A 56,159-nucleotide genomic window follows, 5' to 3' on the forward strand; every position below is an offset into this window, starting at 1 on the left:
GGCGCCTGAGGAGCATGGAAGGCGAGCGTTCAGTCGCCGATGACCGGCTGATTGAAATCGCGGATCAGCAGCAAGGGAAGCCGCTTGCCGGCGGCGCTGGCGACGTTCATTGCCTGCTTGTCGCGCGCGAAACCGAGCGGCTTCTGGTCGTGGTTGATGTTTGTGGCGAGACCCAGAGCTAGGAAGCCGACCCAAAACGCCAGCGGCACGAGGCGCGAGTTCGAAAACGGCATTTTGGTCTCCCCGATTTTCTTTTGGCGTCTCTAAAAGGGACGGTCGCAGCTTTCCCCAATGGGCGTCCAAGTAAAAGCGCCAGGAGCGAGGAACCTGATGGCGCCAGAGCATTTCTCTGGCTGGGCCCATCAGGCTAAGGGCAGCCAAAGGTGGCGCCAGCGCTTACATTCCCTGTGGACCTATGCGTCTGTGAGAAAAGCGCATTAGCCTTCGCCCAGGGGGGAGTGCAGCGATGACTTTCACCACTACGGATCGCCCGGCGCCCATCGTTAAGAGCGGGCATGTGCAATTGTCGATCATTCTGGCGGATTCAGAGAAGAACACTCTGCAGAACCAGATCTTTGACCAGATCCGCTCGATGATCCTCAACGGTCAGCTCAAGGGCGACGACCCAATGCCGACCACGCGCGAGCTGAGCAGCCAACTCGGCGTATCGCGCAACACGGCCGTTCTGGCTTACGAGCGGCTGATCGCCGAGGGCTACATCCGCACCAAACCGTACGTCGGCACTTTCGTCTCGCCCGATTTGCCGGACACGGCGTTTCTCTCCGCCAATCATCGCGCGCCGCCCGCGCAAGAAGAGGGGGCCGCGGAGGAAGTTCTTCCGCCCTGCGGCGCGCTGCGTACCCATCGCCTCGCTGATCCAGAGCGCCGGCGTCTCGCTGCCGATTTTTGGGTCGGAAGACCGGATGCGAGGTCCTTTCCGCTGAAGGCCTGGTCGCACCACATCAAGAATCGCCTGAAAGCGGTCGGCTCTAATCTTACGAGCTACAATGACCCGGCCGGACTATTGGAGCTACGGCGCGCGATCGCCAAACATCTCGCGCCGGCGCGCGGCGTCGTCGCAGATCCGGATCAGATCGTCATCGTTGGCGGCTGCCAGGACGGCTTCAATCTCGTCGGGCGCTTGCTCGTCACGCCGGGCTCGACCGCTGTCGTCGAGTCGCCCTGTTATCAGGGCGCGGCTTTCGTGCTCGAAAGCCTTGGCGCGACGCTTCATCCCGTGTCTGTCGACCAGGACGGGCTCGACGTCTCGCAGCTTCCAAAAACGAAGGGCGCCGTCGCCTATGTCACGCCGTCGCATCAATATCCGGTCGGGGTGACGATGAGCCTGCAGCGGCGGCTCGAGCTTCTCGCCTGGGCGACGCAATATGACGCCTACATCATGGAAGACGACTATGACAGCGACTTCCGCTTCATCGGCTCGCCGCTCACCGCGTTGAAGGGGCTCGATCGCAACGAGCGCGTCATCTATCTCGGCACCTTCTCGAAATGCATGGGGCCGGGGCTGCGTCTGGGTTACGTCGTGCTGCCGCGCCGTCTTGCCGAAGCGGGACGCCGAATGAAAATGCTGATGAACAATGGCCAAAGCTGGCTCGAACAGGCGGCCATGGCGGATTTCATGTCGAGCGGCGAATTCGGACGCCATTTGCGCCGCATCCGCCAACTCTATCGCGATCGGCGCGACGCGTTGCTTGGCGCGCTCAAGAATCACTTCGGCGCGTGTGAGATATATGGCGATCAGGCCGGCATGCATCTCGTCTGGAAGCTGCCGGATGGTTTTCCGGACGCGGCCGAAGTGGAGAAGCGGGGGCTCGCGGCTGGCGTCGGCGTGTGTTCGCTGGCGACGGGCTCGGCGCTGCGCTTCGACGACTATGACGGCGGCGACCGGCTGCTAATGTTGGGCTTCGTCGCGCTCACCGAAAAAGAGATCGAGAATGGGATCGCGCGGCTGGCGCAGGCGCTGAAGGCATAGGGTTCCCCGTCATGCATGCTACTCTCTCCCATCGGGAGAGGGTGGCTGCGGAGCAGCCGGGCGAGGGGTTTCCGCTTCGCTAGAGTTTGCGTATTGCGATGAGGAATCTCTTCTGGCCGTCATTATGAGGCCATAACCCTCACCCCGGTCCTTTGGACCGACCCTCTCCCAATGGGAGAGGGTTAGCGTGCGAGCCTTCTAAGTTTATGAGCGACGCCAGCAGCTTTTTCCGCCTGCGCGCCATACCTTCCGGCGTCTGGGCGCTCGGGATCGTCTCGCTGCTCATGGATTTCTCTTCCGAGATGATCCATGCGCTGCTGCCGATCTATCTCGTCGGCGCGATGGGCGCCTCGATGGCGGAAGTCGGCGTGATTGAGGGCGTCGCCGAGGCGACAGCCTCGATCGTCAAGATCTTTTCAGGCGCGCTTTCGGACTGGTTTGGGCAGCGCAAGCAGCTCGCGATCATCGGCTATGGGCTCGCCGCGCTCACGAAGCCGATGTTTCCGCTCGCGCCGAATGTCGCCTGGATTATGGCCGCGCGCTTCATCGATCGCGTCGGCAAGGGCATACGCGGCGCGCCGCGCGACGCTCTCGTCGCCGATATCGCGCCAGCTTCAGTTCGCGGCGCGGCCTTCGGGCTCCGCCAGTCGCTCGATACGGTCGGCGCCTTTCTGGGACCGGCTGTCGCGGTGGCCGTGATGTGGCTCTCCGCCAACAGCATTCCACTAGTGTTCTGGATCGCGACAATCCCGGCGGCGCTTGCTGTCGCGGTTCTGGCGCTTGGCGTGCGCGAGCCGCAATCTTCTCGCCCGCCGCGTCCGGCGCGTTTTCCACTGCATAGCGATGAAATCCGCCGGCTCGGCGGACCCTTCTGGATCGTTGTCGCAATCGGCGTCATCTTCAGTCTCGCGCGATTTTCCGAGGCTTTCCTGATTTTGAAGGCGCGCGCCGTCGGACTGCCGGAGGCGATCGCGCCGCTGGTTCTCGTCGCGATGAATGTTGTCTACGCCGGCGCCTCTTATCCCGTCGGCGCCTTCTCCGATCGCGGCGATCGTAAGACGCCGCTGATGGCCGGTCTTGTCGCGCTGATTGCAGCGGACGCCGCGCTCGCCGTCGCCGAGCATATGCCGCTCGTGTGGCTGGGCGTGGCGCTCTGGGGCCTGCACATGGGCCTCACCCAGGGGCTTCTCGCCGCGCTCGTCGCTGACGTCGCGCCGGCGGCGCTGCGCGCTTCGGCCTTCGGGGTTTTCAACCTGACGAGCGGCGTCGCGCTGCTGGTCGCAAGCGCCGGCGCCGGAGCGCTCTGGGACGCTTTCGGGCCTGCTGTCGCCTTTTGGGCGGGCGCTCTCTGCGCCTCGCTGGCGCTCGTCGCGCTCTGGGCGAGCGGCAGGCGGCTGGCGCGGATTTCAGGCGATTAACTGATCGCTAAGCATCTTTCTTAGTCACTGAAAAGGAACCAAAAACTTCCGCAATTGCGCCGTGGTTGGCCATTGATTTGAGAACCGGCGGGGGCGCTGGCGTTTAAAAAAACGCAGCATCGAGGTTCCGATGAAAACACGAGCTTTTGGCTTCGCCGTCGCGGCTCTGCTGCCGGTTTTGTCCGCGTCGGCCGCCGACCTGCCTTCGCGCATGGAGGCGCCGCCGGCCTATATTCCGCCGCCGCCAATGTTCACCTGGACCGGGTTCTATGCCGGTCTCAATCTCGGCGGCGGCTGGCTGGATCGAGATCGCGGGAATTGGCTGTTTACAGGAGGAGCGTCGAATACAGCCGGCGTCATCGGCGGCGCCCAGATCGGTTACAATTATCAATTCACGCCGCTCTTCGTCGCCGGGCTCGAAGCCGATCTCCAGGGATCGAGCGTCGGCGGCGGCGGTTGGGGGCGCAGCGTCGACTGGTTCGGCACAGTGCGCGGACGGGCGGGCGTGTCGCTGCTGAACACGCAGCTGCTTGTCTACGGCACGGGCGGCTTTGCCTACGGCGACCTGCGCATCAACAATTGGTTTGGCGCTCAAACGCGGACGGCCACCGGTTGGACGGCTGGCGGCGGGCTCGAATACGCCTTTTTGCCGAACTGGTCGGCCAAGGTCGAATATCTCTACACCAACCTCGGCGCCAATTACGGTCCGCTCTATGCCGGTCCTTTCATCGTGAGCGACTCGCAGCAGCGCGCGCATCTCAATGCTGTGCGCGCGGGCGTCAACTATCGCTTCAACTGGCTCCTTGCGCCTCCTGGCCCGCCAATGGCGGCCTACTGAGCGTCGTCGAGACGAGCGCGGCAAAAAGCCCCGGCCCCGGGGCTTTTGAGTTTGCGCGCTCTCAGGCGTGAGCGCCTCGCGGTTGCGGCGCTGCAACAATTGAATTATCTGCTTGGAAGCGTTCCGAGAAGCAGATCGGCCGCGCGAGAGGGTTCCATATGGCCGACGCCGACATTGACAGGCTCGCCGCCCGGCGGCCGCTGTCGCCGCATCTGACGATCTTCAAGCCCATCCTGACGATGATGATGTCGATCGCGCATCGCATCACCGGCGCGGGGCTTTACGTCGGCATGGCGTTTCTGACGCTCTTTCTGCTCGGCGCGGCGATCGGCGGTGGCGCATTCTCCGCCGTTTCCTGGATCGCGTCGGGCTTCATCGGCAATCTCATCATACTGTTGATCGTCTGGGCGATCTTCCATCATCTGCTCGGCGGCGTGCGTCACGCGCTTTGGGACCGCGGCCTCTACATGGACCCCCGAGGGCGCGAACTGCTGGCGCAAGGGACTCTCGTCGGCGGAATCCTGCTGACGGTGCTCGTCTTGATCTTCAAAACGCTGGCGAGCTAGGCGGAGCGAACTCATGACGGTTACGACAAAGTTCAAGAGCGGTCGAACCGAGCCCGGCGAGGCCTATGTCTCCGACCACAGCGGTTCGCCGCACGCGCATTTCATGCGGCTCACCTCTTATGCTCTGGTCCCGCTCGGCGCGCTGAGCGCCTGGTGGATTCTCGGTCTAGCGGGGAAAACGCTCGACGGCGTGCGCGCCGAAATCGCCAGACCAATTCCCGCGATCGTGCTTCTGGTTTTTGGCGTCATTGGCATGGTCCACGCCCGCCGGGGCATGGACGACATCATCGAAGACTATGTGCACGACGACGCTTTGAAGGCGCAGGCGCTTGTCGCCAATCTATGGGCGTCGCGCGCGATCGCGGCGCTCTGGGTCGTCGCAATCCTTCTCCTCGCCGCGCCGAAATAGGCCATGCGACCGGCAGTCAAGAACAGTGAGCGTGACAGCGTTTGTTCGATCTCAATGATCTCCTCTTGTAACGCCGCATCGGCGCTGCGCGCTGCGCAAACAAAATTCAAGAAAGCTCAGTGATGGTTGCAAAGGGTCCTGCATCAAATGTGTCGGTTGGCGGCCGGGCTTATCCGATCATCGATCATACCTTTGATGTCGTCGTCGTCGGCGCCGGCGGTTCGGGGCTTCGCGCCGTCGTCGGTTGCGCCGAGGCGGGACTGAACGTCGCCTGCGTCACCAAGGTCTTTCCAACGCGTTCGCACACCGTGGCGGCGCAAGGCGGCATCGCCGCCGCGCTCGGCAACATGGGGCCGGACAATTGGAAATGGCACATGTACGACACCGTCAAGGGATCCGACTGGCTCGGCGACCAGGACGCGATCGAATATATGTGCCGCAACGCGCCGCCTGCCGTCTATGAGTTGGAGCATTGGGGCGTTCCCTTCTCGCGCACGACGGAAGGAACGATCTATCAGCGTCCATTCGGCGGCATGACGACGGATTACGGCAACGGTCCCCCGGCGCAGCGCACATGCGCGGCCGCCGATCGCACCGGCCATGCGATGCTCCATACGATGTATGGGCAGGCGCTGAAGCTCAACACGAAATTCTTCGTCGAATTTTTCGCGATCGATCTCATCATGGATCAGCACGGCGCCTGCCGCGGAGTCGTGTGCCTAAAGATCGATGACGGAACGATTCATCGTTTCCGCGCCGCGCTCACCGTGCTCGCGACCGGCGGCTATGGCCGCATCTATCTCTCGGCGACCTCGGCGCACACCTGCACCGGCGACGGCAACGCCATGGTGCTGCGCGCCGGACTGCCGCTGCAGGACATGGAGTTCGTGCAGTTCCATCCGACAGGAATCTATGGCGCGGGCTGCCTTATCACCGAAGGCGCGCGCGGCGAGGGCGGCTATCTGACGAACAGCGAAGGCGAGCGCTTCATGGAGCGCTACGCGCCCTCAGTGAAAGATCTCGCGCCACGCGACATGGTCTCGCGCGCGATCACGATGGAGGTGCGCGAGGGCAGGGGCGTTGGCAAGCTTAAGGACCACGCTTATCTGCATCTGGAGCATCTCGACCCGGCGATCCTGCATGAGCGCCTGCCGGGCATCTCCGAAAGCTCGATGATTTTCGCCGGCGTCGACGTCACGCGCCAGCCGATCCCGATCATACCGACCGCGCATTACAACATGGGCGGCATACCGACGAATTATCACGGCGAGGCGTTGCATAAGCGCGACGGAAATCCTGACGAGGTGGTGCCGGGTCTGATGGCGCTCGGCGAAGCGGCCTGCGTCTCCGTGCATGGCGCCAATCGCCTCGGCTCCAACTCGCTCATCGATCTCGTCGTCTTCGGCCGCGCCGCGGGACTGCGCGCCGCTGAACTCATAAAGCCAAACGACACGCAGCCGGAACTGCCGGCGGACTCGGCCGATCTGGCGCTGTCGCGGCTCGATTTCTTCCGCAACGCCAATGGCTCGGTTTCCACTGCGACGCTGCGCGACAGGATGCAGCGGACGATGCAGTCGCATTGCGCCGTCTACCGCACCGGCGAGGTCCTCGCCGAAGGCGTCGAAATGATCAACGCGGTCTGGCGCGACAGCGCAGACGTGAGGATCACCGATCGCTCGCTGATCTGGAACTCCGATCTGATCGAGACGCTGGAATATGAGAATCTCATCGTGCAGGCGGTCACGACGATGGAGAGCGCCGCCAATCGCACCGAGTCGCGCGGCGCCCATGCGCGCGAGGATTTCCCCAAGCGCGACGACAAGAACTGGATGAAGCATACGCTCGCGACCATCGATCGCGACAAGAAGACGACCTTCCTCGATTATCGCCCAGTGCACAGCTACACGATGACGAACGAAGTCGCTTACATCGAGCCGAAGGCGCGGGTGTATTGACATGGTCGAATTCGCGTTACCCAAGAACTCCGTTGTCGGCGAAGGCAAGATGTGGCCGAGGCCCGAAGGCGCTGAGCGGCTGCGCGAGCTGCGCATCTATCGGTGGAGTCCCGACGACGGCGCCAATCCCCGCATCGACACCTATTTCATCGACGTCGACGACTGTGGACCGATGGTCCTCGACGCGCTGATCTGGATCAAGAACAAGATCGATCCGACGCTCGCCTTTCGCCGCTCCTGCCGCGAGGGCATCTGCGGCTCATGCTCGATGAACATCGACGGGCTGAACACGCTCGCCTGCACCAAGAGCATGGATGAGATCGACGGCGCGATAAAAATCTATCCGCTGCCGCATATGGCGGTGATCAAGGACCTCGTGCCCGATCTGACGATCTTTTACGAGCAGCATGCGGCGATTGAGCCCTGGCTGAGGGCTGGACGCGACCCGGAGAAGGAGCGGCTGCAATCGCCGGCGCAGCGAGCGAAGCTCGACGGGCTTTATGAGTGCATCCTGTGCGCATGTTGTTCGACGGCCTGTCCGAGCTATTGGTGGAACGCCGACCGTTTCCTTGGTCCGGCGGCGCTGCTGCAGGCGTTCCGTTGGGTGCAGGATTCGCGCGACGAAGCGACGAAAGACCGCGTCTCCTACGTCGACGACATCTTCCGCCTTTACCGCTGTCACACGATCATGAATTGCACCCAGGTCTGCCCCAAGAGCTTGTCTCCCGCGAAGGCGATCGCCGAATTAAAAAACATGGCGATCGCCCAGGACAAGGCGTAGGCCGCCGCGTCACATGTGCGACATCGCGACGCCGTGAGGCGGCTTCTTGTCGATTGCCGCGCCCCGGCGCAATTTCGTCAGCGACGCGATATGCAGCAATATCCATAGCGGAACGAGGAAAGCGGGAACCAGCGCGAGCGGGAACATTGTGATCAGCTCGTTCGGCCGATCGAACGCCGTCGCCTGAATTGCTGATGGCGAACTGGCGAATCCCGTTGCAACGGCGATGATGAGGTCCGCGAGGCCGAGAATATTCCACAACATGACCAGATTTGAATTCACGCGCAGTCCGCGTGCGTAAGCGACCGCAATCACCGCAGCGAGGACGCCCACGAGCAGGTCGCCGGTTCCCGCTGGCCACGCGAACACGCCGGGCATCTTTCCCATTGCGTAAAGGACCAAGAATATCCCGCCGAGAATGCGAAATATTTGGACGCCCACCAGCCATTGCTGCGGGATCGCGTCGATGATCATTCCGATTGTCGGAGAGCGCCAGATCAGCCATGCGCCGATGATGATCGGGGTGAAAAGCGCGTATTGGATCGTGGGCATTTCTCCTGGAGCGGCGCGGTAAGCGCCAAGCCAGGCCGAGACGGCCGCGGCCAGGAACCAGCCGATGAGCACAATCGAAAAGGCGTTTACGACTCTATCGCGGTCGCGCGCCGTCCACGGGGGCATAAGGAGCGCGCTGCGCAATTCCAGAAGGATCAGCGCGATGATCGCGACCGAGGTTGCAAGCGTCAGGACGGTGAGAATGCCTGTGTCGCTCATCTCGATCCTCCATCGACAACATCCAGCGGAGGTTAGGTAGCGGCGACCAGACCTTCGACAAACTGGGCCGTCCAGGCGAGCGCCTTGATCCCGCCGCGCCGCCGGTTTAGGACGCATTCAAACCCTTTCGGAGATCTGCGCCATGCGGACCAGCGCCCGTCTTTTTGTTCTTGCCGCTTTCCTGATCGCTGCGGGCCTGCAGGCCGCTTCGGCGCAGCAGCTCCAGGTCGATCCCGGAGCGCTCGACGCTTCCGGATCCGTCTCGGCGCAGCCGAAGCCTAAGAAGGCCAAGGCGCAGCAATCTCAAGGCGCTGGCCAACAAAAGCAGGGCAGCGGCGATCGTCAGTTTGGCGAGCTCGAAGGCTGGTCGCCCGGCAAGGCGCCGCCTGGAAAAAAGAAGGAAGAAGAAACGCCCAGTTCGCCAAGCGGCGCCATGCCCATCGGCGTGTCGCCTTCCGGGAACATGTCCGTCGGCCTTCCTTTCTAAGTCACAGACGCCGGGTCGACCGGCTGGAGTTTGATCATGGCGTATAAGGTCGCGGTCGTCGGCGCTACGGGCAACGTGGGCCGCGAGATGCTGGATATTCTCGCCGAGCGCCGTTTCCCCGTGTCGGAAGTCGTCGCGCTCGCGTCGTCGCGCTCAGTCGGGACGGAGGTCTCCTTCGGCGACAGGACGCTGAAGTGCAAAGCGCTCGACTCATACGATTTCTCCGACGTCGATATTTGTCTGATGTCTGCCGGCGGTTCTGTCTCGAAGGAATGGGCGCCCAAGATCGGCGCGCAGGGTTGCGTCGTCATCGACAATTCGTCTGCCTGGCGCATGGACCCTGACGTGCCGCTGGTGGTGCCGGAGGTGAACGCCGGCGCCGCAGCGGGATTCACCAAGAAGAACATCATCGCCAATCCGAACTGCTCGACCGCGCAGTTGGTCGTCGCGCTGAAGCCTCTCCATGACGCGGCGACGATCAAGCGCGTCGTCGTTTCGACCTATCAATCGGTCTCAGGCGCCGGCAAGGAAGGCATGGACGAACTCTTCGCGCAGACGCGCTCGGTTTTCGTCTCCAATCCTGTCGAAGCGAAAAAATTCCCAAAGCGCATCGCCTTCAACCTCATTCCGCAGATCGACGTCTTCATGGAGGACGGCTTCACCAAGGAAGAGTGGAAGATGGTCGCGGAGACGAAGAAGATCTTGGATCCCAAGATCAAGCTCGTCGCGACCTGCGTGCGCGTGCCTGTCTTTATCGGCCATTCGGAAGCGGTGAATATCGAATTCGAAAAGCCGATTTCGGCCGACGAGGCGCGCGACATCCTGCGCGCGGCGCCTGGCCTGCTTGTGATCGACAAGCGCGAAGCCGGCGGCTACATCACGCCGCATGAGGCGGCGGGAGAAGACGCAACCTATGTGTCGCGTATCCGCGAAGACCCCACCGTCGACAACGGTCTCGTATTGTGGTGCGTTTCCGACAATCTGCGCAAGGGCGCGGCGCTCAACGCCATTCAAATCGCGGAGACGCTGCTGAACCGCAAGTTGCTCGTTCCAAAGAAGAAGGCGGCATAGAGCTGCGCTACTGCGGTAGGCAGAAACATCCTGTGTCCGCCTCTAGATGTTTCGATCTCGCGCCTGCTATTTCGTGATCTTGAACAGCGCCGCGTCTGGAATCTTCGCCTGATCGATGTTGAAGACAGAGATCAGCGTTTCGTACCCCTGCGGGTCCTTCACCTGCCACTGCTTCAACTTGAAGGTCTTGGGGTCGAAGATGAGGCGCACGTGTGACGTGCCGCCGAAGGTCGCCTTGTCCTCGATAAAGATGGTGACGCCGGAGTCCTCAACCTTCACATCCTCGACGGTGACGTCCTTCTCCAGGTCGATCTTGTCTTTCATCAGGAATTTGAGCGGCGTCTGCGTGATGAAATAGAGGTCCTGGGTGTTAAGCTTGCGGTCGCGCACGGCGACCTGCGCGCCGTCGGCGACGACCTCCATCGTGGCGGGTTCAGCGTATTCGAAGCGAACGCGGCCGGCGCGCTGAACGTGTAGTCGGCCTTCCGAACGCTTCCCGTCACCGCCGATCTGAACGAAATCGGCCGTCATCACCGGCGAAGCGTTGAAAAAGGCGTTCGCCCGCTTGATCGCCTCTGCGCGGGTCAACGGCTGCTCCGGCGTTGACGCGGCCGGAGGCAAGATATTCACAGCGGCGGTAGGGGCTGTAGCCGGCGCGGGCGCCTGCGCCGCTGGTTTTGCGCCCTTCTTTCCCCCTTCGCCGGGCTTGGTCTCGACAGGCTGAGCCTGGGTCGTCTGCCCTTCGCCAGCCTTGACCTCGGCTGGCTTTGCATCCACCGGCTTGGCGACGACAGGCTTCGCCTCGGCTGGCGCGTTTTCAGCGGCCTGCGCGGGAGCGACTCCCTGCGCCGGTCGCGCGTTGCGGTCGAGTTTTGCAGCGGAAACCGGGAAGGAGAATGAAAGCGCGGCGATCAGTGCGGCGACGGAGGCGTATTTCACGGCGAGTTCCGATTCTTGGGAAGCTTGTCGCCGTCTTCCTAGCATAAGTTGGCGGAAATGGGGGCGAAGCTTACTCCGCCGCCTCAATGTCATAGGCGCCGCGATCAACGCCGCCGCCAACCAGAATTTCGCGCTTGCCGGCATGGTTAGGCGCGGAGACGACGCCTTCCTGCTCCATGCGCTCGACGAGGGAGGCGGCCTTGTTGTAGCCAACCGACAGTCGCCGTTGGATGTAGCTCGTCGAGCACTTTTTGTCGCGCAGCACGATATTGACGGCGCGGTCGTAGAGGTCGCCGCCTTCCTCCGCGTCCATCGAGCCGGGCAGGGGCGCTTCGCCATCCTCGCCGACATCGTCCTCTGAGGTGATGGCGTCAAGATATTGCGGCGCGCCCTGCGTTTTCACATGGGCGACGATGTCCTCGACTTCGCGATCTGACACAAAAGGCCCATGCACGCGCGAAATGCGGCCGCCGCCCGCCATGTAGAGCATGTCGCCCTGGCCGAGCAGCTGCTCGGCGCCCTGTTCGCCGAGGATCGTGCGGCTGTCGATTTTCGACGTCACCTGGAAGGAGATGCGGGTGGGGAAATTCGCCTTGATCGTGCCGGTGATGACATCGACCGAGGGACGCTGCGTCGCCATGATGAGATGGATGCCAGCGGCGCGCGCCATCTGCGCGAGGCGCTGGATCGCGCCCTCGATGTCCTTGCCAGCGACGAGCATGAGATCGGCCATCTCGTCGACGATGACGACGATGTAAGGCAGCGTCGAGAGCGACATCTCTTCATGTTCGAAAACCGCTTCGCCGGTTTCGCGGTCGAAGCCTGTCTGCACGGTGCGGGTGATCATCTCGCCTTTCTTTTGCGCCTCGGCGACGCGGGCGTTGTAGCCGTCGATATTGCGCACGCCGAGCTTCGACATTTTCTTGTAGCGGTCCTCCATCTCGCGCACCGCCCATTTGAGCGCCACCACCGCTTTCTTGGGGTCGGTGACGACGGGGGTGAGGAGATGCGGAATATTGTCGTAGACGGAGAGCTCCAGCATTTTCGGATCGACCATGATCAGCCGGCACTCTTCGGGTTTTAGGCGATAGAGCAGCGACAGGATCATGGTGTTGATCGCGACCGATTTGCCGGAGCCGGTGGTGCCGGCGACTAAGAGATGCGGCATGCGTGCGAGATCGACGATCACCGGCTCGCCGCCGATGGTCTTGCCGAGCGCGATCGCGAGCTTGTGATTGGAGCGGGCGAAATCCTCGCAGGCGATGAGTTCGCGCAGATAGACCATCTCGCGGCGCTGGTTCGGCAGTTCGATGCCGATGGCGTTGCGGCCCGGCACGACGGCGACGCGCGCGGAGACCGCCGACATCGAGCGGGCGATGTCGTCGGCAAGGCCGATGACGCGCGAACTCTTAATGCCGGGCGCCGGCTCAAGCTCATAGAGCGTCACGACGGGGCCGGGGCGAACGTTGATGATGTCGCCCTTGACGGAGAAATCCTCAAGCACGCCTTCGAGCAGACGCGCGTTCTGCTCGAGGGCCTCCTGCGAGAGCTTCACGCCGCCCGCTTGCTTCTTCGGCTCGGCGAGCAGGGAAAGAGACGGCGCCTCATAGCGCGTATTGAAACTGGGCTGCGGCGCGCGGGCCGGCGCCCGCGTTCGGCGGGGCGCTGGCGGAGCGACAGCTGAGTCAAAAGGCTCATCGAGATTGCGCGCCCGCGGCGGCGCATATGCCGGATAAAGATCCAGTTCCTCGAAGGTCGGCTCGACGCGCGGGTAGCTCGGCGGCGGCGGCCGGTCCGCCGTTCGCGTAGGGCGTCTGAGCTTTCCTGCGGCCCGCTTCGCCCAGGCTTTGAACGCAAGTCCGAAATGAATGAGCGCGCCGAGTGAAATCAGCGCGACGCCTGGCTCGCCGCCGGCGTCGTCCTCATCGTCCGCTATCGGACGTCTGCCGGCGTCGTCTTCGGAGGACCGGAGGCGCATGTCGGCTTCGGACTCAAAGCCAAGCCCCGCGGCGCCGGTCACGGCGAGAATCGCGACGAAAGCCGCCCCGACGCCAAAGACCGCTATCATGACGCCCGAGCCGGCAAAGATCGTACGGGGGACGACGAGGATCGCGTCGCCGACAACCCCGCCGAGACCCGAGGGAAGCGGCCAGCGATCGGTGGCGGGCAGAAGAGACGCGGTCGCGGAAGTCGCCAAAACGCCCAGGATCCAAAGACCAAAACGCAGGGTTGCGCGGCCCACGCGTCGGCGTTTCATGAGGCGCAATCCCTGCATGGCGATCGGCACGATGGCGGCGATGGCGCCGAAGCCGACAAGCTGCATCAGCAGATCGGAAACGATCGCGCCTGGTCCGCCGAGCAGATTGCGGACATGGCCGGAGGTCGCGTGGTTGAGCGAGGGATCGCGGGCCGACCAGCTGACGAGCGACAATGTCAGCGCCGCGGCGGTCACGACCAAAAAGACGCCCAGCAGCTCGGCGAGCCGGCGCGCCGTGAATTCGCGAAGCTGCTCGGTGAAATGGCCCGTTGCATGGCTACGCATAGGAGGAGAAGCCCCGCTTGGTCGCGACGCCGCCGACGGCGCGCGGATGGCGCAGCGTAAAAAACCTCGGTTAAGGCGCGCTTAACCCTGGTTTTCCACGTTCTTGCCGTCCGTCGCGATAGTCTGATTGAGCTCGGCGCCGTAAATGAAAATTGCGGCCGAGAGCTGCAAAAAGACGATGGCGATCATGATGGAGGCGAGGCCCGCATAAGTCGAAATATAGCTGGCGGCGAATCGCGCGAGATAATTACCGAAGCCGGCGCCGAAGGCGAGCGAGGCGAGCAGCGTCAGCGCCAAGCCAGGCGCGATGAAGGCGGCGTCACGCCGCGTCGCTGGAAGATACCTGTGGGCTGCAAAAAGCGCGATGGCGAGAATAGCTGTGGTGACGCCGTAGCGCACCGGCCCATAGAGTGGCTGCAATTCCTCGACGATCAAAGGAACGTAACGCTGAGCAATCGCTCGCGCCAAGGGCGCAAGCACAAGAAGAATGGCGATGGCGAGAAGCGAAGCCGCGCCAAGAAAAACATATAAGATCGACTCAAGACGAAGCAGCCACCAAGATCGCTTCTCGGACGAATCATAGGCTCTGTTCAGGGCGACGCGCAGCGCTTCAACGCCAGTTGCGGAAAAATAAATTGCGAACACGGCGCCGAGGGTCAGGAGGCCGCCGCGCGGCTGCGTCAGCACATTGTGGATTTCTCTTGAAATCGGCGCCGCGACGCTGGCCGGCCATGTCTCGAAGAGAAGCTTCGTCGCCGCGTCCGCTTCCTCCTGCAAGCCGAAAAAGCCAGCAAGCGCCGTCAGGAAAATAAGGAAGGGAAACAATGAGGTGAGGATCGACAGCGCAATATAGCTGGCGATCGCCCAACCATCGTCTTGGTTGAACTTGGCGTAGGCCTGATAAAGGATTCGCAGAAACTTTGGCATGGCAACCAGGATAGAGTGCGCGCTCTCAATAGCGATGGGCAAGGGAAAGAATCCGCCAATGAACACCTTCCTTTTACGAGCGCCGGTCGCGATAGGCGTGACCATTGTCGCTGCGGCGCATTGGTTGGGCTTAGCGGTCGCGAAAGATTGCAGCGGTCTCAATACGCAGACGGCAATGAATTTGTGCGCGGGCGAAAATTTCAAGCATGCCGACGCCGAACTCAACGCCGTTTACGCAAAGCTGCTCGGCAAGGTAAGCGCGGCCGGCGGGCCGAAATTGCGCGAGGCGCAAAAGTCCTGGATCAAATATCGGGATGCGCAATGCGAATTTGAAACAATGGGAACGACCGGCGGCAGCATTCACGGTATGATGCTTTGGCAGTGTCTAACGGATTTGACAGTGCAGCAGACGAAAAGGCTGCAGCATCAGCTGACATGTCAGGAGGGCGACGTCTCCTGCGGCGGCCAGTAGGTTTGCCGCTATTCGCCGTATTTGCGATGCACGTCATAAAGGATTCGAGAAAAGGCCGCTACGGGCGACTATGCGCGATTTAAGCTTCGCATAGGCAAGATTTTTACCGGCCATTGAAAATATGCGCCTTTGCTAAGTGCTGGAGGCCGCGCATTGGGTCGATCGACCTCGTATGGATTGGGGGGCGTGATGCTTGATAAGGCGGCCGCGGAAAGCCAAAGGGCGCGTCTTGGCGCGCTGGCGCTCGGCGCCTTGGGCATCGTCTACGGCGATATCGGCACAAGCCCGCTTTATACGATTAAGACCGCGGTCGAATGGTCCGGCGGCGCCATGACGCCGGAAGAGGCGCTCGGCATGTTCTCGCTGATCGTCTGGACGCTCATCATCATCACGTCGATCAAATATGTCGCCGTCATTATGCGCGCCGACAACGAGGGCGAAGGAGGCATTCTCGCGCTGATATCGCTGCTTGGCGTCAAACACGGACGCCGTCCTTTCGTTATCGCCATCGGAATGCTCGGCGCCGCGCTGCTCTTTGGCGACGGCGCCATCACGCCAGCGATCTCTGTCCTAAGCGCGATCGAAGGATTGAAGACGCCGGCGCCTGCGATCACACCTTACGTCGCGCCAATCTCCGCCGTGGTTCTCATCTGTCTCTTCAGCTTTCAGTCGCAAGGCACGGCGCGCATCTCAAAGTTTTTCGGCCCCGTCATGACGTTGTGGTTTCTGGTCGTTGGCGCTTTGGGCCTCGTCGGCGTCGCTAGATATCCAGACGTGCTTTGGGGGCTCAATCCTGCCGTTGGCATGGGCTATCTCGCTACGCATGGGTTGGCTGGATTTCTGCTGCTTGGCGCCGTGTTCCTCTGCGCCACAGGCGCCGAGGCCCTATACGCGGACATGGGTCATTTCGGTCGCGGCCCAGTCCGGCTTGCTTGGTATGGCCTCGTCCTGCCGGCGCTGCTGCTTAATTACGCGGGTCAGACCGCGCTTCTTGTCGAAAGTCCGCCCTCGGCGTCCGCCAACCCATTCTTCGATCTTTGTCCTCCGGCGTTGCAACTGCCGCTTGTGGGTCTTGCGACAATCGCGACCGTGATCGCCAGCCAGTCAATCATAACCGGCGCCTTCTCGATGACGCGCCAGGCGATCCAACTAGGATTGCTGCCGCGCATCCATATCGTGCAGACCTCCGAGGAGAGCTACGGTCAAATCTACGTCGGCTTCGTCAATTGGGCGTTGATGGCGCTCACTTTGATCCTCACCGTTTCCTTCCGCTCGTCAGAACATCTTGCCGCAGCGTTCGGGATCGCCGTCTCTTTGACGATGTTGCTGACGAGCATTCTGATGTTCATCGCCATGCGAGAAGTCTGGCGCTGGAGCATGGTCGTCAGCTTGGCGTTGGCCGGCGTTTTCATTTTTGTCGACGGCTCCTTCGTCGCCGCCAACATGGTGAAATTCTTTGAGGGCGGCTGGATTCCGCTCGTCACCGCCGCCCTGTTGTATTTTCTGATGAGTTGCTGGGCGGAAGGCTATGCCGACATGCGCGCCGCTCTGGAGCGCGACACTCTCCCGCTATCGAGTTTTATTGCGCAGTTTCGTGGTAAGTCACGCGTCAAGGGCGCCGCGGTCTATATGTCTAGCCGCATCGACGTCGTTCCAGTGCCGCTGTTGCATAATCTCAAGCACAATAAGGTCCTGCATGAACGCGTCGTGCTCTTGCACGTGGAGACCGAGCAAGTCCCGCGCGTCGATCCTTCGCAACGCGTTGAGACAACGCCGCTTGAAGCCGACTTCTATGCGATCAATGTTCGCTACGGCTTTATGGAGCAGCCAGACGTCCCTCGCGCGCTGCTTCTTGAATCGCTTTCAGTCCCATTCCATTTCAATATGATGGAGACATCCTTCTTCGTCGGTCGACTAACGATCGTCCCGACTGGATTGTCGAAATGGCGAAAGTTCAAATTGCAAATATACCAGTTCCTGCACCGTAATGCGCTTCCAGCGACGGAGTTCTTTCAGATTCCGCCGGGACGCGTCGTTGAACTCGGCGGCCAGGTCGAGATTTAAGCGCGTCACTCGCGCTGGAAATGGTCATAGACGAGGCGCGCCGTCGCCTTGTTGACGCCGGGCACTTTCTCGAGGTCAGACAGCGCGGCTTTCGATACCGCCTTCGCCGAGCCGAACGCTAGAAGCAGCGCGCGCTTGCGGGCCGGACCGACGCCGGCGATCTCATCGAGCGGATTCTTGGTGAATTCTTTCTTGCGCCGCGCGCGATGCGTCCCGATCGCGAAGCGATGCGCCTCGTCGCGCAGCCGCTGGACGAAATAGAGCGCCGGATCATGGGGCGGCAGGCGAAACGGCTCTCGCCCTTCGATGAAGAATGTCTCGCGACCGGCGTTGCGATCCGCGCCCTTGGCGATCGAAGCGACGACGACGCCTTCGACTTCAAGGCTGCGTAACACCTCCCGCGCCACATCGAATTGGCCGCGTCCGCCGTCGATCAGGATGAGGTCGGGCCGTGACGGAAAGGCGTCGCACTCTTGATCCCTCTCGCCCTCCTTGGCGAGCCGCGCGAACCTGCGGGTCAGCACTTCGCGCATCATGCCGAAGTCGTCGCCCGGCGTGATATCGGCACTCCTGATGTTGAAGGTACGGTAGTGGGCCTTCATAAACCCTGCGGGGCCGGCGACGATCATCGCGCCGATCGCCTGCGCGCCGCCGATATGGGAATTGTCGTAAACTTCGATGCGCCGCGGCGCTGAGGCTAAACTGAAGGCCTGACCGAGCGCTGCGAGCAGACGCTGCTGGCTTGCATCCTCCGCGAGCTTGCGGCCGAGCGCTTGCCGCGCATTGTGAAGCGCATGATCCACGAGCTCGCGTTTCTCTCCCCGTTGCGGCGCGAGCACTTCGACGCGGAGGCCGAGTCGGGCGGTGAGCGCCTCTTCAAGCAGCGCGCTGTCTTCAATTGGATGCGAGAGAAAGACGCAGCGCGCCGAAGGATGCTCCTGATAAAACTGCGCGAGAAAGGCGTCGAGGACTTCTGACTCCGACAACGTGGCATCGGCGCGCGGGAAGTAGGAACGATTGCCCCAGTTCTGATAGGCGCGAAAGAAGAACGCCTCAATGCAGAATCGTCCGGCTTCCTTTGCGATGGCGAAGACGTCGGCTTCCTCGACGCTGCGCGGATTGATCCCTTGCGCGCCCTGAACAGCGGAGAGCGCCGAGATTCGATCGCGCAACCGAGCCGCCCGCTCGAACTCCAGTCGCTCGGAGGCCTCCGTCATTTCGCGCGCCAACTGCTCGCGCACGGCGCGGCTTTTGCCGGAGAGAAAATCCCGGGCCTCGCGCACGAGCTCGGCATAATCCTCCATCGAGATTTCGCCGGTGCAGGGGCCAGAGCAGCGCTTGATCTGGTAGAGCAGGCAAGGACGCGTGCGATTGTCGAAAAAGCTTTGCGAGCAAGACCGCAGGAGAAAGGCGCGCTCCAGCGCGTTCAACGCGCGATTGACCGCCCAGACGCTCGCGAAGGGCCCGAAATAATCGCCCTTGCGCCCGCGCGCGCCCCGGTGCTTCAAAATCTGCGGCGCTTCATGATCCCTTGCGATCAGAATGTAAGGAAAGGATTTGTCGTCGCGCATCAGCACGTTGAAGCGCGGCTTCAACTGCTTGATGAGATTCGCTTCCAACAATAGCGCGTCGGTTTCGGTCTCAACCGAAATGAAGACCATTGAGGCTGTCGCTGAGATCATCCGCGCGATGCGGTTCACGTGACCTGCGAGGCGGGTGTAACTCGCGACGCGCTTGCGAACGTTTCTCGCTTTGCCGACGTAAAGCACCTCGCCGTTTTCGGCGATCATGCGATAGACGCCGGGACCATTCGGCGCGTGACGCCAATGCTTCTTGATGACGTCGACGCCGCGCTTGACGCTCTCGGGAGTCTGGGGCGCCTCGGCCGCCTCCTCGCACGGCTCGGCCTCGGACTCCGGGGAGTTCTCGGCCTCGTCGAAGGCCCCGTCTTCCTCGGGCGGAAGATCGCGCGGATTAGCGGGCTTGTCGGTCATTCACCTAGATTTATTCGCCGCCGTCGGCGATGGAAAGTGTCGTAGAAGACGACCCCACGTATCAAAAGAGGTGTGTAGAACCTTGATCCTCCCGAGGGTCCGGCGGATCGCCTGCTTGCGCTGGCCGGATTGTCCGGCCAACGTCCGGCAAAGCTTGGGCTGTGAGAACAAACGGGGCGTCGACCGAACAGGGAGCCAATGAACGACAATAGCTTGATCTTTTATCACGCGCCGCGCACGAGAGCCTCGGCCGTGCTGACTCTGCTCGAGGAACTCGACGTTCCCTACGAGCTGCGCGTATTGAATTTCCAGCTCGGCGAACAACGCCAGCCGGAATATCTCACAGTCAATCCGCTCGGCAAAGTGCCGGCGATCGTGCATAACGGCGCGCTGGTCACTGAGCTCGGCGCGATTTTCATCTATCTTGCCGACGCCTTTCCGCAGAAAGGCCTCGCGCCGGCCATCGGCGATTCCCTGCGCGGACCTTATCTGCGCTGGCTCGTGTTCTACGGGTCGGCGTTCGAGCCTGCAGTCACGGATCGATCTATGAACCGCGAGCCGGCGCCTGCAAGCAGAAGTCCCTATGGCGATTTCGACGGAGTCATGGCGTTGATCAACGCGCAATTGGCGAAAGGCCCTTATCTCTTCGGCGAGCGCTTCACCGCCGCCGATATTCTATGGGGAACGGCGCTGCGTTGGACGGTCGGTTTCGGACTCGTGCCGGAAACCGAGCAAATCTCAGCCTATGTCGAGCGCATCACAACACGGCCTTGCTTCGCGCGCGTCGCCCAGACCGATGAAGAGCTGCTCAAAATTCACGAAGCGGCGGCGAAAGCGAATGGCGGCTGATTCGTTCGCTTGGCGGCATGTCATTCTCGGCAGGCCGAAGGCCTGACCGGGAATCCAGAGCAGATGCAAGAATACCGACATTTTTCTGGATTCCCGATCGCTTCGCTACCGCGAAGCGTCGGGAATGACATTACGCCTCACCACTCGATCGGCGTTTGGCCGTGGGCGGCGAGATAGTTGTTCGCCTTGGAGAAATGCTTGCAGCCGAAAAAGCCGTTGTGGGCCGAAAGCGGCGATGGATGCGCGCATTCGAGCACGAGATGTCTGCGCCGATCGATTCCTGCGCCCTTGCGCCGGGCGTAAGAGCCCCACAGCATGAAGACGACGCATTCGCGTTCGCGCGACAACGCGTGAATGGCGGCGTCGGTGAATTGCTCCCAGCCCTTGTTCTGATGCGAGCCGGCGGCGTTCTCGCGTACGGTCAGCGTGGCGTTGAGAAGCAGCACGCCCTGTCGCGCCCAGCGCGAAAGATCGGGATCGCGCGAGATAGGATGTCCGAGATCGGCTTCAATTTCCTTGAAGATGTTTTGTAGCGAGGGCGGCGGCGGCGTGCTGGCGCCGACGGCGAAGCAAAGACCGCAGGCCTGTCCGGCGCCGTGATAGGGGTCTTGTCCGAGGATGACGACTTTCACGCCGTCGAACGGACATTCATCGAAAGCGCGAAAAATCTGCGACGCCGGCGGATAGATTCGACGGGCCGCATATTCGCCGCGGACAAATTCCCGCAGCTCGCCGAAATAGGGCTGTTCGAATTCGCGCGCGAGATGTTTGCGCCAGCTTTCGTCTATGCGAACGGGTTTGGTCATACTGATGGCTGGCGCGCATGGCGTCGAAGAGATTCGCCCAGCAGTCTAGTCAAAAAAAGCGCCGAGCCTCAATCCTGCAGAGGGCCCCAAGCGGGATCGCTTGCGAAGCTCGGCGTCGGCACTTGAGTCTCCGAGCGTCCGAAAACGTCGACCATGTAGATTCTAGGTCCGCCGCCGCCGCTAGAGTCGCGAAAGAACATCAGGAAGAGACCGTTCGGCGCCCAGGTCGGGCCTTCATTGTGGAAGCCTTCGGTGAGAATGCGTTCGCCCGAGCCGTCGGTCTTCATCACGCCGATGGCGAAATTGCCGGCGTTCTGCTTGGTGAAGGCGATATAGTCGCCTTTGGGCGACCAGACCGGCGTCGAATAGCGTCCGCCGCCGAAGGAGATGCGCTTCGCCTCGCCGCCATGCGCGCCCATCACGTAAATCTGCTGCGAGCCGCCGCGATCGCTCTCAAAGACGATGCGCGAGCCGTCGGGAGCGTAAGAGGGCGCGGTGTCGATGGCGCCGGTGTCGGTCAGACGCGTCGTCGCTCGCGAGCGCAGATCCATTGTGTAAAGATTGGTCGTGGAGCCCTGCGACAGCGACATGATGATCTTCTGTCCGTCGGGCGAGAATCGCGGCGAGAAGGTCATGCCCGGGAAATTGCCGACGACTTCGCGCTGGCTGTTTTCAATATTCATCAACAGCACTTTGGGATCGCCGTCGGCGCCGAAGGACATGTAGGTGACGTCGAGCGAGTTCGGCGAGAATCGCGGCGTGACGACGAGCTCGTCGCCGCGCGTCAGATAGCGCACATTGGCGCCGTCCTGATCCATCATGGCGAGGCGCTTGCGTCGGTGGTCCTTGGAGCCCGTTTCATCGACGAAGACGACGCGCGTGTCGAAAAATCCCTTTTCGCCGGTGATGCGGGTGAACACGGCGTCTGAGAGGAGATGCGCGACGCGCCGCATATTGGCGGCGTCGGTTACATATTGTTGACCGGCGACCTGCTCGCCCGTCGTCACGTCGAAAAGTCGGAACTCAGTTTTCAGCCGTCCGTCGCCAGCGCGTTGCGAACGGCCCGTCAGGACAAACTGCGCGTTCACCGCCTTGAAGGCGGCGAGGTAGGGGGCGGCGTCCGGCGGCGCGGCGTTCGCCGGCAGTGCCCCTGGCTCGATCGGATTGAGGAACACCGAGCGCTTGAAATTATTGAGCGTGACCGATGTCACGGTGCGCGCGGCGTCATCGCCGACAAAGGGCGCGACGGCGATATTGATCGGCTGAAAGCCGCCGCCCTTGAGATCGATGATGCGTCCGGCGCGCGCCGATGACGCCGGAAAGAGCGGAGCGAAAGCTGCGCTAGCGATAAGGCCGGCGGCTGCGCGGCGGGTGAATTGAGCAGTCATGCGAGGGGTCTCTCAAGCGATGAGGAGCAGATCAGGCGTCTCACTAATTCGCATCCTGGAAGCGGATCGTGACTTCGTGCAGCGCCTCTTCGTAGTAGGGCATGAACTCGGGCGGAATGCGCATCGGGCTGCAACGGCGCACCGCCTGCACCGCCTGTTCGCCGCGAGCGTGCTCGGTCGCGCTCGCCGAGGCGTTCAGCAGTTTCGGACGGCCTTCGAGTTCGCCTTCGCGCGAAAGATGGAACTCGACGATCGGCGTATAGGTCTGCGCGCCGAGTGACAGGCCCGACGCCCAGCACGGATAATAGTGATCGTGGATGTAGGCGGCGATGCGCGCCTCCATCGAAGCCGACATTTTGGCCGCCGTTCCGGTCGGCGCGCCAAGCGCCGCGGTTTGCGGGGCTACGCCGGTCGCGGCCCTGCGCTGCGGCGTTTCGCGGCTCAACAATTTCTCGATGCTTGCAGCGTCGAATTTCGTTTTCGGCGCGCTCTCGTCGCCCGACTTCGGCTTTGACTCCTTAACCGCCTTTTCGGCCAGTTCGCCGATCGATTTTTCGCGCTCGGGTTTTTCTTGTTGCTTCTTGCTTTCGAGGAGCTTCGCCACCTCGTCGATCTTCAGCCGCTCCTTGGGTTTTTCCTGGGTCGCGGCTTCCTTTGCCGTAGTGTCGGGCTTGGGGCGGCTGGGCGGCTTGGGCTTTATGACCTCAGCTTCGTCCGGCTCTGGCTCTTTTTTCTCCGGTTCCGGCGCCGCAGCTTTTGGCTTTGCAGCCGGTTTCGGCTCCGGTTTTTCTTCGGACTTCGGCGGCGGCTCCGGCTTTGGCGGGAGAGCATCGGCGCGCTTTGCCGGGGCAGGCGCCGCCTCATCAGCGCTCGGCTCCGGCAGCGGACGCGCGCTTGGGGGCGGCGTGGCGATATCCTTCTTCGCTTCCGCGAGCGGAGGCTCGGGCTTCGTCTCTGTTTCGGGAGCGACCTTGTCGACGCGCGGCGTCGGCTTGATCTCGCGGGCGGTCTTCTCGCCCTTCATGATTTGCGTCAGGTCGCTATCGCTGACGACCTCAACGGGAAACATCTCGACCGCATCGTCGAATTTCTTGGCGTCGGAAAAGAAGACGAGCGCGGCCAGGAGCAATCCGGCATGGATTGCCGAGGAGAGTGGAAAGCCAGGCTCGGAGCGTGAAATTTTCATTTCCGCTCAGCTCACTTTTTCTCCTGCTCCGTCACCAGAGCGACTTTCTTATAGCCGGCGGTGGTGACAAGCGACATCACCTCGGCGACGCGGCCGTAATTCACCGCCTTGGAGCCCCGGACATAGATGCGTTCGTCGAATCCCTGCTTGGCCGCTTCCTTCAGCCTGTCGAGCAACTGCGTCGTCTCGACCGGCTGATCCATCAGGAACACCTGTCCCTTCTCGTCGATGGCGATCGACACCGGCTTCTGGTCGATATTGAGCGCGCCGGCTTTTGTTTGCGGCAGATCGACGGCGACGCCGGTGGCGAGCAGCGGCGCCGCCACCATGAAGATGATGAGCAGCACCAACATGACGTCGATGAATGGCGTCATATTGATTTCGGCCATGGCGCCGTAGCGCGGCACGCCGCGCCGTCGCCTGCCGCCTTTGCGTCCTGGGGCCGAGAGGGAAGCGCCCATGCCCGCTCCTTACGCCGCGCGGTCGCGGTTCGAGGAAGCCGCGTGCTGGTCGATCTGACGCGACAGGATCGCTGAGAACTCGTCGGCGAAGCTTTCCATCCGCGCCTGCGCCCTGGCGACGTCGCCCTGCATCTTGTTGTAGGCGATGAGCGCGGGAATGGCGGCGAAGAGACCGATCCCGGTGGCGAGCAGCGCTTCGGCGATGCCGGGCGCGACCACGGCGAGCGAAGTGTTCTTCGAGGCCGCGATCGAGCGGAACGAGGTCATAATGCCCCAAACCGTGCCGAACAGGCCGACGAACGGACCGGCCGACGCTACCGTCGCGAGCACGAGCAGATTGGATTCAAGCTTCTCCACTTCGCGGGCGATCGAGACGTCGAGCACTTTCTCGATGCGCGCCTGCAGGCCCATGAAAGAGGCGCTGGCCCCCGACTGGAAGGAACGCTTCCATTCTCGCATGGCCGCCACGAAGAGCGTCGCCGTGCCGGTCTGTGGCCGCTCAGAAAGCTTGCCGTAAAGCTCCTCGAGCGAATTGCCCGACCAGAAATTTTCCTCGAAACGGTCCATGGCGCGGCGCATGCGCGCAAAGAGCAGCGTCTTGTCGATGATGATCGCCCAGCACCAGACCGATGCGGCGAGCAATCCGAGCATGACGGCTTTGACGACGATATGCGCGCCCCAGAACATGGTCCAGATCGTGATGTCGGCGGCGGGAGCGGCGAGCGGACTCGCGGCGATCTCGGCTGGATTCATGATTTGTCCTTGAGTCGGCAGGCGCTCTGCGGCGGCTTTGGCTGCGACGCCCGGTCTATCGCCCACAATTTCGCCATTTGTTGGGCTGCGGTGCGCCGCACAACAAACCATAGTGAGGGCCGGTTAACAAGCCGTAAGGGTTAAAGGAAGGTGGCCCGCCTCGGCGAGATTCGGCTGGATTAGCGGTTTCCACCGGATAATTGGATATTCTACCGTGGGATGCTCCGTAGAATCGTACCGAAAACGTCGAGCATCATCTGTTGCTCTTGCTGCTGCTGAAACGCCCGCTGCTGTATGTTCTGCCGTTCTGATTTCAACTGCTCGATGGCAAGCTGCGCTCCAGCGTGACCTAGGCGAGCCGCGCGACCAAGCAAAGCGTACTTGGCTCCTTCAGGATTTCTCACCGGCAAGTATCCTCGCTCGATAAGCTCCGCGAGCGTGACCATCGAGTCTGGATCTTCAGCCTCTACACCCCCTTTCAGCACAGCAATTGCCGAGCGCATATCTCTCCTACGTAAAAGAATATTGGCGAGATTGTCGTAGGCAGCGGCATAACGTTCTCGTATTAGTTGGCGGTAGATTGGAATCGCTTTATCGGGCGCATTGACCTCGAGCGCGCGCGCATATTGATATCGGTATCGCAATTCGTTGGGGTACGCTTCAACCGCAACGCCGCAGACCTCGAGCGCTTCGCGAGCGTGACCCTTTAGCTCTTCGTACCGGACGCCGATGGCTTCGCTCGATTTGCGGGTGTCTGTCGGATTCGCGGCGAGTTGATCGCACATTGCTCCTGCTTGCGCTTCCCGTTGGGTGCGCTGTGCGGACGCTTCTTTCTGGTTCTGAACCTTCTGTTGCTCGCCTTGAGCGTTGGCTTCATCTTCTTGCCGCGGGTGATCCTGAATTTCACGGGCGTCCGTTTCCGCCTTCTTAAGACGCCAAAGTCTAATCACGGAAGCATCAACGCGTTTGAGCTCGTCACCCGCCTTTGGGTGGAACCCTGGATTGTCGAAAAACTCATATTGGCCGTCAGAGTCCCGCCAATACCAAATCTTAGCTTCTCCGGTGACCGGATCGAAAAAATCTATAGTTTCCGGGTCGACTTTGTTCGGAGGGCGCAAGCTTGAATTGCCCCCAATATCATTCTGACGATTTTTATCGTCGCCTCCAGCAAATCCATCATCAAGTGGTTTAGCTGCATAAGGCTGGTTCTTTGTTGTAGTGTTTTCAGTGTGGGGTTTAGTTGAATGAGGAATGCCGAAGTAAGAGATAGCAACGAATATAACGACAAAATAGCAAGCCATCGTATAGAGGAACTGAATGAAACGATTCCCATAGCGCCTTCCGCTAGCGTAAACTTGCCCATGACTGGGGGAACATATACTCCCACCACATTATTCCTGCGCCGGGCGCGAAAAAAGCCACCAAATTAGTCCTCTCTTGGGCTTATCTGTTTGCTCGTATTGCTCTGGGTACAATTTTTTCCTTGTCATCAAACACTCCGCAGCTAAGCGCAATGGAGTGCCTCCGGCTTTTCTCCGGATGGCAGTGAGAATTCAACGCTTTGGGCAGACCACCGAGGACTACGAGCTTAATTCACGCGAAGTGGGTCTGCAAATAATAAGGTTCTGCTGAAATGTCGTTCAAAACTTCTGGGTTCACTTCCGTGGAAGCGCGGGCTGAAAGGCTCGCGGCGCGAAGCTCGCTTCGACGCAGTGAATGTGCATACTATCGCGTGAGTGGCGCGGTGCCCGGCCAACGCGGTTTTACAAACTTGTTCAATCATTGAGCCGATAAATCCACCAGCCCTTGTGCTGATAGACGAGCGAAAGCCGCGTCGGCGGCGAGGGCAGGGAGGTGGAGAAGGGCAGCAGCCGCGCGATCAGCCTGTCGCCATCGCTCTTGCGCTGGAAATAATGCAGGCGAGTCGCGCCGCCCATCGGCTCCACGGCGAAGCCGCCCTCGATCTTCTCGTCGCGCAGCCATTGTTGCGCGGATTTGATCAGGCCGTGCGAAACGCCGGAGGAGGGGAAATCCTTATAGGCGATGAAGAGCTTTTGAGGCTGCGCAGCGGCGAGTTTCCAGACGTCGGAGATGCGCACCGCGAGATAGCCGGGCTTGTTATCGGCGAGCTTCTTTAAAGATTCAACCGCGCGCGTTTCGTCCGGGTCGACCAGCGCGTCCATGAAGCGCGTGAAGACTTCCGTAAACGAAGCAGGGACGCCAGCGCCCCAGCGCGCGCGTTCGGACCCCGCCGCAGCCGACCATGTGGCGGGCAGCAGAAGTCCGCGCGCCTGCGCGTCGTCGATCGGCGCAGCGCGGCGCGCAACGAGCCGGATCGCCCGCGACAAGTCCCACCAGGCGAGAACGACCGCGTCTTGCGGCGTATGTTCGCGGATCGCCCCGAGCACCTTCGTCGCATCTTCTGCGGAAGCATCAGAGAAGAGGATCGGCTCCGTGACCTGATTGCGCCAGACGAGCGGCGTCAATCGGCCCGAGTCGTCGCGCGCGACGACGCCGGTCGCAAGAGGACGACGCTCGTCCTTTGCAGACACTTCGATCTTCTGAAGTTGGTCGGCGCCAAGCCCGAAAGCCTCGACATCCTTCGCAGCTTCCGTCGAGATCGGCGCGAGCCGCGTTTCAAACGGAACGGTTGGATTGAGCCCGGCGTAAATCGCCCAGCCAAGCAGGGCGAAGCCGAAGATGATGAGCGAGACGCCGGCGACGAGCCGAATGCGGGGATTCATGCGTTCCTAGTATCAGAGTTGTAAGCGTCCCGCGAAAGTCGCTGATGCTGGAACGCCGAGCGCGCGTGCGCGCCGATGATCTCGGGACGCGCCAACGCTGCCGCTGCGAACGGAGAGCCCGTGATAACGCAAACTCGTTGCATCAAGCGTGGGGGAAAGACAGCATGAGAGAAGGGAGGCGGCCCAACGCCGCCTCTCTTCAGGATGTCGCGTACTGGTTAGAACTTCACGGTCAGGCCGGCGTAAAAGTTGCGGCCCATGCCGGGCACCTGGCGAACGCTCGCAAGTCCCGCATTGCGCCCGAAAAGGACAGCGTTGTACGAATAGTTCGACAGGTCGAATCCGCCAAGCGGTAGAGAGTAGAGCGCGTTCGTGAGGTTGTCGACGCCGAGGTCGATTCTCATGTTGCTCCACTCATAGGCCGCGCGCAGATTGAGCAGCGCGTAAGCGGGCGTCGTGAACTCGCCCTTGTTCGCCGAGACGTGGTCCTTTGGCGCGACAAGCTGCGTTTCGGCGGCCATGCTCAATCCGCCGATCTGATGCTCGAGCGCAATGCGCGCATTGGCCGGCATCAGGTTCCATAGGCCGTCGCCCTTCTTGATTAAGAAGGACGCGACGGAACAGAAGCCGTTGCCGGGCAGACAGAACTGTGGATTGCCGATGTCGAGATTGCGTCCATAGACAAAACTGACGACGCCGACCGCCTGGAGCCTCCCGTATTCCGGCGACTCATGCAGCTTCACTCTGCCCGTGCCGTCAACTCCGTAGAGCTCCGCCTTGAAATTGCGGAACTGCAGGATCTGGAAAATATAGGCGTTCGCCACGGGGAATGAATTGAAGGTCCCGCCGGTTCTGGCCCCGTCGATGAAATTCTCGACATAGGTATAGAAGGGCGAAATTCGCGCCTCCCAATTATTGGCGCCCGACATGTCGCGCCAGGCGGCGGTGAGCGCGACATTGTGGGCGACTTCCGGTTTCAGATTGAGGTTGCCGGTATAGCCGTTGCCGTCGCCGAACCAGTTGAACATCGCTGTAAAGGGACTGAACACCGGCCAAGTGTAGCGCTCATAGAGGTTGGGCGAGCGCGTCTTTCGTGAGTAGCCGAATTCGTAAAGGTTGCCGGGGTCAGGTTCGTAACGCGCCAGAGCCGTCATGTCGAAGTTGACATCGGTCCGGGCGCGGTTTTGTGCGTTGAACAGATTGACCGCGACGACGTTTGGATTGGCGAATGCGAAAGGCGTGTAGCTGCGGCCGGGACCGGTATCTATCCAAACAACGTCATTGCGCACGCCAATGAGGCTCGACCATTGCGGAGTCCAGCGACGCTCCCACTCCGCATAGGTTCCCACGCGATTGCGCTGGCCGCCGTTGATGTTGATCTGAGCGAATGGCCGCGTCATTGCGGTTACAGGAGGGAAGCCGGTGAGATCGGATGGCCAGTAGTCCTGCAGCCGAAAGCCGTGGAACTCATTGCCGATGCGGAAGAGATCCTGCTCACTATAAGGAATTTCGGTCTTGACCGAGTAGCCGAAATCACGCCCAAGCGCGATCATGGGGTGGTTTAAATAGAAGCGGTCTTCCAGGAATCCCATTTTATGGAAGACCTGATGCCAATAGGCGCGCGCCTCGACTATGCCCCAGGAATAGGCGCCTTTGTAGTTCGCATCCAGCGTATAGGAGCGATTCCGAATCATATCCATCCGCTGGTTCGGAAAGCCCTGATAGGGGATGTTTTGATAGGCGCCGCGGAACGTGAAGAGGTGTCCCTCGTTCTGGTAGCCGAGCGTGGCGGCGTGGTTCTCGGAGATGAAGCTCGTGGAGAGAACTTTGTCGCCATTGCCGCCGGCGTGATAGTCGGTCGCCCGCTGCCACGAGCCGTTGTAGAGAAGACTCCAATGGTCATTGGCCATGTTGACGTTCGCGGAAACGCTGACGCCGTTGTTGTTGCCGCGGAAAAACGCTGAAACCGATCCTGTCGCCAGCACCTCGCCGTTGGGGCCAAAGCGCAGCGTCCCAGGAACTGGGAGAGGCAGGTAGGGAACGGGACCGTAGGGGCTCGCCGCGACGATAGGCGAAACCGGCGCGCCGGCCGGAACGATAGCCGGGGGAAGTGGGCTTGCAAACACCGGCGATATCGGGGTGACCAGGATCGATCCGCCGATCGAATCGCCGCCTTTGCTCACCGGCGAAACAGCGGTGACGACCTCAACCCGTCCGATCGTGTTGGGGTCGGTGTAGCTCAAGGGCGAATTCATGTGATTGGCGCAAGTGGCCGTCGTTTGAACGCCGCCAACCACAATTTTCAGGCGATCGTCGGCGAGGCCGCGGATCGCGGGAAGACCCGAAACGCCGCCGCCGGTCTGAACGCTGACGCCGGGCTGGCGTTCGAGAAGCTTCGCCGTATCAGACACGTCCGGTTTCTGCTCGACGATCTCCTGTTGCGGAACCACGGCGGCGTCGCCCGCCTGTTCCAAAGGCGCGGTCGCTGGCGCGGCGCGCTGCGCGCCGACGACGATTTGGGGAAGAGAGACTTGCGCATTCGCGGTTGCGAGGGACGCGAGAATCAGCGCGCAGGCGCTCGCGCCGCGCAATGGTGTGATAGGGGGCATAGAAGTAGATCTCCTGACCCGCAGGCGCGGGTTGAAACAGTGCGGGTTCTTGTTTCGTCAGGAGAGCATTGGAGGCGCGCGCGAGCGCATTTCGCCGGGACGGCGCCGTTCGCGAGGTTCGAAAACCCACGCGTCGATATAAACGAGCGCAATCGGCGATGATTGGACGCGGGAAAGCGGCGGTTTTTCGGAAATGAGCGGCGGGGTCGCAATCTGGCAGGCCCCGCAATGGGAGTGCCATCCGAGCGCCGACGCGCGGCTCGGAGCCGTTTCGTCTGAGAGCGAGTGGCTTGCTACACAGAGCTCCTGCGTCGCCGCTAAAGCTGCATGCGGCGCGACATAAGCCTGAATCAAGGCCGACAGGACGAAGACCGTCACGGCAAAAAAGGCGCGAAGCCGATTCTTCCTTGCGTCTTTGCGTGCTGTCTTTATTGCCGCCAAAGTTGATATCCCACCATAGATAATCTTTGGCGTAACTTAACCTCTTACGCTTTTGACCCTTTCCCCCCGATCGGGAGGGAGACAGGAAGCTATCGCGTAAATTCTTGTCCTTGTTGCAGTTGCGCAACACAGAGGCTAAGGTGCGATGAATTGGCGCCTTCGAATTTTTTCAGATTCTTCTGGGGCTCCAGGGCAGTTCGACGTTTCGCCGCGCGGCAAGCGCCATCGCAAAGACCGGCTTTGCGAAGGTGTGGCGGGAGGTCGCACCGGGTGAACACATGACGACTACGAACGATGGAAATGCGCGCCTCGTCACGGCCATTCGAGCTGCGGGCGCCGACTCTCAAAACTGGCCTCACGCGCTCGATGAAATGGCGCATGCCTTGGATGCGCGCTTTGCGGCGCTGCTTTTTGAAGACCGTGTTTCGGCGCTCTTGGAGCTCAAGCATTCGACCCACGCCGAGAAAGCATGGATCGTCGAATATTTTCGCAACCATCGCAAACTCGATCCGGTCAAGGTGCGCGTTCTGGAGGACATTGGCGTCGGTCGGGCGTTCTCCTCGGAAGACTTCGTCTCGCGTGACGAGCTTCATCAAAGCGGCGCTTATCAACGCTGGATGGCGCCCTTCGGACTTGCCGATGTGATCGGCGGCGTCATTCATCGTTCCGAGACAGGCGTTTGCATATTCGTCGCCTTTCGCGACGAGCGCGCAGGCCTTGCGAATGCCGAAGCGAAGGCGCGTCTAGACGCGCTTTTGCCGCAACTCGCCAGCGTGATCGCGCGGGACGCGCCGGCTTCCGACACATCCGCGCTTGTCGAATTGTTCGACGATCTGGCGTCGCCCGTCCTCGTCGTCGACAGCAGATTGCGCATCGTGCAAAGGAATCGCAGCGCCGACGACCTTCTCGGCGAGGGCGACGCGCTCGCGATCTGCGGCGAAACGCTGACCCTTCGCGACGCTCGCGCGAAGGAGGCTTTGGAGCGCGCGCTCGCTCGTGCCGGCGACGCCGATGCGGAAGCCTTTGCGATCATGATCAAACGCGGAGAGTCACGCTGCTGCGTGATGCATGTGCTCCCGCTGTCGAACGGGCTGTCGGCGCTGTTCTTGCGTCGGCTGGCGCTCAGTGCAGGCGAGGGCGGAGAGGCCGCCGCAGGCCTCTTCGGCCTCACAGCGCGCGAGAGTTCGGTGCTGCTCGCCATCGCCGAAGTCGGCGGGGTTCCGGCTACTGCTCGGGCGCTTGGCCTGAGCGAGGGAACGGTCAAGGGCTATCTGAAAAGCATTTTTCAAAAAACCGGCGCGACGCGACAAGCGGATCTGGTCAAGCTCGTGCTTGCCCTCGAGTCGCCGTTCCGAACGCTTGAGCGCCTTTCGCCGCCCCCCGAGACTTTCCGCCGCGGCGCGTCGGCGGCCTCTTGAACGACGCTTGAGCGGTTCTTAGATCGTTGCCAGCGCGGGCCGTAACGGACGCGCGAAGAGGCGCGGCGCAGTCACGCAAGCGCGCCGCATGTCGCTCACATGGAGGATATGTTATGCGTCAGTTCGATCTCTCTCCGCTGTACCGTCAGACCGTCGGGTTCGACCGTCTGTTCAATCTGCTTGATCAGGGCGGCGGTTTCGAGACTTCCCAAAGCTACCCGCCTTATAACATCGAGCGCACCGGCGAAAACGCCTATCGCGTGACGCTTGCGGTTGCGGGCTTCTCGCGCGACGAATTGTCCGTCGAGACTAAAGAAAACACGCTGTCTATCAAGGGCTCGAAAGAGTCGGCGCAGCCCGCAGAAGGCCGCGAAGTCCTGCATCAGGGCATTGCCGCGCGGGCCTTTGAGCGTCGCTTCCAGCTTGCCGACCATGTCGTCGTAACTGGCGCGAGCCTCGTCAATGGCTTGCTGCACGTCGACCTCGTGCGCGAGATCCCGGAGGCGCAGAAGGCCCGCCGCATCGACATCGGCGTCAGCGCGCCGTCGGCGACGATCGTCGAGTCGAAGGCCGCGTAACGGCGAAAAGTCTGAACTGGAACAAGAGAGGCGCCCGTTTGGGCGCCTCTCTTGTTGTTAGCCGCCGTCGGGCTTCGCAACGGCGTCGTCGGGCGTTTTTGTCGCCGCCGAACCAGACGGCGTGGGCGCTGGCGGCGACGCGGAAGCGGCGGGAGCCGCCGTCGTCGCGCCGGTCGAGCCAGGCGGCGGCACGATTGCCCTTCGTGACGAGCCCCCGGCTGCGCGGCTAACGGACGTCGAAGCGGCATGCGCTGGCGCCGCGGCGGCCTGCGCGGGAGGCGCGACCGCCTGCGAAGCGTTAGAAGACGCAGCGGCTTTCTGAGCCGCTCGTGTGCGCTGCTGGATCTGACGATTAGGCGCATTGTCGAGCCCCGCGCCGCCCGGCGCCGCTCCTTGACTGCGATCGGGCTTAAGGGAGCTTTCATTGTCAAAACCGCGCCCGGCCGGTCCGGGATTCATGGGACCGGCCCCTCCAACAGCAGGAGGCTGCGCGTAGGGGCCGCCGCCGGGCGGACCGTAAGGATCGCCGCCCGCCGGGCCGTAGTCGCCGCCGTCGCGCGGGCCGCGATCGTACATTGGCGGTCCCAGCCTAACCGCCCGCAGGATGCGGCCCTCATAGGGATCGACGATGAAGCGCATTTCGCCATCGCGGCGATTGACGCCGGTCGCGACGATCTGGTCGGCCCGATGGCCGAGCGGACCGACCAGTCGAAAGCCCGCCCGACCAAGGATGGAAGCGATGGCGGGACGGGAGGCGAAGGCCGGCGGTCCCTCGTCGGGAGTCCGGTAGCTGTAACTATAAGCGAAGGGCCGGAAGAAAAATTGGGCTGAGGCGCGCTCTGGAGCCGCGGCGCTCATGGCCAGAGCCAAGGCCAACGGCAGACCCGCTTTCCAATCGAATGACCGCATCAATTATTTCCTTGTCCAAGCCCTCTCGGCCACGCGGGAAGCTCTGACAACATTGCGGCGGCCGTAGGACTGCCGAGGCGCCCAAAGCTCAAGCGGTTCTTGTCACTTCAGCGTAAATCTGGCACTAGAATTCTCCCGCAGATATGTCAGCTATGCTGACCTTAATGCGGCGCTCGCTTTTGGAAGCCTCTGTTTCATTTAAGTGGGACTGCGTCCGGTAGGGCGCCGCAACCAACGGGAATGAGAGGCTCGCAAGGCGGCGCGTCCCTTGCCTTGCGTTCGATCGTAGGTCGAGGACGCGAGGGATTCGCAACCGCCATTTGCGGAACCTGCGTTTACGGCGAAAGACGACGATCGGCGCCGTGACGATTTCGGTCACGCCGATGACAATTTTATGGTTCGATGAACATGCAGGAGCGCGTGAAGAGGCGCGCGATCCTGTCGAGGAGACGCCGAGATGACGAAAGCCGCCGAGCATTTCGCTGAAGCCGGAGCGCAGCCGCTCGGCCGCGATCCTGCTCTTCCGCCGGCGCAAGGGCTTTATGATCCCGCCAAGGAGCATGACTCCTGCGGCGTCGGCTTCGTCGCCAATATGCGTAATGAGAAGTCGCATGCGATCGTCGAAATGGGATTGCGCATCCTGCTCAATCTCGATCATCGCGGCGCCGTTGGCGCCGATCCCAAGCTCGGCGACGGCTGCGGCATTCTCGTTCAAATTCCGCATGAGTTTTTCAAGGCCGAATGCGCGAAGCTCGGCATCGAACTTCCGGCCGCCGGCGACTACGCCATCGGCCAGTTTTTCCTGCCGCGTGATCCCGAAACGCGTGTGCGCGCGCGCGGCATCATCGAAAAATCGGTCGAAGAAGAAGGGCTCGTCGTCCTCGGCTGGCGCGATCTTCCCGTCGATTCAAGCGATCTCGGCGAGGCTGTGAAAGCCGTCGAGCCACACCACGCGCAGATCTTTATCGGTAAAGGAACGGACGTCGCCGACGCAGACATTTTCGAGCGGCGCATCTATCTCGCGCGCAAGGCGGCGTCGAACGAGATTTACAAACTCGGCAATGGCGGACGCGAATTTTACGCCGTCTCCGTCTCTTCGCGCACCATTGTCTATAAGGGGATGGTGCTCGTCTCGCAGCTCGGCGAATATTTTCTCGATCTCAAGGACGAGCGTTTCATCTCAGCGCTGGCGCTCGTGCATCAGCGCTTTGCGACGAACACATTCCCGTCGTGGCGGCTTGCGCATCCTTATCGCTTCGTCGCGCATAACGGCGAAATCAATACGTTGCGCGGCAATTTGAACTGGATGGCGGCGCGCCAGGCGTCGGTGTCATCGCCGCTGTTTGGCGAGGAGATCACCAAGCTGTGGCCGATTTCCTATGAAGGCCAGTCCGACACTGCCTGTTTCGACAATGCGCTCGAATTCCTCGTGCGCGGCGGCTATTCGCTTGCCCATGCGGTGATGATGCTCATTCCGGAAGCTTGGGCCGGCAATCCATTGATGGACGCCGATCGCAAGGCTTTCTACGAGCATCATGCGGCGCTCATGGAGCCGTGGGACGGTCCCGCCGCTATGGCCTTCACCGACGGCCTCCAGATCGGCGCGACGCTCGATCGCAATGGGCTTCGGCCTGCGCGCTATCTCGTCACCGACGATGGTCTCGTCGTCATGGCGTCAGAAATGGGCGTGTTGCCGATCCCCGAAGAGAAGATCGTTACGAAGTGGCGTCTCCAGCCCGGCAAGATGCTGCTTGTCGATCTGGAGCAGGGACGCATCATCTCCGACGACGAGATCAAGAAGGAGCTGTCGAACTCTCACCCTTACAAGGAGTGGCTGGCGCGCACGCAAATCCAGCTTGAAGATTTGAAGCCTGTCGACACGCGTCCTGCGCGTTGGGACGTGTCGATGCTCGATCGTCAGCAAGCCTTCGGCTACACGCAGGAAGACCTCGACCTGCTGCTTTTCCCAATGGCCGTCACTGGCCAGGAGGCGGTCGGCTCGATGGGCACCGACACGCCCGTGTCTCCGCTCTCCGACAAGGAGAAGCTGCTCTACACCTATTTCAAGCAGAACTTCGCGCAGGTGACCAATCCGCCGATCGATCCGATCCGCGAAGAACTGGTCATGAGCCTCGTGTCCTTCATCGGTCCGCGGCCCAACATCCTCGACCACGAAGGCTCGGCGAACAAGAAGCGCCTCGAAGTGCGCCAGCCGATCTTGACGAGCGAAGACCTCGAAAAGATCCGCTGGATCGGCACCATCGAGGACAGTTTCGACACCAAGACGATCGACGTCACCTATGACGCCGCAAAGGGCGCCGAGGGCATGCGCGCGGCGATCAAGCGGCTGTGCGAACGCGCCGAAGAAGCGGTCAGCGGCCGCTATAACATCATCATCCTCTCGGATCGTATGGTCGGGCCAGACCGCATTCCGATTCCCGCGCTGCTCGCGACAGCCGCCGTGCATCATCATTTGATCCGCAGAGGTTTGCGCACGTCAGTCGGCCTCGTCGTCGAGACGGGCGAGGCGCGCGAGGTGCATCACTTCTGCTGCCTTGCGGGCTACGGCGCAGAAGCAATCAATCCTTATCTCGCCTTTGAAACGCTCATCGCTTCTGCGGCGGAGTTTCCTTCCGACGTCGACGGACCGACGGCCGTCAAGCGCTACATCAAGGCGATCGACAAGGGGCTGTTGAAGGTGATGTCCAAGATGGGCATCTCCACCTATCAGTCCTATTGCGGCGCGCAGATCTTTGACGCCGTCGGGCTCGCGCAAAGCTTCGTCGATGAATTCTTCACCGGCACAACGACGCGCATCGAAGGCGTCGGGCTTGAAGAGATCGCGCGCGAGACCGTGCGTCGCCATCGTCTCGCCTTCAGCGACGCGCCGGTCTACAAGGAGGCGCTTGACGTCGGCGGCGATTATGCGTTCCGTATCAGAGGCGAGGCGCATAGCTGGACGCCGCAGACCGTGTCGCTCTTGCAGCACGCCGTGCGCGGAAACGCACAGGATAAATATCGCGCCTTCGCCAAGCTCCTGAACGAGCAGGACGAGAAGCTTCTCAATCTGCGCGGCCTTTTCCGCATCAAGGGCGCAGATGAAGACGGCCGTAAGCCGGTCCCGCTCGATGAGGTCGAGCCCGCAAGCGAGATCGTCAAACGCTTCTCAACCGGCGCGATGTCGTTTGGCTCGATCTCGCGCGAGGCGCATACGACGCTCGCCATTGCCATGAATCGCATCGGCGGCAGATCGAATACAGGCGAAGGCGGCGAAGAGCCTGACCGCTTCAAGCCGTTGCCAAATGGCGATTCAATGCGCAGCGCCATCAAGCAGGTGGCGTCAGGGCGCTTCGGCGTCACGACGGAATATCTCGTCAACGCCGATATGATGCAGATCAAGATGGCGCAGGGCGCGAAGCCGGGCGAAGGCGGGCAACTGCCAGGCGACAAGGTCGACGCGGTCATCGCCAAGGTGCGCCACTCGACTCCAGGCGTCGGCCTGATCTCGCCGCCGCCGCACCATGACATCTATTCGATCGAGGATTTGGCGCAGCTGATCTTTGATCTCAAGAACGCCAATCCGCGCGCCGCCGTGTCGGTGAAGCTCGTCTCGGAAGTCGGCGTCGGCACTGTCGCCGCGGGCGTCTCCAAGGGGCGCGCCGATCACGTGACGATCTCCGGTTTCGAGGGCGGCACTGGCGCATCGCCGCTCACCTCAATCAAGCATGCCGGTTCGCCCTGGGAGATCGGTCTCGCCGAAACGCATCAGACGCTGGTGTTGAACAATCTGCGTTCGCGCATCGCCGTGCAGGTCGATGGCGGCTTGCGCACGGGGCGCGACGTCGTGATCGGGGCACTGCTCGGCGCGGATGAATTCGGCTTCGCGACGGCGCCGCTCATTGCAGCGGGTTGCATCATGATGCGCAAGTGTCACCTCAACACTTGTCCCGTTGGCGTGGCGACTCAGGATCCTGTTCTGCGCAAGCGTTTCGTCGGCTTGCCGGAACATGTGATCAACTATTTCTTCTTCGTCGCGGAAGAAGCGCGCGAACTCATGGCTTCAATGGGCTATCGCAGCTTCGACGAGATGATCGGGCAGATGCAGATGCTCGACAAGGAGAAGGCGATTGCGCATTGGAAGGCGCGTGGTCTCGACTTCTCCAAGCTGTTCTTCAAGCCGCAAGGAGAGGGCGTCGCTATCCGGCACAGCGCGGCGCAGGATCACGGACTGGATAAGGTCCTCGACAACAAGCTCGTCGCCGAAGCGCGCGTCGCGCTCGACCGCGGCGCGAAAGTTTCAATTGAAACGCTGATCCGTAACGTCGATCGCGCCACCGGCGCGATGCTTTCCGGCGAAGTCGCTCGCATCTATGGCCATGCGGGATTGCCGGAGGATACGATCGACATTCGCGCGACCGGCACCGCGGGCCAGAGCTTTGGCGCCTTTCTCGCGCGCGGCGTGACGCTGCGCCTCGAAGGCGAAGCCAACGACTATGTCGGCAAGGGCCTCTCGGGCGGAAAGCTCATCGTCTATCCCTCGCGGAACGCCAAGCAGATCGATCCGACGAACTCGATCATTGTCGGCAATACGGTGCTTTACGGCGCGATTGCCGGCGAGTGCTATTTTCGAGGGTTCGCCGGCGAACGTTTCGCCGTGCGCAACTCAGGAGCAATCGCCGTTGTCGAAGGCGTCGGCGATCACGGCTGCGAATATATGACGGGCGGCGTCGTGGTGGTGCTAGGTCAGACCGGCCGCAACTTCGCTGCCGGCATGTCGGGCGGCATCGCCTATGTCTTGGACGAGGATGACGCCTTCTCCACGCGCTGCAATCTCGCGATGGTCGATCTCGAGCCGGTGCGCGCCGAGGAGGCCGTTATGACCGAGACTTATCACCAGTCGGGGGACCTCGAAGGCCATGGGCGTGTCGACGTGATGAGCGACATGACGCGGTTTGACGCCGAGCGTTTACGCCAGCTAATCGCAAATCACCTACGTTACACCGGTTCGACGCGGGCGCGCGAAATCCTGGAGGACTGGCCAAACTACATGGGCAAGTTTCGTAAGGTGATGCCGGTCGAGTATCGGCGTGCGCTCAATGAGCTTAACGCGCGCAGGAAGCAGCCTGAGCAACTGAAGGCCGCGGGTGAGTGAGCTTGGCGAAGGCGGCGCCGCAAGCGCCCCTTTGCCTTAATCCAAAAGGATTGTTAAGAGGGGGATTAGGCTAACTTGGCTTAAACGCGGCGGTTTTCCTTAACGGCGGCAGAAAACCAGATGCGAGACGGCTCTCGAGTTTACAGCTTGCCGAACTGGCCAGCGATGCGCTGGCTCGCCTATCCCGGCGCGAACGCGCCCCATGATATTCGGGTCGCGCTCATCGGCGGCCTGTTTGGCACGCTGCCCATATTCGCCGGCGGCGTCGTTAGCACAATTCTTGTGACGGCAGCCATCGCCATTCGCCACCCGACGCCACCGTTCGTCGCCTGGCTTATTATCGAAATTGCCGTCTGCGCCGCTCGGTTGAGCGTGCTGTTCAAGGCGCGCCACGCCGCCTCTCAGCGTCGCACAACGCCGACCGACCTCTATGTTTTGCTCAGCCTGATCTGGAGCGCCAGCATCGGCTATGGCGGCTTTATCAGCCTGATAAGCGGCGACTGGGTCGTTGCAACGCTTGCCTGTTCGACGGCGATGGGAATGGTTGGCGGCGTCTGCTTTCGCGCTTTCAACGCTCCCCGGCTCGCGACGGCGATGATGCTGATCAGCGTCGGTCCCTTCGTGCCCGCGGTTGTGATCGCGGGCAAGCCTTTGCTCTACGTCGTTTTACTGCAAGTGCCGCTTTTCCTTGCGGCCATGAGCTCCGCAACCTTCACGCTCAATAAGATGTTGCTCTCTACGATGCAGAGCGAGCGGGAGAATGAGCATCGCGCAAGGCATGATACGCTCACCGGACTCGCAAATCGTCTGGGACTGGCGGAAGCGGTCGACGCGGGGCTGAAGGCCGAGCAGCAGGCCGCCAAAGAACTTGCCGTGCTCTTTCTTGATCTCGACAACTTCAAGGCCATCAACGACACGCACGGACACGTCGCTGGAGACAGGCTGCTCAAGATGGTCGCAGAGCGTCTACGCCGCTCTCTACGCGCGACTGACGTCGCGGCGCGGATCGGCGGCGATGAATTCGTGGTGCTCGCGAAGGGACTGACCGGCGAGCAGGCGACGGAACTCGGCAATCGTCTAACAAATTCCATATCGGCGCCTTACGATCTCGGCGGTGGCATTTGCGCGACGATCGGCGTTAGCGTCGGCGTCGCTCTCGCGCCGGAGGAGGTCGAGGACGCCGAGGGGCTTCTCTCTGTGGCCGATGCGGCGCTCTACGCGGCGAAGGCCGAGCGGCAGGTGAAGCTGCTGCGCACGCTCGTCGGCGAGAATCCGTCTCAGCCCATGGCGCCCGCCGCAGGCGCGTGACCCAGCGCTCGTCCGATCGCCGCCGAAGCTTCGCGGCTTGACGCCGACGCCCCGAAAGCGTTTAGAAAACATCCAAGATCGCGGCAGCTCAGGGCGCTTTGGCCAGAAGGCGAATTCGTTTTCGGCATGAGGCCGGCGCGCGATGAGAAATGCAGTTGCCGCCGCGATGTCGCGGCGCGAAAGGTGCGCGATAAGATGGGTAAGGTGACCGGTTTTCTCGAAATCGACCGGCATGACCGCAAATATAAGCCCGCGGCCGACCGCATTCGCCACTATCGCGAATTCGTCATTCCGTTGTCGGACGAGACCACGCGCAGCCAGGCGTCGCGCTGCATGGATTGCGGCATTCCCTTCTGCCACAACGGCTGCCCGGTCAATAATCAGATTCCCGACTGGAACGACCTCGTCTACCACGGCGAATGGCGGCGGGCGCTCGTCAACCTCCATTCAACGAATAATTTCCCCGAGTTCACCGGCCGCGTTTGCCCAGCGCCTTGCGAAGCGTCCTGCACGCTGAATCTTCAGGATCAGCCGGTCACCATCAAGACAATCGAATGCGCGATCATCGATCGAGGGTTCGAGCAAGGCTGGGTCATTCCCGAGCCGCCAAAGCGCAAGACGGGCAAGAAAATCGCCGTAGTCGGCTCCGGGCCGGCGGGGCTTGCCGCGGCGCAGCAGCTCGCGCGCGCCGGCCACGACGTGCATGTCTACGAAAAACACGCGAAGCCAGGCGGCTTGCTGCGCTACGGCATTCCCGATTTCAAGATGGAAAAGCGCCTCATCGACCGCCGCATTCAGCAGATGGAGGCGGAAGGGGCCGTGTTTCACTGCGGCGTCCATGTCGGCGTCGATCTTTCCGGCGCCGATCTCGTGTCAGGCCATGATGCCGTGATCCTCGCCGGCGGCGCGGAGCAGCCTCGCGATCTGCCGATCCCGGGACGCGAATTGCGTGGCGTTCACTACGCCATGGACTTTCTGCCCCAGCAGAACCGTCGGGTGTCGGGTGAGCCGCTCTCGACGAACGAACCGATCCTCGCCACTGGCAAACATGTCATCGTCATCGGCGGCGGCGACACCGGTTCGGACTGCATCGGCACTTCGGTGCGCCAGGGTGCTCTTTCGGTGACGCAGCTCGAAATCATGCCGCGTCCGCCCGAGAAGGAGCACAAGCTGCTGACTTGGCCGGACTGGCCGCTGAAGCTGCGCACCTCCTCCTCTCACGACGAAGGTTCCTCGCGCGAATTCTCGGTGCTGACGCGCGAATTTGAGGGCAAGGACGGCGTGGTGAAGGCGCTGCGCTGTGTGCGCGTCGACGGCAAAATGCAAGAGGAGCCGGGAAGCGAATTCAAGCTCAGGGCCGATCTCGTGCTTCTCGCCATGGGGTTTGTTTCGCCGGTGCGCGAAGGCCTGCTCGAAGCGCTTGGGGTCGATCTCGATTCGCGCGGCAATGTCGCGGCGGATACGCGCTTGTATCAATCGACTCGCGAGAAGATCTTCGCCTGCGGAGACATGCGGCGCGGACAATCGCTCGTCGTTTGGGCCATTCGCGAAGGACGCCAATGCGCGCATTCAGTCGATGAATTCCTGATGGGCGAAACAAATCTGCCAAGGTGAAAGTAAATGGTCAGTGAACAGCTAAACTTGTGGTATTGCGACACCTTCGTCAGCACGCCCTGGCAGTTCTTCTTTCTCATTCTGCCGCTTATCGGCGCGTTCCTTTATGGCCGCGAAAAATACAAGCTCGCCTGGACGCTGATCGGGGTTTGGGTCTTCATTCAAGTGACCTTTTCGGCGCTCACCAATTTGGTGTTCAATTGCTCGCTTGAATAGCGCGCATAAAAAAGGCCCCGAAAATCGGGGCCTTTTTTCACTCGTAGCTCGCCTACAGCACGACGACCGTGGTTCCCACCTTCACGCGGCTGAACAGATCGGTCACGTCGTTGTTCAGCATTCGGATGCAGCCCGAGGAAACTGCCTGGCCAATCGTCCAAGGCTCGTTCGAGCCATGGATGCGGAACATCGTGTCGCGGTCGCCCGAGTAAAGATACATGGCGCGCGCGCCGAGCGGATTCTCCTCGCCGCCCACCATATGGCGGGGCAGATCGGGCCGGCGCTTCAACATCGCCGCCGGAGGCGTCCAACCCGGCCAGCTTTCCTTGCGGCCGATATGGGTCCGGCCTTTCCAGGTGAAGCCCTGTCGGCCGACGCCGACGCCATAGCGTACGGCCTGCCCGTTCGGCATCGACAGATAGAGATAGCGGTTCTTGGTGTCGACCGTGATGGTGCCGGGCCGTTCTTTGGTCGGGTCGTCCACGATCTCGCGCGTCGAGGTCGGATATTCGCGAGCGAGCCGGGCGTCTTCCTGCCCGCCGTTATAATAGGCCTGCGGGTCTTGGGAGCCGTAGTAGCCTTGCGGATCCTGCGAGCCGTAATCGGCCTGCTGATCCTGCGTCCCGTAATAGGCCTGCTGCCCGCCGCCGTCGGCTTGCTGATCCGGAGTTCCCCAATAGGCCTGCTGGTCGCGAGCGTCATAGTAGGTCGCCGTCATCTCCCGCGCGCCGGCCCACGGATCGAACAGCGCCAGGAACGAGCGTTCCTGAGCATGCGCTGCGGTCGATAAAAGCCCCGCGAAAGCGGCGCAGCCGGCGACTCTCAGAAAGCGGCGGGCACTGAACTCTTGGCAGGACATAGCGGCGGCTCCACAATTTCTCTCTCGATGGAGAGAATGCAAAACCACCGAAAAGCGTTCCGTGCGGGAACGCACAAATCGTCAGCGCGGCTGAGGAGTCGGATTCGCTGACGGCCGCCAGCTATAGTCGTCGGCGCGGTTCTCCCGCGGACTCTGGTCGCCGCCCTCGATAAAAACATGGCGCGCGAGCGCTTGCGCCGGCGTGGCGGAGTCTGGCGCTTTGCTCGCGGGAGCGCGCTTCGCGAGCTCCGTCGCCGCTCCTCCGCCGGTCAACTGCTGCGTCGATCCTACCGCGGGCCGTTCGGGCAGGGTTGGCGCCGCCGAAGGGCCGCCCACCGGCGAGCGGAATATGATCGGCTGGCCGTTTTCCGGCGCCGTCGCCACGGGTTGCTGAGGCGCGGTCGCGCCCTTCGCCGTCTCGGGCTGCGGCGCCGCCGGAGTGTCGGCGACCGGGGCCTGCTCACGATAGGCGTCGTAGTATTTCTTGATCTCGCTTTCGACGAAATGCGCCACGCTGCGCGCGCCGGCCTCGGTGAAATGTACGCCGTCGGCCGAGCGTAGCTTGACGATCTGGCCGTTGATGTCCGGCCCAAACGCGCTGTACTGCCCGTGTTCGTCGGTCAGCGCGTCCCACAGATCTACGTAAGGCACGCCGGCGTGGGCCGAGCGCGCTTTGTATATTTCGTTGAGTTGCGCCATGTCCGCGGACAGGCGTTCATTCTTCATGACCGGCAGGCCGACCCAGATGACAGGAATATTTTTTTCCTTGAACGCCGCGATCACCGCGTCGACCCGCGCCGCGTATAATTCCCGCCAGCGCGGCGACAGCGGTTCATATGATTCGCCGCCCAGCTGAATCGCCTGGCGGTCGTTGCTGCCGAGCATCACGACGGCGACATTGATCTTCTGCGCGTCGTCGGCGATCTCTTTCGCCGCTTTCGGCCAGTCGTAGAAGTCGTCACGGACAAGTCCGCTGCTTTCCTTGCCCTTCCGGATGATGGACACATCAGGCCGGTCCGAAAATCCGTCTTTCAGGCCGTTTGCGAGAAGCAGGCCCAGCGTGTCGCCGACCGTTGCAACGAAGAAGGTTGGCTGGGTAACCGGGGCGTTGTGGTCGGTAGCGCTTTCCGATTGTTTGCCGGCGCGCGGATTGTCGGCGTGCCAATAAGTCGGCCCGCGATTCTCTCGATGCGGCATAATACGTCGCACCCGCGGCTCGCGAGGCCCCCAGGGCCCATGATGTGGTCGGCCTTCGAACAAGCCGCCGAAGAATTCAACGAATGGGTCCTGTGCGAAGGACGGATCCGGAGTGGCGCTCATCGCGGCCACGCCGACAAAAAGCGCCACAAGCGGGCGCAGCCTCTGTACGCTCATAGACATGGGAGCCATTATAGCGCGGCGCGGGGCCATTGGCATCCTTGCCGCTCGTCTTGGCTAATGTGGCGTTTGCGGCCTTGACGCCTCGCGCGATTCTGGCGTCAATCGCCGGCGACTGGGCGGGGCCAAGGAGAAGCCAAAATGCGGCAAACGAGCAGATTTTTGGCGCGCGCAGCGGGGGCCGCTTTTTTCGGGCTGGGCGCGGCCACAGCCCTCGGCCAGCCAGCGCGGGAGCAAAATCCGCCTGCGGAATTTCGAATCCTGCCATACTCCGGATTCGCGCGCTATTGCATCGATCCGACGATTCTCTACGAAATCTCCAAGGGATTCGAAGCGCGAGAGTCCTGGTACTGGAACTCGCCGCTCGCCATCGTCGATTTCGAACAGATTGGCGAATTCGGAGTCCGTAATAACGGCTTGAGTTACATTCCTCGCCGCTATTGTCGCGCGGTGGCGCTGTTCAACGACGGCGTGAAACGCGAGGTCGTTTATAATATCGGCGAAGACTTGGGCTTTATCGGCGCGGGGCCGGGCGTAACGTGGTGCGTCGTCGGGCTGGACCGCAATTACGCCTTCAGCCCCAATTGTCGAGCCGCGGGTCCCTGACGTATCCCTGTTTGAGAGTCGTTTGATATGAAGAGTTGTTTGATATGAGAAGAGTTTTCGTTCGTTGCGCGGCGTGGGCCGTTCTGATCTGCGCGGTCTTCGCGCCGGGATTTTCCAGCGCCGCCAAGGAGGGCGACTGCGCGGCGGATGATTGCAGCAGTCAACCGGCTCTAAATACGAGCGCCGGCGCAGCGCGCGACTTCGACTTTTACGTGCTGGCGCTCAGCTGGTCGCCCGGCTTCTGCCAGAGCGTCGATGGCGCACGGGATCAGTGCGAACCTGGAAAAGGGCTCGGTTTCGTCGTTCACGGGCTGTGGCCGCAATATGAAAGCGGCGCCCCCGGCGAATGCGCGGGCGCGGGCGCTCCGTCGCGCGTCGCGCTTGAAAAGGCGGCGGGGTTATTCCCTGACGAGCGGCTCGCGCGCTACGAGTGGCGCAAACACGGAGTTTGCAGCGGCAAAAGCCCGAGCGACTATTTCGCCGATGTGGCGCATGCGCATGCCGCGGTGACGATCCCGCCGCTCTTTGTCAAACCCGCGCGCGACCAGACGTTTACGCCAATCGACGTCGAGCGCGCGTTTTATCAATCCAACCCGAGGCTACGTCCGGGCATGATGGCGGTGTCGTGCCGGCGGCGCGTGATGGATGGCGTGCGCATCTGCCTGTCCAAGGACCTGCGTGAGTTTCGCGCCTGTCCAGAAGTTGTGCGGCGCGGCTGCCACGTGCGTGAAATCAGCGCGCCCGCGCCGCTCTAGCGCTTATGAACTATCGCCACGGGTTTCACGCCGGCAATTTCGCCGACGTCTTCAAACACGCTCTGCTCGTGCGCCTTCTGATCTACTTGACGCGCAAAGAAACGCCATTTCGCGTCATCGACACGCATGCGGGAGAAGGCGCTTATGACCTTTCCGCAGAAGAGGCGGAGCGCACAGGCGAATGGCGCGGCGGCGTGGGCCGTCTTGCGGACCTATCCGAAGCGAGCGCCGAAGTTCGTTCGCTTCTTAATGCTTACCTGGATTGTCTGAGCCCGTTCGATCAAGAGGGAAGGCCCTCGCTTTACCCGGGCTCGCCGACGATCGCGCAAAAATTGATGCGTCCACAGGACCGCGCAATTTATTGCGAATTGAGGCCTGACGCTTTCGCGGCGCTGCGTCGCCGTTTTGCGCGTGACGAACGCATCAAGACGATTCATATCGACGGCTATATAGGCGTTGGCGCATATGTGCCGCCCAAGGAAAGGCGCGGGCTCGTTCTGATCGATCCGCCTTTCGAGCGCGAAGATGAGTTTGAAGCCGCGTTCGAAGCCTTCACGAAAGCCTATGCGAAATGGAGTTCCGGCATTTATGCGCTATGGCATCCTTCAAAGAGCGATAGCGACGTTCGCAGATTTTACAATCGCCTGCAGGAAAGCGGCATACGGCGCATCTTGCGGCTTTCCTTGAGCATTGGCGGAAAAGAAGAAGGCTTGCGAAGTTCCGGAATGGTTGTCGTCAACCCGCCATTTGTCTTCGAGCAGGAGGCTAAGACGCTTCTTGGGTTTCTCGCCGAGCGGCTGGCGCAGGGCGAGGGCGCCGGCTATCAGGCGGCGTGGCTCGCTGGCGAGTGACGCGACAAAGCTTCCGAGTCCGACTGTGTCGGTCTCGGAAGGATGCTCGAGTGCGCGTTCTGTGGCGTTATCTCACCAATAGCGGCGGCGCCACCACCAACGACGACGCCAATACCAACGACGACGCCAATACCAGCGACGACGCCACCAGCTTTTTTCGATCTTTGCCTTCTCCATGTCTTCAGGCGTCGCGACGCCGGACTGGGGACGGGCGGGAGTCAATCCATCTTGGGCAGGGGGAATTAGCCCAGGAAGCGCCTGCGATTGCGAGACGACGACAGTCGCGCCAAAGCCGGCCAGTAGCGCCGTAATGAAAGTGCGGCGTTGCATTTTTTAGTTCTCCTCGCTGGAGGACGTGAATCGCCGTCCGGCGGCGAGCTCCGTGCGGCCATTCGACATCTGGCTCATTGTGCGCGCTTATCAAGCTACAGCAGACGTCGAAGATTAACGGACCACGGCGTTGTTGGTTCATTGGACGGATGATAGGAACGAGCAATGCTCGTTCTGCGCCATTCTCCCGCCTCGCCCTACGCCAGAAAAATCCGAATAGCGGCCCACATGCTCGGATTGTCGGAAAGGATCGAGGTCGTCGCAGCGGATGCGTCGGATCCGGCCGATAGCCTGCGTCGTCAGAATCCTCTTGGCAAAATCCCGACTCTGATTTTGGAGGACGGCTCGTCGCTCTATGACAGCCGCGTCATCGCCGAATATCTGGATCATCTCGCTGGCGGGGGGCGGATCATCCCGGCTGAGCCGGCGGCGCGTTTCACGGCGTTGCGGCTGCAGGCGCTCGGCGATGGGATCAACGACGCCGCGCTTTTGATCCGCTACGAAACGTTCAATCGCCCCGAAGCCTTACGCTACGACGAGGCGATCGCGCTTCAGCAAGGCAAGATCGATCGTGCGCTCGACGCGCTCGAGGCGGGTCCGCCAGCAGGCTCGATTGATATCGGCCACATCGCCGTCGCCTGCGCGCTTGGCTATTTGGATTTGCGTTTTGCGGGCGCATGGCGGGAGAAACATCCGCGCCTCATGGCTTGGCTCGAAAAATTTGCGCGCGCCGTCCCCGCCTTCGACGCCACGAAGGCTTAAACGCCAAACCTAGTCCAGTCGAGAGCCGAAGCTGTCGGCTAGTGCCTTCCAGCGATGTCGCCGCCGCCGGCCGAAGTTCCGCTCGAAGCTCGGGGAATGCGCAGACGTTGGCCGGGTTGGATCTTGTCAGGATCGGTCAGCAATGGCCGATTGGCTTCGAAGATCTCCATATATTTGGCGCCCTTGCCGGCCCCGTAATGCGCTTCGGCGATTTTCCAAAGCGTATCGCCCGGCTTTACAACGTAAAAGGTTTCGGCCGAAGCGCCGGCTGCGGACTTTTCTTCAGCTTTGGGGGTGGCCTCGGCAGTCTTCTTGAGCGCGTCTGGGGCAGGCCCAGGTTTGCCTTTTCCGGTCAGAAAATCCAAGAGTCCCATCTGGAGCCTCCTTCATAGGGCGTCCGACATCCGCGCCGGATGCGCCACAACCTATTGTAGGGCTCGTCTCGCAGCGCGGGAGGGCGCGCACCCGCCGAAGGTCTATTAAAGGTCAAGAAAGCGCCTGTGGAACGCGGCCTCGGCCGAGGGGTTTGATTACACGGACCGCGTGTCGCTCCTCGCGAAATCGCGCAAAATCACCTATACCCCTGCCATGGCCGCCGCCTCCGCCACGACCGCACGAACCGCGCTTTACGCCGGCTCTTTCGACCCGCTGACCTTTGGTCATCTTGACGTGATGGCTCAGGGCGGCGCGCTATTCGATAAGATTGTCGTCGCGATCGGCGTGCACCACGGCAAGGAGCCTTGGCTTTCGTTCGAGGAGCGCGCCGCCGTCATTCGCGCCGCCTGCGCATCGCTTGGCTCGTCTTGCGCCTTTGAGGTGGCGGGCTTTGATGGCCTCGTCGTGGAGGCGGCGCGCCAGCACAGCGCTTGCGCAATTTTGCGCGGTTTGCGCGATAGCGCCGATTTCGACTATGAGATGCAGATGGCGGGGATGAACGGGACGCTTGCGCCCGACATTCGCACGATTTTCCTGCCCGCTTCGCCAGGGCTACGCCATGTCAGCGGAACGCTCGTGCGTCAGATCGCGGCGCTCGGCGGCGACGTGTCGGCCTTTGTGCCGGCCGCCTCTGTCGCGGCGCTTGAACGCGCCGTCAGAAGACGCGCCAAAACATAGGGAGGCTATATGAATTTCACGCGCCGTCACATTCTTGCCGCCGCGGCCGTCGCCGCATTCAGCGCAGCGCCCGCCAAGGCCGCCGAGGATCATATCCTTTATCTCGACACCAAGGATGGCCGCGTCACCATCAAGCTGCGGCCCGATCTCGCGCCCAAGCACGTCGAGCGCATCGAGAAGCTCGCCAAAGAGCATTTCTACGACGGCATTGTGTTCCATCGCGTCATCGACGGTTTCATGGCGCAAGCCGGCGATCCGACCGGCACCGGGATGCAGGGTTCGCGCTACACGGATTTGAAGGCGGAGTTTACGGATACGCCGTTCAAGCGCGGCACAGTGGGAATGGCGCGCGAAGGCGGCGACGTCAATTCGGGCAATTCGCAGTTTTTCATCTGCTATGCGGATGCGCCGCAGCTCAATGGCAAATATACCGTGTTTGGCGAAGTGGTGTCCGGCATGGATGTCGTCGACAAGATCAAAAAGGGTTCGCAGTCGAATAACGGTATGGTCGACAGCCCGGACAAGATCATCAAGATGCGCGTCGCCGGCGACGAAAGCTGAGTTCAAGAGCCGTAGCACCCGAAATCAAAGGAAGCGCTAATGACCGAAGCCGCCGACACCATGACGCTTGAGACGACGAAAGGGCCGGTCGTCATCAAATTTCGTCCAGACCTCGCGCCCAATCATGTCGCGCACATAAAGAAGCTCGTCTCAGAAGGATTTTACGACGGCATCGTCTTTCACCGCGTGATCGACGGCTTCATGGCGCAGACCGGATGCCCGCATGGCACGGGCACGGGCGGCTCCAAATATCCGGACCTGAAGGCCGAGTTCAACAGCGCGCCGCATGTGCGCGGAACCTGTTCGATGGCGCGCGCGCAAAGCCCCGACAGCGCCAATTCACAGTTCTTTATCTGCTTCGACGACGCACGCTTCCTCGACAACAAATATACGGTGTGGGGCGAAGTGATCTCTGGCATGGAGAATGTCGACAAGATCAAGCGCGGCGAACCCGTTCGCGATCCTGACAAGATCGTCAAGGCGACGCTGGGCTAGCGTCCTTGCTTTTTGCGGACGCGTGACATGGCCGGGCTTGTCCCGGCCATCTTTATATGAGCTTCCATGCGCGTCGATCTCTTCGATTTTGAACTCCCAGTTGACCGCATCGCATTGCGGCCCGCGAGCCCGCGCGACAGCGCGCGCATGCTGGTCGTGCCGGCGAGGGGGAGCTTTGAAGACCGGCGCGTGTGGGAGTTGTCCGAATATCTGCGCGAAGGCGACGCGCTCGTCGTCAATGATTCTCGCGTCATTCACGCGCGGCTTTCGGGCCGGCGCTCGCGCGGCGAGTTGAGCGCCAATGTCGAGGCGACGCTGATTGAACGGCTGGACGCTTCCCGCTGGCGCGCCTTGATGCGCCCGGCAAAGAAGCTCGCGGTTGGAGATCGCATTTGCTTTGCCGGCCACGCAGGAGAACTCGAGGCCTATGTCGAAGCGAAAGGCGACGAAGGCGAGATTATGCTTGCTTTCGAAATTCACGGACCCGCGCTGGACACCGCGATAGAGCAGGCGGGCGTCATGCCTTTGCCGCCGTATATCGCCGGCAAGCGATCGGCCGATGCGCAGGACGAGACGGACTATCAAACGATCTTTGCGCGCGAAGCGGGCGCGGTGGCCGCCCCCACGGCCGGACTGCATTTCACGCCGCAATTGTTGGCCGATGTCGAAGCGCGTGGCGTCGCCCTTCATCGCGTGACGCTGCATGTCGGCGCCGGCACCTTTCTTCCGGTGAAGGCGGAAGATACTGACCAGCACAAGATGCATGAGGAGTTCGCGCGGGTCGACGCGCAAACGGCTCAGGCGCTCAACGACGTGCGGGCGAAGGGCGGACGGATCGTGGCCGTCGGAACCACGGCGCTGCGTGTGCTCGAAAGCGCAGCGGATGAAGGCGGAAAGGTAGCGCCCTATGCGGCGCGCACGGGAATTTTTATAACGCCTGGCTATCGTTTTCGCGTTGTCGACATGCTGCTCACCAATTTCCACCTCCCGCGCTCAACTCTATTCATGCTCGTCGCCGCATTCGTCGGGCTCGAACGCATGAAAGCCGCCTATGCGCATGCGATCGAAAGCGGCTATCGTTTTTATTCTTATGGCGACGCTTGTCTATTGCAGCGCCGCGAAACATGAGCGGGCCTCGCGACATGCGTATCCTGGCGCTCTGGCGCGACGATCCAAGAGAAGCGCCAATGACGATTGATGCGAAAATCGATAAGGAGCGCATCGTTTCGACCTGGGATCTTTTCGGCGCGTTCGCGCTCGACAGCGATGGCGTACGCCCCTTCATCCTTCGGCGAGACGGGGAGATCGATTTTGGTCCTGGCGAAAGCTGGCGAACGAATCTGCGCGAAGTCACGATAAAAGTCGGGTCAGATTTCGCCGTTTGGTTCAACGAGAGCGACAGCGGCAAGTATCGAATTGTGAAAATTGCCACGCTCGGCGCGAAGGACAATAAGTGACGCAGGGCTTTTCTTTCTCCGTTCTCGCAACCGACGGCTCAGCGCGCCAGGGCGAAATTTTCACGCCCCGCGGAACCATCCGCACGCCGGCTTTCATGCCTGTTGGCACGGCGGCGACGGTGAAGGCGATGTTTCCCGAGGACGTGCACGCGGCAGGCGCCGATATTCTGCTCGGGAATGTCTATCACCTGATGCTGCGGCCGGGCGCGGAGCGGATCGGTCGGCTCGGCGGCCTACATCAATTCATGCGCTGGCCCTATCCGATCTTGACCGACTCCGGCGGCTTCCAAGTGATGTCGCTTGCAAAGCTGCGCAAGCTCGACGAGACCGGCGTCACCTTTCAGTCGCACATCGACGGCTCTCGGCATCATCTTTCGCCCGAGCGCTCGATGGAGATTCAGGATCTCCTGGGCTCGGATATACAGATGCAGCTCGATGAATGCGTGCGTCTGCCATGTTCCGAAAGCGAGGCGGAACGCGCCATGCGTCTTTCGCTGCGTTGGGCGGAGCGTTCACGCAAGGCTTTTCGCGAGCAACCGGGCCGGGCGGTATTCGGCATCGTTCAAGGCGGCGAGTCGAAGCCGCTTCGTGTCGAAAGCGCCAAAGCGCTTGCCGGCATGGATTTCCACGGGATCGCCGTCGGCGGTCTGGCCGTCGGCGAACCTCAGCACGTCATGCTCGACATGCTGGAAACGACCGCCCCGCATTTGCCCGAATCAAAACCTCGTTATCTTATGGGCGTGGGATCTCCCGACGACCTCGTCGAGGCTGTCGCGCGAGGAATCGACATGTTTGATTGTGTAATGCCGACACGCGCCGGCAGACATGGCCTTGCCTATACGCGCCATGGACGAGTCACATTGCGCAATGCGTGCCATGCAGACGATCCGAGGCCGCTCGATGAGGCCTCGTCATGCACCGCCGCGCGAATTTATTCGCGCGCCTATCTGCATCATCTCGTTAAAGCCGGGGAAATCTTTGGGATGATGCTGCTCACGCAGGCCAATGTCGCCTACTATCAGGAATTGATGGCGGGCCTGCGCGCGGCGATCGCTGCTGGTTGTCTTACCGACTTCATCGCTGAGACGCGCGCGAGATGGATCGAAGGCGAGAGCGCATAACGGTAGAGCCTTAGTTTACGGACCACGTAATATGGTTTACGAAAACTATATCCGGCGGGGGCAGGGCATGGGCCGCTACCATGAGGAGCTCACCAGAAGGTTTTTGAGCGGCGTTCGGGGGGAAGCGCCTGCGAACGCGCGCCGTCTGACGCGGCTAAGACGCCAAGGCGTTCGCGCGCGTCCATCAAAACCCAAACTGGCGTCGGTGGAGAATCGAATGTCGCATCCTGGCGAAATTCTTGCCCGCCATTTGCAGGAGCTCGGTCTGACGGCGTCGGATCTGGCGCGCGATATTGACGTGCCGGTCAACCGGGTGACCGCCATCATCAACGGTCAGCGCGGCGTGACTGCCGATACCGCGCTGCGACTCGGGCACTGGTTCGGCGTCGAGCCGGAAGATTGGCTTGAGTTGCAAACTCAATATGAGCTTACTCTCGCGCGCCGCGCGGCCGGCGCCAGAATCAAGTCGTTGCCGAGCCTCGCGGCTCGACGACGCGACTGAGTCATGAGCGTAGCTCGAAAGCTCAAAGAAAACGGATTTTTCCAGGAGTTGCTGCGGTCAAATTTTGGCGCGCCGACCCGCGTCGTCAGCATTGATGGCGTTCCCTATTACGTCAACGGCTTCTGGACGTCTGCGCAACGGCGTGCGCATCCGCTGCATGAAATCAGCTATCGCGCCTGTTTCAAACCGCAGCTTCCGGCCTTCTTTATCGATCGATTGACGCGACGGGGAGAAACCGTCTGCGATCCATTCATGGGCCGTGGCACGAGCATTCTGCAATCGGCGCTGATGGGACGACAGCCGATCGGCTCCGACGCCAATCCGCTGTCGCTGCTGCTGACTCGACCGCGGCTTTGCCCTCCTGCGCTCAGTGAAATCGAAGCGCGGCTTGCGGCCGCGCCCTGGGGAGGCGGCGATATTGAGCGCGACGATCTTCTCGCCTTCTATCATTCAGAGACTCTGAGCCAGATTTGCGCGCTGCGATCCTATCTGCTCGCGCGCGAGAAAGGCGGCGGCGTCGACGCCGTCGACGATTGGATTCGCATGGTCGCGCTCAATCGACTGACGGGCCACTCGCCAGGATTCTTCTCTGTCTATACGATGCTGCCCAATCAGGCGGTGTCTATTAAGGCGCAACTGAGGATCAATGCGCGTCGCGCGCAGACGCCGCCCCGACGCGACATTGCCGAGCTCATACTCAAGAAATCCCGTGGGCTGCTTGCAGAAGGGGCGCCCGTCGCTCGCGAGGCGCAACTCGCCGTCGCGGATGCGGCCCGCTTGGGTCACATCGCCGACGCGGGGGTCGATCTTGTCGTTACATCGCCGCCCTTCCTCGACGTCGTCGACTATCGCGGCGACAATTGGCTACGAAACTGGTTCGCGGGAATCGACGCCGAGAGCATCAGTCTCTCGCAGCTTCGTTCGCCGCAGGACTGGCGCGCGATGACTCGCGCTGTGTTCGAGGAGCTGGCGCGAGTCGTAAAGCCCGGCGGTCACGTGGCTTACGAAGTCGGGGAAGTTCGAAGCGGCGCGCTTCCTTTGGAACAGCTGGTCTGGCGGGCGCTCGACAATCTTCCCTTCGAGCGGCTCGGCGTGCTCGTCAACGCGCAAAGCTTCACGAAAACGAGCAACTGCTGGGGCGTCGCCAATAATGTTAAGGGCGTCAACAGCAATCGAGTCGTCATCGCGCGCCGTGTTTGACGAGTATCGTCAGCCGGCGCGCAGTAGGCGCACCGCCTCGTCGCGCTCGAATAGATAGAGCAGGGCGCGAAGGGCTTGTCCTCTTTCGCTCGCAAGCTCAGGGTCGCGGCGCAGGATTAACTCCGCATCGTCACGCGCAATGGCGAGGAGTCGCGCGTGGGTGGAAAGGTCAGCGAGACGAAAGCTTGGCAGACCCGCCTGCCGCACGCCAAGAATTTCGCCTTCGCCGCGAAGCCGCAGGTCTTCCTCGGCAATGCGAAACCCATCTTCCGTTTGTCGTATAATCATCAGCCGGGCCTTCGCGGCTTCGCTCAACGGACCCTTATAGAGAAGCAGGCAGGAAGATTTTGCGCGGCCGCGCCCGACACGTCCGCGCAGTTGGTGAAGCTGCGCGAGGCCGAAGCGCTCCGCGTGTTCGATCACGATGATGGTCGCTTCCGGAACGTCGACGCCGACTTCGATGACCGTCGTCGCGACGAGAATTTTGATGTCGCCACACTGGAAGGATTCCATCACGGCGTCCTTTTCGGCGCCCTTCATGCGGCCGTGAACGAGGCCGACGGCGGCTCCAAACAGCTTCGAGAGATCGGCGTAGCGTTCTTGCGCCGCGGCGAGATCGAGTTCTTCATTCTCCTCGACCAGCGGACAGACCCAGTAGGCGCGCGCGCCTTCCGCCAGGGCGCGCCCCAGCCCCGCAGTGACTTCGCCGATCCGCTCAGCCGGTAGCGCACGCGTCGAGACTGGGGTGCGACCGGGCGGTTTTTCATCGAGCGCCGAGCAGTCCATATCGCCGAAGGCGGTCAGCGCCAGCGTGCGCGGGATTGGCGTCGCGGTCATCACCAGCACGTCGACGCCGTCGCCCTTCGCGCCGAGCGCCAGTCGCTGCTCGACGCCGAAGCGATGCTGCTCGTCGACGACGGCGAGGCCGAGGTCGCGAAAGACGAGATCGCTTTGGACCAACGCATGGGTTCCTATGACCACGTCAACCTCGCCCGCTCTTATGGCGGCGTGGAGCGCGGCGCGCTCGCACGGTTTGGCGCGCCCAGTCAGCAGCGCGACGCGCAGTCCTGCGGGCTCAAGCAATGGCGCGAGCCGGTCATAGTGCTGGCGTGCAAGGATTTCGGTCGGCGCCATTAGCGCGCATTGCCGGCCAGTCTCGGCCACGCTGGCCATGGCGAGCGTCGCGACGATGGTTTTGCCTGATCCCACGTCGCCCTGCACAAGCCGCAACATGCGCTTGTCCGACGCAAGATCGGCGCGAATTTCTTCAAGCGTTCGCTGCTGCGCGCGCGTCAGCCGGAAGGGAAGCGCAGATTCAATAGCGCGCGCATAGCGCCCGTCGCCCTGATGCGCGCGACCCTGAGGGCGACGCATCTTGGCGCGAATGAGCCGCAGCGCGAGCTGGCTTGCAAGCAATTCGTCGAGCGCAAGACGCTGGCGGGCCGAATGCTGCGGCGAGAGCGCATCGGCGCTCTCAGGCCGGTGCGCCGCCCGAAGCGCCTCGGCGAAGGCGGGAAGCTTGTTGGCTGCAAGAACGCTCGCATCCTGCCATTCGGGAAGGTTCGGCAGGCGCGCCAGCGCCTCTTCCGTCGCGCGTAAGACATAGCGCGCCTGCAAGGCTTCGGTGAGGCCATAAACGGCTTCGTATGCGGGAAGCTTCGCAAACCCCGCTTCATCGAGAACGCGGTCAGGATGCACGATTTGACGGCGGCCGTCATAGAGCTCGATGCGTCCCGATATCCAGCGTGTCGCGCCGAGCGGTAGGCTGCGCTCAATCCAGTCCGGATTGGCAAGAAAGAAGACGAGTTCGACGTCGCCGGTGTCATCCTCGACGAGCACGCGATAGGGTGATTTCGAATATCGGCCTTGAGGGCGGCGATGCTCGGTGACGCGCGCTTTTAAGACGACCATCGTGTCGAGAGGCGCGGCGGCGATCGTCGGGCGCGCGCTCCGGTCGATGACGTTGGACGGAAGATGGAAAAGCAGATCGACGATACGCGCTTCCGCCCCCGGCCTGGCGAGAAGCCGGTCGAAGAGTTTTGCAGTCTTCGGCCCGACGCCGGGCAGTGACGCGACGCGACCGAAGAAGGGATCGAGCAGTGACGGACGCATGAAGGTTCAGTTCAGCTCGCGGCGAGCGACTCACTTGATCTCGATATCATAGCTCGGCGCGCCGTCCGCGCCCTTGTATGTGAAGTGCCACCATTCGCGCGGAAAATTCTCAAAGCCATGGCGGCGCATCAGCGCGACGAGCGCGTCGCGATGCGCTCGCGCCGTCTTCGAGGTTTTGGCCTTCGTCCATGAGCGGGAATCGAAAAAGTCGAAGGGCGTGCCGAAATTCCAGCCTTTGACGCCGATATCGACGGCAAGTCCCGTCGAGTGGGTGGAATGTTCGGCGATATAGCCCTCGGGGAAGAGCGCGCTCTTGTTGATGCGCGGATAATGTTCGGCCTTCGTCCGCTGATCGGCGTTGCGCGACCAATCGACGAAGGCTGAAACGGCGCGCTGCGGTCG

The 56,159-nt window shown here is 61.7% G+C and carries 50 protein-coding genes and 1 pseudogene (1 of these 51 only partly in view); 30 read left to right on the top strand and 21 right to left on the bottom strand.

Annotated elements, in window-relative coordinates:
• Nucleotides 1–29 precede the first annotated feature (29 nt).
• Nucleotides 30–233 (bottom strand): hypothetical protein, encoded by a 204-nt coding sequence (locus FEV16_RS03505; protein ID WP_138166181.1) that lies wholly within the window; start codon nt 231–233, stop codon nt 30–32.
• A 233-nt stretch (nt 234–466) separates the two neighbouring features.
• Here FEV16_RS03505 and FEV16_RS03510 point away from each other — a divergent pair, with 233 nt between their 5' ends.
• The 7 genes from FEV16_RS03510 (at nt 467) to FEV16_RS03540 (ending at nt 7,957) form a co-directional block, all read left to right on the top strand.
• The gene (locus FEV16_RS03510; RefSeq protein WP_138166182.1) at nt 467–1,990 is read left to right on the top strand and encodes a PLP-dependent aminotransferase family protein; all 1,524 of its coding nucleotides are present in this window, start codon (nt 467–469) and stop codon (nt 1,988–1,990) included.
• A gap of 206 nt (nt 1,991–2,196) precedes the next feature.
• Nucleotides 2,197–3,408 carry an MFS transporter gene (locus FEV16_RS03515; RefSeq protein ID WP_138166183.1) on the top strand — a complete coding sequence of 404 codons (1,212 nt, stop codon included), beginning with the start codon at nt 2,197–2,199 and terminating at the stop codon, nt 3,406–3,408.
• 130 nt (nt 3,409–3,538) lie between these two features.
• Nucleotides 3,539–4,246, top strand: coding sequence for an outer membrane beta-barrel protein (locus FEV16_RS03520; protein ID WP_138166184.1), 708 nt, complete (start codon nt 3,539–3,541; stop codon nt 4,244–4,246).
• Between the two features lie 158 nt (nt 4,247–4,404).
• Nucleotides 4,405–4,812 carry a succinate dehydrogenase, cytochrome b556 subunit gene (gene sdhC / locus FEV16_RS03525; protein ID WP_138166185.1) on the top strand — a complete coding sequence of 136 codons (408 nt, stop codon included), beginning with the start codon at nt 4,405–4,407 and terminating at the stop codon, nt 4,810–4,812.
• A gap of 13 nt (nt 4,813–4,825) precedes the next feature.
• The gene (gene sdhD, locus FEV16_RS03530) at nt 4,826–5,221 is read left to right on the top strand and encodes a succinate dehydrogenase, hydrophobic membrane anchor protein (RefSeq protein WP_138166186.1); all 396 of its coding nucleotides are present in this window, start codon (nt 4,826–4,828) and stop codon (nt 5,219–5,221) included.
• Nucleotides 5,222–5,343: 122 nt separating this feature from the next.
• The gene (gene sdhA / locus FEV16_RS03535; RefSeq protein ID WP_138166469.1) at nt 5,344–7,176 is read left to right on the top strand and encodes a succinate dehydrogenase flavoprotein subunit; all 1,833 of its coding nucleotides are present in this window, start codon (nt 5,344–5,346) and stop codon (nt 7,174–7,176) included.
• A gap of 1 nt (nt 7,177) precedes the next feature.
• Nucleotides 7,178–7,957 (top strand): succinate dehydrogenase iron-sulfur subunit, encoded by a 780-nt coding sequence (locus FEV16_RS03540; protein ID WP_138166187.1) that lies wholly within the window; start codon nt 7,178–7,180, stop codon nt 7,955–7,957.
• A 9-nt stretch (nt 7,958–7,966) separates the two neighbouring features.
• Here FEV16_RS03540 and FEV16_RS03545 read toward each other — a convergent pair whose 3' ends face one another.
• The gene (locus FEV16_RS03545; RefSeq protein WP_138166188.1) at nt 7,967–8,728 is read right to left on the bottom strand and encodes a hypothetical protein; all 762 of its coding nucleotides are present in this window, start codon (nt 8,726–8,728) and stop codon (nt 7,967–7,969) included.
• A 142-nt stretch (nt 8,729–8,870) separates the two neighbouring features.
• On the opposite strand from FEV16_RS03545, the gene FEV16_RS03550 reads away from it, so the two are divergent.
• The gene (locus tag FEV16_RS03550) at nt 8,871–9,215 is read left to right on the top strand and encodes a hypothetical protein (RefSeq protein WP_138166189.1); all 345 of its coding nucleotides are present in this window, start codon (nt 8,871–8,873) and stop codon (nt 9,213–9,215) included.
• Between the two features lie 36 nt (nt 9,216–9,251).
• Nucleotides 9,252–10,286, top strand: a complete 1,035-nt coding sequence (locus FEV16_RS03555) for an aspartate-semialdehyde dehydrogenase (RefSeq protein ID WP_138166190.1) — start codon at nt 9,252–9,254, stop codon at nt 10,284–10,286.
• A gap of 66 nt (nt 10,287–10,352) precedes the next feature.
• Here FEV16_RS03555 and FEV16_RS03560 read toward each other — a convergent pair whose 3' ends face one another.
• From FEV16_RS03560 to FEV16_RS03570, 3 genes are all read right to left on the bottom strand, one after another.
• Nucleotides 10,353–11,225 (bottom strand): outer-membrane lipoprotein carrier protein LolA, encoded by an 873-nt coding sequence (locus tag FEV16_RS03560; RefSeq protein ID WP_246657148.1) that lies wholly within the window; start codon nt 11,223–11,225, stop codon nt 10,353–10,355.
• A 70-nt stretch (nt 11,226–11,295) separates the two neighbouring features.
• The gene (locus FEV16_RS03565) at nt 11,296–13,767 is read right to left on the bottom strand and encodes a DNA translocase FtsK (RefSeq protein WP_138166192.1); all 2,472 of its coding nucleotides are present in this window, start codon (nt 13,765–13,767) and stop codon (nt 11,296–11,298) included.
• Between the two features lie 81 nt (nt 13,768–13,848).
• Nucleotides 13,849–14,694 carry a YihY/virulence factor BrkB family protein gene (locus tag FEV16_RS03570; RefSeq protein ID WP_138166193.1) on the bottom strand — a complete coding sequence of 282 codons (846 nt, stop codon included), beginning with the start codon at nt 14,692–14,694 and terminating at the stop codon, nt 13,849–13,851.
• A gap of 58 nt (nt 14,695–14,752) precedes the next feature.
• Here FEV16_RS03570 and FEV16_RS03575 point away from each other — a divergent pair, with 58 nt between their 5' ends.
• Nucleotides 14,753–15,166: a lysozyme inhibitor LprI family protein gene (locus FEV16_RS03575; protein WP_138166194.1), complete on the top strand. Its 414-nt coding sequence runs from the start codon at nt 14,753–14,755 to the stop codon at nt 15,164–15,166.
• 189 nt (nt 15,167–15,355) lie between these two features.
• Nucleotides 15,356–17,230 (top strand): potassium transporter Kup, encoded by a 1,875-nt coding sequence (locus FEV16_RS03580; protein WP_171015121.1) that lies wholly within the window; start codon nt 15,356–15,358, stop codon nt 17,228–17,230.
• Between the two features lie 5 nt (nt 17,231–17,235).
• Here FEV16_RS03580 and uvrC read toward each other — a convergent pair whose 3' ends face one another.
• Nucleotides 17,236–19,224, bottom strand: a complete 1,989-nt coding sequence (gene uvrC / locus FEV16_RS03585) for an excinuclease ABC subunit UvrC (RefSeq protein ID WP_138166195.1) — start codon at nt 19,222–19,224, stop codon at nt 17,236–17,238.
• Nucleotides 19,225–19,422: 198 nt separating this feature from the next.
• Between uvrC and FEV16_RS03590 the strand changes: the two genes are divergently transcribed.
• A complete protein-coding gene (locus FEV16_RS03590; RefSeq protein WP_138166196.1) occupies nt 19,423–20,073 on the top strand; it encodes a glutathione S-transferase family protein in 651 nt (216 codons plus the stop codon).
• A 137-nt stretch (nt 20,074–20,210) separates the two neighbouring features.
• Here the strand turns inward: FEV16_RS03590 and ung are convergent, their stop codons facing one another.
• The 8 genes from ung to FEV16_RS03630 form a co-directional block, all read right to left on the bottom strand.
• Nucleotides 20,211–20,879 carry a uracil-DNA glycosylase gene (gene ung, locus FEV16_RS03595; RefSeq protein ID WP_138166197.1) on the bottom strand — a complete coding sequence of 223 codons (669 nt, stop codon included), beginning with the start codon at nt 20,877–20,879 and terminating at the stop codon, nt 20,211–20,213.
• Nucleotides 20,880–20,947: 68 nt separating this feature from the next.
• The gene (gene tolB, locus FEV16_RS03600) at nt 20,948–22,267 is read right to left on the bottom strand and encodes a Tol-Pal system beta propeller repeat protein TolB (RefSeq protein ID WP_138166198.1); all 1,320 of its coding nucleotides are present in this window, start codon (nt 22,265–22,267) and stop codon (nt 20,948–20,950) included.
• Nucleotides 22,268–22,310: 43 nt separating this feature from the next.
• Nucleotides 22,311–23,453 (bottom strand): cell envelope biogenesis protein TolA, encoded by a 1,143-nt coding sequence (locus FEV16_RS03605; RefSeq protein ID WP_138166199.1) that lies wholly within the window; start codon nt 23,451–23,453, stop codon nt 22,311–22,313.
• Between the two features lie 11 nt (nt 23,454–23,464).
• Nucleotides 23,465–23,914 carry a biopolymer transporter ExbD gene (locus tag FEV16_RS03610; RefSeq protein WP_138166200.1) on the bottom strand — a complete coding sequence of 150 codons (450 nt, stop codon included), beginning with the start codon at nt 23,912–23,914 and terminating at the stop codon, nt 23,465–23,467.
• A 9-nt stretch (nt 23,915–23,923) separates the two neighbouring features.
• A complete protein-coding gene (tolQ, locus tag FEV16_RS03615; RefSeq protein ID WP_138166471.1) occupies nt 23,924–24,667 on the bottom strand; it encodes a protein TolQ in 744 nt (247 codons plus the stop codon).
• Between the two features lie 209 nt (nt 24,668–24,876).
• Nucleotides 24,877–25,968 (bottom strand): hypothetical protein, encoded by a 1,092-nt coding sequence (locus FEV16_RS03620; protein WP_138166201.1) that lies wholly within the window; start codon nt 25,966–25,968, stop codon nt 24,877–24,879.
• 474 nt (nt 25,969–26,442) lie between these two features.
• Nucleotides 26,443–27,411: a hydroxylamine oxidation protein HaoB gene (gene haoB, locus FEV16_RS03625; RefSeq protein ID WP_138166202.1), complete on the bottom strand. Its 969-nt coding sequence runs from the start codon at nt 27,409–27,411 to the stop codon at nt 26,443–26,445.
• Between the two features lie 218 nt (nt 27,412–27,629).
• Nucleotides 27,630–30,020 (bottom strand): TonB-dependent receptor plug domain-containing protein, encoded by a 2,391-nt coding sequence (locus tag FEV16_RS03630; protein WP_138166203.1) that lies wholly within the window; start codon nt 30,018–30,020, stop codon nt 27,630–27,632.
• A 719-nt stretch (nt 30,021–30,739) separates the two neighbouring features.
• On the opposite strand from FEV16_RS03630, the gene FEV16_RS03640 reads away from it, so the two are divergent.
• Both FEV16_RS03640 and FEV16_RS03645 read left to right on the top strand, forming a co-directional pair.
• On the top strand, nt 30,740–31,879 hold the full coding sequence (locus FEV16_RS03640; RefSeq protein WP_138166204.1) for a helix-turn-helix transcriptional regulator: 1,140 nt from the start codon (nt 30,740–30,742) through the stop codon (nt 31,877–31,879).
• A 113-nt stretch (nt 31,880–31,992) separates the two neighbouring features.
• Nucleotides 31,993–32,457, top strand: a complete 465-nt coding sequence (locus FEV16_RS03645) for an Hsp20 family protein (RefSeq protein WP_138166205.1) — start codon at nt 31,993–31,995, stop codon at nt 32,455–32,457.
• Nucleotides 32,458–32,514: 57 nt separating this feature from the next.
• Here FEV16_RS03645 and FEV16_RS03650 read toward each other — a convergent pair whose 3' ends face one another.
• Nucleotides 32,515–33,366 (bottom strand): hypothetical protein, encoded by an 852-nt coding sequence (locus FEV16_RS03650; protein ID WP_138166206.1) that lies wholly within the window; start codon nt 33,364–33,366, stop codon nt 32,515–32,517.
• 457 nt (nt 33,367–33,823) lie between these two features.
• Between FEV16_RS03650 and gltB the strand changes: the two genes are divergently transcribed.
• The 4 genes from gltB to FEV16_RS03670 all read left to right on the top strand — a co-directional run bounded on the left by gltB (nt 33,824) and on the right by FEV16_RS03670 (nt 41,656).
• Entirely contained in the window at nt 33,824–38,518 is a 4,695-nt protein-coding gene (gene gltB / locus FEV16_RS03655; RefSeq protein WP_138166207.1) for a glutamate synthase large subunit, read from the top strand.
• A 120-nt stretch (nt 38,519–38,638) separates the two neighbouring features.
• The gene (locus FEV16_RS03660) at nt 38,639–39,826 is read left to right on the top strand and encodes a GGDEF domain-containing protein (RefSeq protein ID WP_138166208.1); all 1,188 of its coding nucleotides are present in this window, start codon (nt 38,639–38,641) and stop codon (nt 39,824–39,826) included.
• A gap of 195 nt (nt 39,827–40,021) precedes the next feature.
• Nucleotides 40,022–41,440, top strand: coding sequence for a glutamate synthase subunit beta (locus FEV16_RS03665; RefSeq protein WP_138166474.1), 1,419 nt, complete (start codon nt 40,022–40,024; stop codon nt 41,438–41,440).
• A gap of 6 nt (nt 41,441–41,446) precedes the next feature.
• Nucleotides 41,447–41,656, top strand: a complete 210-nt coding sequence (locus FEV16_RS03670; protein WP_138166209.1) for a hypothetical protein — start codon at nt 41,447–41,449, stop codon at nt 41,654–41,656.
• Between the two features lie 52 nt (nt 41,657–41,708).
• On the opposite strand, the gene FEV16_RS03675 is transcribed toward FEV16_RS03670, so the two are convergent.
• Entirely contained in the window at nt 41,709–42,515 is an 807-nt protein-coding gene (locus FEV16_RS03675; protein ID WP_138166210.1) for a L,D-transpeptidase, read from the bottom strand.
• Nucleotides 42,516–42,596: 81 nt separating this feature from the next.
• On the bottom strand, nt 42,597–43,889 hold the full coding sequence (locus FEV16_RS03680) for an SGNH family hydrolase (protein ID WP_246657149.1): 1,293 nt from the start codon (nt 43,887–43,889) through the stop codon (nt 42,597–42,599).
• Between the two features lie 144 nt (nt 43,890–44,033).
• Here FEV16_RS03680 and FEV16_RS03685 point away from each other — a divergent pair, with 144 nt between their 5' ends.
• Genes FEV16_RS03685 through rlmJ form a run of 3 tightly spaced genes read left to right on the top strand, consistent with a single transcriptional unit; the run spans nt 44,034 to nt 46,104 of the window.
• Nucleotides 44,034–44,498: a hypothetical protein gene (locus tag FEV16_RS03685; RefSeq protein ID WP_138166212.1), complete on the top strand. Its 465-nt coding sequence runs from the start codon at nt 44,034–44,036 to the stop codon at nt 44,496–44,498.
• A 44-nt stretch (nt 44,499–44,542) separates the two neighbouring features.
• Nucleotides 44,543–45,253, top strand: coding sequence for a ribonuclease T (locus tag FEV16_RS03690; RefSeq protein WP_138166213.1), 711 nt, complete (start codon nt 44,543–44,545; stop codon nt 45,251–45,253).
• 5 nt (nt 45,254–45,258) lie between these two features.
• Entirely contained in the window at nt 45,259–46,104 is an 846-nt protein-coding gene (gene rlmJ, locus FEV16_RS03695) for a 23S rRNA (adenine(2030)-N(6))-methyltransferase RlmJ (protein ID WP_138166214.1), read from the top strand.
• A gap of 72 nt (nt 46,105–46,176) precedes the next feature.
• Here the strand turns inward: rlmJ and FEV16_RS03700 are convergent, their stop codons facing one another.
• Nucleotides 46,177–46,434: a hypothetical protein gene (locus FEV16_RS03700; protein ID WP_138166215.1), complete on the bottom strand. Its 258-nt coding sequence runs from the start codon at nt 46,432–46,434 to the stop codon at nt 46,177–46,179.
• A 165-nt stretch (nt 46,435–46,599) separates the two neighbouring features.
• On the opposite strand from FEV16_RS03700, the gene FEV16_RS03705 reads away from it, so the two are divergent.
• Entirely contained in the window at nt 46,600–47,196 is a 597-nt protein-coding gene (locus FEV16_RS03705) for a glutathione S-transferase (protein WP_138166216.1), read from the top strand.
• Between the two features lie 38 nt (nt 47,197–47,234).
• On the opposite strand, the pseudogene FEV16_RS03710 reads toward FEV16_RS03705, so the two are convergent.
• Nucleotides 47,235–47,483, bottom strand: a pseudogene (locus tag FEV16_RS03710) (LysM peptidoglycan-binding domain-containing protein); the annotation flags it as partial.
• Nucleotides 47,484–47,784: 301 nt separating this feature from the next.
• On the opposite strand from FEV16_RS03710, the gene coaD reads away from it, so the two are divergent.
• From coaD to FEV16_RS03750, 8 genes are all read left to right on the top strand, one after another.
• Complete coding sequence (gene coaD, locus FEV16_RS03715) at nt 47,785–48,309, top strand: pantetheine-phosphate adenylyltransferase (RefSeq protein WP_138166476.1); 525 nt, start codon at nt 47,785–47,787, stop codon at nt 48,307–48,309.
• 9 nt (nt 48,310–48,318) lie between these two features.
• On the top strand, nt 48,319–48,870 hold the full coding sequence (locus tag FEV16_RS03720; protein ID WP_138166218.1) for a peptidylprolyl isomerase: 552 nt from the start codon (nt 48,319–48,321) through the stop codon (nt 48,868–48,870).
• 39 nt (nt 48,871–48,909) lie between these two features.
• Nucleotides 48,910–49,365 carry a peptidylprolyl isomerase gene (locus FEV16_RS03725; protein ID WP_138166219.1) on the top strand — a complete coding sequence of 152 codons (456 nt, stop codon included), beginning with the start codon at nt 48,910–48,912 and terminating at the stop codon, nt 49,363–49,365.
• Nucleotides 49,366–49,431: 66 nt separating this feature from the next.
• The gene (queA, locus tag FEV16_RS03730) at nt 49,432–50,493 is read left to right on the top strand and encodes a tRNA preQ1(34) S-adenosylmethionine ribosyltransferase-isomerase QueA (RefSeq protein WP_138166220.1); all 1,062 of its coding nucleotides are present in this window, start codon (nt 49,432–49,434) and stop codon (nt 50,491–50,493) included.
• A gap of 59 nt (nt 50,494–50,552) precedes the next feature.
• On the top strand, nt 50,553–50,822 hold the full coding sequence (locus FEV16_RS03735) for a hypothetical protein (protein WP_246657150.1): 270 nt from the start codon (nt 50,553–50,555) through the stop codon (nt 50,820–50,822).
• Nucleotides 50,819–51,943 carry a tRNA guanosine(34) transglycosylase Tgt gene (gene tgt / locus FEV16_RS03740; protein ID WP_138166222.1) on the top strand — a complete coding sequence of 375 codons (1,125 nt, stop codon included), beginning with the start codon at nt 50,819–50,821 and terminating at the stop codon, nt 51,941–51,943. Before FEV16_RS03735 ends, tgt begins: the two co-directional genes overlap by 4 nt.
• A 217-nt stretch (nt 51,944–52,160) precedes the next feature.
• Nucleotides 52,161–52,445, top strand: a complete 285-nt coding sequence (locus FEV16_RS03745; protein WP_246657151.1) for a HigA family addiction module antitoxin — start codon at nt 52,161–52,163, stop codon at nt 52,443–52,445.
• A gap of 3 nt (nt 52,446–52,448) precedes the next feature.
• Nucleotides 52,449–53,645, top strand: a complete 1,197-nt coding sequence (locus FEV16_RS03750) for a DNA methyltransferase (protein WP_138166223.1) — start codon at nt 52,449–52,451, stop codon at nt 53,643–53,645.
• Between the two features lie 9 nt (nt 53,646–53,654).
• Here FEV16_RS03750 and recG read toward each other — a convergent pair whose 3' ends face one another.
• Both recG and FEV16_RS03760 read right to left on the bottom strand, forming a co-directional pair.
• Entirely contained in the window at nt 53,655–55,757 is a 2,103-nt protein-coding gene (recG, locus tag FEV16_RS03755; RefSeq protein ID WP_138166224.1) for an ATP-dependent DNA helicase RecG, read from the bottom strand.
• Nucleotides 55,758–55,787: 30 nt separating this feature from the next.
• Nucleotides 55,788–56,159, bottom strand: the 3' portion of a protein-coding gene (locus FEV16_RS03760) for a M15 family metallopeptidase (RefSeq protein ID WP_138166225.1). The gene runs 273 nt beyond the window's last position; 372 of the gene's 645 nt are visible here — the last part of the coding sequence; the start codon falls outside the window, past its right edge — the gene reads right to left on this strand; its stop codon occupies nt 55,788–55,790.

It is taken from the genome of Methylocystis sp. B8 (genome assembly GCF_005771425.1).
Taxonomy (GTDB): Bacteria; Pseudomonadota; Alphaproteobacteria; order Rhizobiales; family Beijerinckiaceae; genus Methylocystis.

Excerpts from the sequence above, each read along its gene's own strand:
- FEV16_RS03555 (WP_138166190.1), top strand. The coding sequence starts at position 9,252 with ATGGCGTATAAGGTCGCGGTCGTCGGCGCTACGGGCAACGTGGGCCGC.
- FEV16_RS03540 (WP_138166187.1), top strand. The coding sequence starts at position 7,178 with ATGGTCGAATTCGCGTTACCCAAGAACTCCGTTGTCGGCGAAGGCAAG.
- FEV16_RS03750 (WP_138166223.1), top strand. The coding sequence starts at position 52,449 with ATGAGCGTAGCTCGAAAGCTCAAAGAAAACGGATTTTTCCAGGAGTTG.
- FEV16_RS03665 (WP_138166474.1), top strand. The coding sequence starts at position 40,022 with ATGGGTAAGGTGACCGGTTTTCTCGAAATCGACCGGCATGACCGCAAA.
- tolB (WP_138166198.1), bottom strand. The coding sequence starts at position 22,267 with ATGACTGCTCAATTCACCCGCCGCGCAGCCGCCGGCCTTATCGCTAGC.
- FEV16_RS03605 (WP_138166199.1), bottom strand. The coding sequence starts at position 23,453 with ATGAAAATTTCACGCTCCGAGCCTGGCTTTCCACTCTCCTCGGCAATC.
- FEV16_RS03580 (WP_171015121.1), top strand. The coding sequence starts at position 15,356 with ATGCTTGATAAGGCGGCCGCGGAAAGCCAAAGGGCGCGTCTTGGCGCG.
- FEV16_RS03515 (WP_138166183.1), top strand. The coding sequence starts at position 2,197 with ATGAGCGACGCCAGCAGCTTTTTCCGCCTGCGCGCCATACCTTCCGGC.
- FEV16_RS03720 (WP_138166218.1), top strand. The coding sequence starts at position 48,319 with ATGAATTTCACGCGCCGTCACATTCTTGCCGCCGCGGCCGTCGCCGCA.
- FEV16_RS03575 (WP_138166194.1), top strand. The coding sequence starts at position 14,753 with ATGAACACCTTCCTTTTACGAGCGCCGGTCGCGATAGGCGTGACCATT.
- rlmJ (WP_138166214.1), top strand. The coding sequence starts at position 45,259 with ATGAACTATCGCCACGGGTTTCACGCCGGCAATTTCGCCGACGTCTTC.
- FEV16_RS03690 (WP_138166213.1), top strand. The coding sequence starts at position 44,543 with ATGAGAAGAGTTTTCGTTCGTTGCGCGGCGTGGGCCGTTCTGATCTGC.
- FEV16_RS03610 (WP_138166200.1), bottom strand. The coding sequence starts at position 23,914 with ATGGGCGCTTCCCTCTCGGCCCCAGGACGCAAAGGCGGCAGGCGACGG.
- FEV16_RS03725 (WP_138166219.1), top strand. The coding sequence starts at position 48,910 with ATGACCGAAGCCGCCGACACCATGACGCTTGAGACGACGAAAGGGCCG.
- gltB (WP_138166207.1), top strand. The coding sequence starts at position 33,824 with ATGACGAAAGCCGCCGAGCATTTCGCTGAAGCCGGAGCGCAGCCGCTC.
- sdhD (WP_138166186.1), top strand. The coding sequence starts at position 4,826 with ATGACGGTTACGACAAAGTTCAAGAGCGGTCGAACCGAGCCCGGCGAG.
- FEV16_RS03685 (WP_138166212.1), top strand. The coding sequence starts at position 44,034 with ATGCGGCAAACGAGCAGATTTTTGGCGCGCGCAGCGGGGGCCGCTTTT.
- coaD (WP_138166476.1), top strand. The coding sequence starts at position 47,785 with ATGGCCGCCGCCTCCGCCACGACCGCACGAACCGCGCTTTACGCCGGC.
- FEV16_RS03705 (WP_138166216.1), top strand. The coding sequence starts at position 46,600 with ATGCTCGTTCTGCGCCATTCTCCCGCCTCGCCCTACGCCAGAAAAATC.
- FEV16_RS03590 (WP_138166196.1), top strand. The coding sequence starts at position 19,423 with ATGAACGACAATAGCTTGATCTTTTATCACGCGCCGCGCACGAGAGCC.
- FEV16_RS03550 (WP_138166189.1), top strand. The coding sequence starts at position 8,871 with ATGCGGACCAGCGCCCGTCTTTTTGTTCTTGCCGCTTTCCTGATCGCT.
- tolQ (WP_138166471.1), bottom strand. The coding sequence starts at position 24,667 with ATGAATCCAGCCGAGATCGCCGCGAGTCCGCTCGCCGCTCCCGCCGCC.
- sdhC (WP_138166185.1), top strand. The coding sequence starts at position 4,405 with ATGGCCGACGCCGACATTGACAGGCTCGCCGCCCGGCGGCCGCTGTCG.
- FEV16_RS03670 (WP_138166209.1), top strand. The coding sequence starts at position 41,447 with ATGGTCAGTGAACAGCTAAACTTGTGGTATTGCGACACCTTCGTCAGC.
- FEV16_RS03505 (WP_138166181.1), bottom strand. The coding sequence starts at position 233 with ATGCCGTTTTCGAACTCGCGCCTCGTGCCGCTGGCGTTTTGGGTCGGC.
- FEV16_RS03630 (WP_138166203.1), bottom strand. The coding sequence starts at position 30,020 with ATGCCCCCTATCACACCATTGCGCGGCGCGAGCGCCTGCGCGCTGATT.
- haoB (WP_138166202.1), bottom strand. The coding sequence starts at position 27,411 with ATGAATCCCCGCATTCGGCTCGTCGCCGGCGTCTCGCTCATCATCTTC.
- FEV16_RS03660 (WP_138166208.1), top strand. The coding sequence starts at position 38,639 with ATGCGAGACGGCTCTCGAGTTTACAGCTTGCCGAACTGGCCAGCGATG.
- FEV16_RS03565 (WP_138166192.1), bottom strand. The coding sequence starts at position 13,767 with ATGCGTAGCCATGCAACGGGCCATTTCACCGAGCAGCTTCGCGAATTC.
- FEV16_RS03570 (WP_138166193.1), bottom strand. The coding sequence starts at position 14,694 with ATGCCAAAGTTTCTGCGAATCCTTTATCAGGCCTACGCCAAGTTCAAC.
- FEV16_RS03640 (WP_138166204.1), top strand. The coding sequence starts at position 30,740 with ATGACGACTACGAACGATGGAAATGCGCGCCTCGTCACGGCCATTCGA.
- recG (WP_138166224.1), bottom strand. The coding sequence starts at position 55,757 with ATGCGTCCGTCACTGCTCGATCCCTTCTTCGGTCGCGTCGCGTCACTG.
- FEV16_RS03745 (WP_246657151.1), top strand. The coding sequence starts at position 52,161 with ATGTCGCATCCTGGCGAAATTCTTGCCCGCCATTTGCAGGAGCTCGGT.
- queA (WP_138166220.1), top strand. The coding sequence starts at position 49,432 with ATGCGCGTCGATCTCTTCGATTTTGAACTCCCAGTTGACCGCATCGCA.
- uvrC (WP_138166195.1), bottom strand. The coding sequence starts at position 19,224 with ATGACCGACAAGCCCGCTAATCCGCGCGATCTTCCGCCCGAGGAAGAC.
- sdhA (WP_138166469.1), top strand. The coding sequence starts at position 5,344 with ATGGTTGCAAAGGGTCCTGCATCAAATGTGTCGGTTGGCGGCCGGGCT.
- FEV16_RS03650 (WP_138166206.1), bottom strand. The coding sequence starts at position 33,366 with ATGCGGTCATTCGATTGGAAAGCGGGTCTGCCGTTGGCCTTGGCTCTG.
- ung (WP_138166197.1), bottom strand. The coding sequence starts at position 20,879 with ATGACCAAACCCGTTCGCATAGACGAAAGCTGGCGCAAACATCTCGCG.
- FEV16_RS03735 (WP_246657150.1), top strand. The coding sequence starts at position 50,553 with ATGACGATTGATGCGAAAATCGATAAGGAGCGCATCGTTTCGACCTGG.
- FEV16_RS03680 (WP_246657149.1), bottom strand. The coding sequence starts at position 43,889 with ATGAGCGTACAGAGGCTGCGCCCGCTTGTGGCGCTTTTTGTCGGCGTG.
- FEV16_RS03545 (WP_138166188.1), bottom strand. The coding sequence starts at position 8,728 with ATGAGCGACACAGGCATTCTCACCGTCCTGACGCTTGCAACCTCGGTC.
- FEV16_RS03700 (WP_138166215.1), bottom strand. The coding sequence starts at position 46,434 with ATGCAACGCCGCACTTTCATTACGGCGCTACTGGCCGGCTTTGGCGCG.
- FEV16_RS03520 (WP_138166184.1), top strand. The coding sequence starts at position 3,539 with ATGAAAACACGAGCTTTTGGCTTCGCCGTCGCGGCTCTGCTGCCGGTT.
- FEV16_RS03645 (WP_138166205.1), top strand. The coding sequence starts at position 31,993 with ATGCGTCAGTTCGATCTCTCTCCGCTGTACCGTCAGACCGTCGGGTTC.
- FEV16_RS03510 (WP_138166182.1), top strand. The coding sequence starts at position 467 with ATGACTTTCACCACTACGGATCGCCCGGCGCCCATCGTTAAGAGCGGG.
- FEV16_RS03620 (WP_138166201.1), bottom strand. The coding sequence starts at position 25,968 with ATGGCTTGCTATTTTGTCGTTATATTCGTTGCTATCTCTTACTTCGGC.
- FEV16_RS03675 (WP_138166210.1), bottom strand. The coding sequence starts at position 42,515 with ATGTCCTGCCAAGAGTTCAGTGCCCGCCGCTTTCTGAGAGTCGCCGGC.